The organism is Qipengyuania pacifica (assembly GCF_019711555.1).
Taxonomy (GTDB): Bacteria; Pseudomonadota; Alphaproteobacteria; order Sphingomonadales; family Sphingomonadaceae; genus Qipengyuania; species Qipengyuania pacifica.
Window position 1 is genome coordinate 281,458 of the sequence record NZ_JAIGNQ010000004.1, and the last position, 57,671, is coordinate 339,128.

The following is a 57,671-nucleotide window of genomic DNA, read 5'->3' on the forward strand; positions in this document are numbered from 1 at the left end:
CATTCGCACGCCGATGAACGGCCTGCTTGGCTTCACCGAGCTGCTGAAAAAGACCGATCTGAGCGACCGGCAGACGGATTACGTGCGCCTGATCGACGAATCCGGACGCGGCATGATGCAGTTGCTCAACGACATCCTCGACATATCGAAGATCGAGGCGGGGCTGATGCGCGTGGCGCAGGAACCGGTGGACGTGCGCCACAAGCTGACCGGCGTGGTGCGGCTGATGGAAGCCGTAGCCAGGGAAAAGCAGGTCGCTCTGGAACTGGATATTGCCGACGACTTTCCGAAATGGGTGGTCGGCGACCGCCTTCGCTTGCGGCAGATCGCACTCAATCTGGTGGGCAATGCGATAAAGTTCACAGCGCACGGTACGGTCAGCGTACGCGTCGCGCCCAGTGCGTGCGGTACCAGGTTCGAGCTGTCGGTCGCGGACACCGGCATCGGCATCGCGCCCGATCATCTGGAAACCATCTTCCATCAGTTCACGCAGGCCGATGGATCGACCGCCCGCAAATATGGCGGTTCCGGCCTTGGCCTGTCCATCACCAGCCAGCTTGCCGAACTGCTGGGCGGCGAGGTGACGGTGGAAAGCGAAGTGGGCAAAGGCTCCACCTTCCGCGTGACAATGCCGCTGGTTCCCTGTGACGCGCCGCGACACGAAGAGGATGTGGCGGGAGAATGCGAAGACCGTACAGATGCGGCGCATTCCCCCATTCGCCTGCTGATCGCCGAAGACAATTCGATCAATCAGGAGCTGATCGCGGCCATGGTGCGACAGGCCGGATACGATGCCACCATTGTCGAGGATGGCAGTATTGCGATCGAACGCGTGATCGCCGCGGCGCAGGACGAGAAGCCGTTCGATCTGGTTCTGATGGACGTGCAGATGCCGGGAACGGACGGGCTAACTGCAACCCGCGAGTTGCGTAATCGAGGGTTTGGCCCGCAAGACCTGCCGATCATCGCGCTGACTGCCAATGCCTATCCCGACGATATCGCCCGGTGCCGGGCAGCCGGAATGCAGGCGCATATCGCAAAGCCGTTTTCGTATCGCGACCTCACCAGCAATGTGGAACGGTTTGCAGACAAGGCGGGGCGGATGGCGGCCGAAGCCGGCGTTTCGATCGATCCCGGTGTCTCGAACACGGCGCGGCTTCGCAATCGCTATATCAAGCGCAAGAACGACCTGCGTGAACTGATCAGCGCCATCGACGACAGCAATGTCGAAGAGCGCTGGCCCGAACTGGCGAGTGCCCTGCACCAGATTGCCGGCGTGGCCGCCTATTTCGGTGATGCGCATTTCGGCTCACTGGCGTCGCAAATCGAGCATGAGCTGGGCGAGGCGAGCGAAGCGGAAAGCCGCCTGGTGCTCGTCTCGCGCAGCCTGTCGGTTCTGGACGAAGCGGCCTGAAGGTGTGGGGGCAGGCCCGCCCTGCCCCGGAATATCCTGGAATGGGATCAGATGGCGCGGGCGCCGGCCGGCCTTTTTTCGAGTGCCTTGCGATCATGTGCTTCGGTCAACAGCACGTCGACCGTTGCGAGGAGTTTCTTAGGATCGAAGGGCTTGCGCATATATTCGTCGGCCCCGGCATACATGGCGAGGTCTTCATCGGATGCGCTGACACGGGCGGTGAGCATCAGGGCCGGGATTTCCCAGAGATCATAGTCGATGCGCATCTGGCGAACGATCTGGACCCCGGTCATGCTGGGCAGGCTGCAATCGAGGATGACCATGTCCGGGCGCTTGGCCCGGATGACGTCGAGCGCAGCCGCCCCATCCTGAACCACACCCACGGCGTGTCCAGCCTGAATGAGAGTGTCCCGCACGATCTCGGCGACGATCTCGTCATCTTCAGCGACGATTATCCTGGGCATGCAGCATCTCCTTACTTGCGTAAGCGCTAGCAACAATATGGTATAGCAGATGCTTAGGCGCCCTACGGGAATACACGTGCAAGTGCGGTAAAGCCGCGCTCAGCGGACCGGGGCCGGGCGCGAAACGCCTTGAAAACCGGCGCGCATTTTCTATACTCTACGGTATGGAAAAAGTCGCAAGCCGAGGACGTCCCAGAGAATTCGATACCGAGCTGGCCCTTGGCGCGGCGCTGCGCGTGTTCTGGGCCAAGGGGTACGAGGGCGCTTCGCTTTCCGATCTCACCGACGAAATGGGCATAACGCGGCCCAGCCTCTATGCCGCATTTGGCAACAAGGAAGCGCTGTTCCGGCAGGCGCTCGACCTCTACGAACGCGACAAGCTGACCTATATCGGCGATGCGATCGAGGCGCCCACGGCGCGCGGCGTTGCCGAGCGCCTGTTGATGGGCTCGGTGGATGCCGCAACCACGGGCGACTGCAAGGGCTGCATGGGCGTGATCGCCTCGGTGGCCTGCCAGAGCGTGGAGCCTTCGATCAGGGACGATGTGAACGCACGGGCGGAATCCTCCCGGCGGGCGATCATCGCGCGCATGCAGCAGGCGATCGACGCCGGCGAATTCGGCGTGGCGACCGAGGCGGAGGCGATCACGCGCTATCTGCTGGCAATCATGCAAGGCATCTCGGTCCAGGCCCAATCGGGTGCGAGCCGCGAAGAGCTTTTGCAAGTTGCTGATTCTGCATTACTTTCTTGGCCGTCTGCCTGACGGACATCCAGATCTGCGAAAATAATATCGGTCGGTACAGAAAAATACCTTGACCTGAACGCAGCATTACATACTTATCGGTACAGATTGTTGGTCGGGCCGACTCCCGTCGGTCACGCGTGATGATATGTGCACGCCCGATCCCGGAATAATTGCGAGTTCAATTTCGAAAGCCGCGCTTTCGAAAGCGATGTCGTGCGGCATAACAAGATCAGGGAACAGCGTATGTTCGATACCCCCTTCGACAGGTACCATGACGAAGCAGCGGCAGAGCGCCGCGAGCAGGAGCAGTTCGACGAGCGCGAACAGGACGGCGGCTACGATCCGGCAGAGGTGACGGCACGCCAGCCGAATTCGCGGTTGATGCGGGTGTGGATCGGCGTGCTGATCGTCCTTGCCGCGATCACCGCGTGGTGGGTCCTTGGCGGCGGCGCACCTGCGCCCGCAGCAGCCCCCCTGCCCGTGGTCACCGTGGCCACACCGCTGCAGAAGGAAATCACCGAATGGGACGAATTCGTCGGCCGCTTCGAAGCGAGCCGCCGTGTCGAAGTCCGCCCGCAGGTGTCGGGGCAGATAACCGCCATCCACTTTACCGACGGCCAGTTCGTCCGGCAGGGTGCGCCGCTGTTCACGATCGATGCGCGAACCTATCGCGCCTCGCTGGCGCAGGCACAGGCACAGGTCGCTCAAGCCACCACGGCGCTTGCCCTCTCGCGCGACAATCTGGCCCGTGCGCAGCGGCTGGTCGAGGACGACGCGGTTGCCGCCAACGAAATCGACCGGCTGAAAGCGGAGGTGCGCAATAACGAGGCCGGCCTCGCCGCGGCACGGGCGCTGGTATCGGCCCGCGCACTGGACGTGGGGTTCACCACGGTCCGCGCGCCGATCTCCGGGCGGATTTCCGATCGCCGGGTCGATGCAGGCAATCTGGTGTCGGGCAGCGGCGGTTCGCAGGCCACCCTGCTGACGACCATCAACGCCGTCGATCCGGTCTATTTCGAATTCACCGGATCGGAAGCCTTGTTCCTGAAAGCCCAGCGCGAAGGGCTGGACAAGGGTACGCCCGTGGAAATCCGCCTGCAGGACGAGACCGAATATACCTGGTACGGCAAGCTCGATTTCACCGACAACGGGCTCGACGATGAATCGGGTACGATCCGCGCGCGCGCACTGGTCGACAATCCCGACGGGTTCCTGACGCCCGGCCTGTTCGGCCAGATGCGGCTGGCCACTGGCGGCACGCACAAGGCGATGCTGGTTCCAGATACCGCCATCACGACCGACCAGACACGCAAGCTGGTTCTGGTGGTGCAAAAGGATGGAAAGGTCGCCGCACGTTCAGTCGAGTTGGGGCCCCAGATCGGCAATCTGCGGGTGATCGAGAGCGGCCTGAAGCCGACCGAGAAGGTGGTGATCAAGGGCGTCCAGATGGCCATGCCCGGTCAGCAGGTTTCCGCGCAGCAGGGGACCATTGCCCCCGCCCATGCCGAGACACGCATGGCCAAATCGCCACCGGCAAAATTCCGCGCTGGGGCTGCGACCTTCGCCGAATAACCGGCCCGGTTCCCGCCTGACCAATCCGCAATTCACACCCGAGGTGCGTCCATGCGACTGTCACGTTTCTTCATCGATCGACCGATCTTCGCCAGTGTACTGGCCGTCCTGATCACGCTGGTCGGAGCCATTTCATATTTCTTCCTGCCGATCAGCCAATATCCGGACATCGTCCCGCCGACGGTGACGGTCACAGCCGTCTATCCCGGCGCATCGGCGGAAACGGTTGCCGATACGGTCGCCAATCCGATCGAGCAGGAAATCAACGGCGTCGATGGGATGCTGTACCAGTCCAGCGAATCCACGGGCGATGGACGCATGACGATTACCGTCACCTTCGCGCCCGGAACCGATCTGGATGATGCGCAGGTGCTGGTTCAGAACCGCGTCGCCATTGCCGAGGCCCGGCTACCCGAAGAAGTCCAGCGGCTCGGCATCGTGACCCGCAAGACGACGCCCGACTTCCTCATGGTTGTCAATCTGGTGTCGCCGGACGGGTCGCTCGATCGCGAATATATCTCGAACTACGCCCAGACGCGGATCAAGGATCAGCTCGCCCGGCTCGAAGGGGTCGGCGATGTGCAATTGTTCGGCCAACGCGAACTGGCGATGCGCGTCTGGATTGACCCGGGCCGCGCCGCCGCCCGCGGACTGACCGGCAGCGACATCGTGCGCGCACTGCGGGCGCAGAACGTGCAGGTCGCAGCCGGCACGCTGGGGCAGCAGCCAAGCCCTGAAAGCGCCTTTCAGCTCAACGTTGAAACGCAAGGCCGCTTCACCGATCCATCGCAGTTCGGTCAGGTCGTCATCCGCACGGATGCGCAAGGACGGCAGATCCGCGTCAGCGATGTCGCCCGCGTCGAAATCGGCGCGACCGACTATGCCACGTCGGCCTATCTGAACGACATGGATTCGGTCATCTTGCCCGTATTCCAGAAGCCGGGTTCCAACGCTTTGGAGGCGGCCGAGGGGGTCAAGGAAACGATGACCCGCCTTTCGGAATCCTTCCCGCAGGGGATGGAATACCGCATTGTCTACAATCCCACCGAGTTCATATCGCAGAGCATCGACGCCGTCCTGCACACATTGCTGGAAGCGATCGTGCTGGTAGTCCTGGTGATTGTGGTGTTCCTGCAGAAGGCCCGCGCATCGATCATTCCGGTGCTGGCGGTACCGATATCGCTGGTGGGGACTTTCGCCGTGCTCGCCATGCTGGGCTATTCGCTCAACAATCTGTCGCTTTTCGGACTGGTGCTCGCGATCGGAATTGTCGTCGACGATGCCATCGTCGTGGTCGAGAATGTCGAGCGCAATCTGGAACAGGGGTATTCCCCTCTCGAAGCGGCCCGCCGATCCATGGACGAGGTCGGGACCGCCCTGATCGCCATCGTCCTGGTGCTGTGCGCCGTGTTCGTCCCCACACTGTTCATGGGCGGATTGTCGGGCGAATTCTACAAGCAGTTCGCGGTTACGATTTCGGCTGCGACAGCCATTTCCCTGTTCGTGTCGCTGACGCTCTCGCCGGCCCTTTCGGCCCTGCTGTTGCGTCCACATGAAGATCTGCCCGCCGATGCGCCGCGCTGGCGGCAGGGGCTGGACCGTGCCGGGCAGCGGTTCAACAATGCATTCGAACGGTTCAGCGACTGGTACGCCCGCCTGACGGCGCGGCTGGTCGCCATGCCGCGCAGGATGATGGCGGCCTATGCGCTGCTGATCGGCCTTACCGCCCTAACGCTCAGCGCGACGCCAACCGGCTTCATTCCGCAGCAGGATCAGGGCTATTTCGTGTCCGTCATCCAGCTCCCGCCCGGGTCGTCGACCACGCGAACAGATGCCGTGATGAAGCAGGTGGCCGAGCGCGTCCTGCCGATCGAAGGCATCAAGGGCACCGTCATACTGTCGGGCTTCGACGGCACGACGCAAACGCAGTCCGCAAGTTCGGCGGCCGCCTATTGGGTGCTCGACGAATTCGAGAACCGCAAGGGTAGCGGCAAATCGATCGACGAACTTATCGCTGCCGCGCAAGCCGCCACTGCGGACATCAACGAAGCACGCCTGATGATCGTTAAACCGCCCGTGATCCAGGGGATCGGTTCGGCGGGGGGCTTTCGCATGATGCTGAAAGCGGATTCCGGCCAGGACTATCGCGACATGCAGCAGGTCGCCAATGAGGTCATTGCCAAGGCGAATGGTCAGGAAGGTCTGGCCGGTGTCTATACCTTCTTCGACACGGGCACGCCCCGCGTGAAGACCGATATCGACCGCGACAAGGCCCAGATGCTGGGCGTGGCCCCGGCAGACATTTTCGATACGCTTTCGGTCTATCTCGGCAGCGCCTTCGTCAACGATTTCAACCTGCTGGGCCGCACGTACCGAGTGACCGCACAGGCGGAGGCGGACTATCGCGACGATGTGAGCGACATTGCCGGGCTCCATGCCCGCTCGGCCAATGGATCGATGGTTCCGCTCGGCTCGCTTGCGACGTTTACGGACACCACCGGGCCGTACCGCGTATCGCGCTACAACCTCGCCCCTGCCGTGGCCATCGATGGCGATACGGCGCCGGGCGGATCGACCGGTCATTCGCTGATGACCATGGAAAAGGTCGCGTCGACGACGGTTCCGCAAGGCTATTCGACCGAATGGACGGGCATTGCATATCAGCAGGCCACCACCGGCAATACGGCGGCCTATGTCTTCGGACTGGCGGTCCTGCTCGTCTTCCTGGTGCTGGCCGCACAATACGAGAGCCTGATCATGCCGCTGTCGATCATCCTGATCGTGCCGATGTGTCTGCTGGCGGCAATGGCCGGGGTGAACCTGATGGGCATGGACAACAATGTGCTTACACAGATCGGCCTTGTCGTCCTGATCGCCCTGTCCGCGAAGAACGCCATCCTGATCGTTGAATTCGCCCGCCAGGGTGAGAAGCTGCACGGCCTTTCGCCCGCGGCTGCCGCAGTGGAAGCGGCACGCACCCGCCTGCGGCCGATCCTGATGACCAGCTTCGCGTTCATCCTGGGCTCCGTCCCGCTGGTAATTGCCACCGGCGCCGGGGCGGAACTGCGCCAGGCGCTGGGTACGGCGGTATGTTTCGGCATGCTCGGCGTCACCGGGTTCGGACTGGTTTTCACTCCCACTTTCTATGTGGTCTGCCGCGTACTGGGCGACCGCGTGGCCGAGCTGCGCAGCCGCTGGAGCCGAAAGGCACCCGGCCTTACCGCGCAGCCAGCCGAATAGGACATTTCATCATGGCATATCGCACCTTCATCCTCTCCGCCGTTTCCGCGCTTGCCCTGTCAGGCTGCGCGGTGGGGCCGGATCGCGTCTCTCCCTCCCCCCCGTCCCCGAGCGCGACTTCCGGCCCCTTCCTTTCCGCCCAAAACGATATCGTGACCGCCAATCCGCTGCCGCAGGACTGGTGGCGGCTTTACGAAGACCCCGTGCTGGACGGACTGGTTGCAGATGCGCTGGGCGCGAATACCGACATCCGGCAGGCGGTAGCGCGGATGGACCGCGCCCGTGCTGCCCTGCGCGGTGCGCGATCGGACCGACTGCCGACCGTCGGCCTGACCGCGTCAGCCGCCTATTCCAGAACACCGGAATTCGAGACGCCCCCCGGAGCCGATCGGACGGGTACCGGCATTTCGCTAGGTGCTGATGTGTCTTATGAAGTCGATCTGTTCGGGCGGGTCAGCGGACAGATAAGCGCGTCTCGTAACGATCTGGCTGCGGCGCAAGCGGACGCCGATGCGGTGCGGGTCATGGTCGTAGCGGATACTACGCTGGCCTATGCCAATGCTGCCAGCGCTGCCGCGCGGATCGACGTGGCGCGATCGATCGTCGCCCTGCTCGACGACAGCCTTCGCCTGACGCGGCGACGCCACGAGGTGGGCATGGCAGACGGGCTGGCAGTCGCCCGTATCCAGAGCCTTCGCGACCAGCGGGCCGCCACCATCCCGGAAATCGAGGCGCAGCGCAGCGCCGCCCTGTTCGCGCTGGCGACGCTTACCGGACGCACGCCTGCGGAATTGCCCACCATTTCGGGCGAGCGCTCGATTCCGCTCGAGATAGCTGCCCCCTTGCCCGTTGGCGACGGCACACAATTGCTGGCACGCAGGCCGGATGTCCGTGCGGCAGAGCAGCGGTTGCTTGCCGATACCGACAGGATCGGGGTTGCCCGCGCCGATCTCTATCCGCGCATAACGCTGGGCGGTTCCGTCGGATCTTCAGCATCCAGCGTGAGCAATTTGTTTTCCGGCGGTCCGCTCGGCTTCATCCTGGGACCCTTGATCGATTGGGTCTTCCCGAATCGCGAACCGGTATTCGCGCGCATCGATGCCGCCAAAGCGGACGCGCGCGCATCGCTCGCCGCATTTGACGGGGCGATCCTCAATGCCTTGCAGGAAACCGAAACCGCCCTGTCCCGATATGCCGGGGCAATCGAACGGCGGCGGTCTCTGGAACAGGCGATGCGGGCAGCGAACAAGGCGGCACGCATCACCCGCGCCCAGAACCGCGAAGGCGTTATCGATTCGCTGGATTTGCTCGATGCGGAGCGCACGCTTGCCGAAACGCGGGCCGAACTGGCCGATCAGGACGCGCTCGTCTCGAGCCGCCAGATCGATCTGTTCCGCGCTCTGGGCGGTTCATGGTCGGCTGAGCGGGAGACGGCATCGTGAACCTGAAGGCATTGCTGCGCCTGCATGCGGACGCTTTTCAGGCAGGCGCCGTGGGTTTCGGGGCGACCACCATCATCCTGCTGGTGACGTTGCTGTAGGGTTGGCGAGCGCCGGGCAAAGGTAATCACTGCTGCCCGGCGATCATTGCCTTGCCCCGATCTGAAAACTAGGTATGCTTGCAGGCGAACGCGCAAAAGTGCGTCGGTTGGGAGTATGTTTGCATGGCCTGGGATTTCGAGACCGATCCTGAATTCCAAGAAAAGCTCGACTGGATGGACGGATTCGTCCGCGAGAAGGTCGAACCGCTGGGCCTGCTGGGCATCCATCCCTATGACGTGAAGAACCCGCGCCGCAACAAGCTGGTCCGCCCTCTTCAGGAAGAGGTGAAGGCCAGGGGACTGTGGGCGTGTCACCTCGGCCCGGAGCTTGGCGGTCAGGGTTATGGTCAGGTCAAGCTGGGCCTGATGAACGAGATCCTCGGCGGTGCGAGTTTCGCCCCGATCGTGTTCGGCTGCCAGGCGCCCGATACCGGCAATGCAGAGATCATCGCCCATTACGGAACGCCCGAACAGAAAACACGGTATCTGCAGCCGCTGCTCGAAAACGAAATCGTTTCGGCATTCTCCATGACCGAACCGCAGGGCGGATCCGATCCGACCAATTTCATCACCAAGGCCGAACTCGACGGCAACCACTGGAAGATCAACGGCGAGAAATGGTTTTCGACCAACGGTCGCTGGGCGGAATTCCTCATCGTCATGGCGGTGACCGATCCCGACGCTCCGCGTCATGAGCGGATGAGCATGTTCATCGTGCCGGTCGACACGCCGGGGGTCGAAATCGTCCGCAACGTCGGCGTCTATGGCCAGGAAGACGGTTCGGAAAGCTATGTGCGCCACACCGACGTGCGTGTGCCGGCGGATCATCTCCTGGGCGAACAGGGCGGTGCTTTCGCCATTTCGCAGACACGCTTGGGCGGTGGGCGCGTGCACCACGCCATGCGCACCGTCGGCAATTGCCGCCGTCTGCTCGATGCGATGAGCCGGCGTGCTGTCAGTCGCAAGACGCGGACCGGCACGATCGCCGATTACCAGGCGGTCCAGATGCAGATTGCCGACAGCTATATCGAGCTGGAACAGTTCAAGCTGTTCGTCCTGAAAACCGCATGGATGATCGACAAATATCAGGATTACCGCAAGGTCCGCAAAGACATAGCCGCGATCAAGGCGCTGATGCCCAAGGTCTATCACGACATCGCGCACCGCTGCATCCACATCCACGGATCGCTGGGCGTTTCGAATGAAATGCCGTTCGTCGGCAGCCTCATCGGTTCGATGGTCATGGGCATCGCCGATGGGCCGACGGAAGTGCACAAGGTCACCGTCGCCAAGCAACATTTGCGCAAATATCGCGACGTCGCCGATCCGATGTTCCCCGATTATTCGCTGATAGAGCGCCGGGCCAGGGCGCGGGACATGTACGACCCGCTCGAAGAACTGGTGGAGGCGGCGGAGTAAGCCGGTGCCGACGCCAGCGATGACGCGCGGACAGCGCCTGAGCTATGGTTTCGGGGCAGTGGCGAACGGCGTCAAGAACGCCGCCTTTTCCACCTATCTGCTGCTGTTCTACAATCAGGTGCTGGGGGTCCCGGCATCCATCGTTTCGACCGCTATCGCGCTGACGTTGCTGGTCGATGCAGTGGCCGATCCCTTCATCGGCCGGTGGTCGGACATGACACGATCGCGGATCGGGCGCCGGCATCCGTTCATTCTCGGATCCGCGCTTCCGACGGCAGTATTTTTCATCCTGGCATGGTTCCCGCCCGCCGGGCTGACCGACATCCAGATGGGCGTGTGGGTATTCGCCATCGCGGCCCTGACGCGCACCTCGATCAGCGCGTTCGAAATCCCCTCCAGCGCCATGAATCCCGAACTGACCGACGATTATGCCGAGCGCACGAAGCTGTTCGGCCTTCGCTACTGGTTCGGATATGTCGGGACCTTCGGCTTCACCGCCTTTTCCCTTGCCGTGTTCTTCGTGGCTACACCCGAATTCGCCCGCGGCCAGCTCAATCCCGAAGGCTATGTGAAGTTCGCATGGCTCGGCGGCGCGCTCATTTTCGCGGCCATTCTGGTGTGCGGCTTTGGAACGCTCAGCCGAGTGCCGCATCTGCGCCAGCGCGACGAACCCGGCGAAGGCGCCACGCCCACGTCCCATTTCAAGGAGATGTTCAGCGCGTTCAGCAATCGCGGCTTCCTCGCGATCTTCGCATTCGGCGTATGCAAATACACTGCGATCGGGCTCTACGCCGCAACGACGCTGTATTTCGGCACCTATGTCTTTAAACTCGGTGCAGGACAGCTGGCCCTGCTGACGTTCGACAGTCTGGTCGCTGCAACGATCGCTGCGCCGTTCGCCCCGAAATTCTCGCGCTGGCTGGGCAAGCGCAACACATCGATGTTCATGGCGATAGGCGGCATTCTGCTCGGCCTTTCGCCGCTACTGCTGACTTACCTCGACCTGTTCTTCCAGCCGGGCGATCCGATGCTGCTGCCCACGCTCTTCATCATCGGCGCAGTCTACGGTGCCATGATCGCGACCTCGCTAATCAACACCTCTTCCATGCTGGCGGATGTGGTGGAAGATCACGCCGTGCGGACCGGCCAGCATACCGCCGGCGTGTTCTTCGCCGCGTCCAGTTTCATGCAGCAATGCTCGACCGGCCTCGGCATCATGATGGCAGGCATCGTGCTCGAACTGTCCGATTTCCCGACCGGGGTGGACGTCGACCAGGTGACGGTGGCGATGCAGAAGAGCCTGCTGATCCACTACATACCGGCCTCCGGCGGTTTGTGGATCATCGGCGCGCTGTTTCTGCTGCTCTATCCCATCACCGAGGCCAGCCATCGTGAGAACGTCGATCGCCTGAAGTCGCGCGAGGCGCAGGCCCGAGAGCAAGCCATCCGCGATGGCGCATTTGGCTCCCCCGCCAGGTAAGGATAATAATGATCGCAGATCGCTCAGCCCCCAAACTCGGGCTATCGACCAAACTGTTCTACGGCTTCGGTTCGGTTGGCTACGGCGTCAAGGACGTCGCCTTCCGCTCGTTTCTTCTTCTGTACTACAATCAGGTCATCGGCATCCGCGCCGATCTGGTGTCCTTCGCAATCCTCGTCGCATTGTGCGTCGATGCGATTTCCGATCCGATCGTGGGGCAGTGGTCGGACACGGTCCGGACCAAATGGGGCCGACGCCACCCCTTCATGTTCCTGAGCGCGATCCCGGCCGCGGGCAGCCTGCTATTCCTGTTCTTCCCGCCCGAAGGGATGAGCGAGATGCAGACCTTCTGGTACATTCTCGTGGTCGGCTGCTGCGTCAGGACCTTCATAACCTTCTTCGAAATTCCGAGCAGCGCTCTCGCCCCCGAACTGACCAGCGATTACGACCAGCGCACTTCAATCGCCAGTTTCCGCTATTTCTTCGCCTATCTCGGCGGCGTCGGCATGGCGTTCCTGACCTTGCTGGTCTTCCTCGCGCCAACGGCGGAATATCCGGTCGGCCAGCTCAATCCCGAAGGCTATCGCCTTTTCGCGATTGTCGGTGCGGCCATCATGTTTGCCGCAATCCTCATCTCCAGCCTGGGAACGCTGCACCGGGTCAAATACTTCCGCATGCCGCCTGCGCGTGAGAAGATCGGCCCTATCCGCACTTTGGTGCAGATGAAGAGCACCTTCGCGCACAAGGGGTTTCTGGCGATCGTCGCCTTCGGGGTGCTCAAATACACCTCCGTCGGCATGACCTCTGCGCTGAATATCTATTTCGGGACCTACCTGTGGGGGCTCAATTCGGCCCAATTGGCCGTGCTCACGATAGATTCGCTCACCGGGGCATTCCTTGCCCTGTTCATCGCGCCATGGGCTTCGCGTAAAATCGGCAAGCGGAACGCGGCGTTCGGCCTTGCCATCATTGCCGTGATATTCGGCAGCGCGCCTTACGTCCTGCGTCTTACCGGCAATTTCTTCGACAATGGCGATCCTCTGCTGGTGCCCGCCCTCTTTGCATTTTCGACCGTGTTTCAGATGTGCGGCGTTTCGTCGGCAGTCCTGACCCACGCAATGGTCGGCGATGTTGTCGAAGAAAGCCAACTGGCGACCGGGCGCCGCAGCGAAGGGCTGTTCTACGCGGCAAACACGCTCATGCAGAAAAGCACGTCCGGGATCGGCGTGTTCGCTGCGGGCATGCTGGTTGCGTTCGTGGGCATCGTACCGGGTATGGAACCGGCCACCATCGATCCTGCCATTCCGCGACTTCTGGCCACCGTCTACGTGCCCACATTGATCGTGCTTTATATCGGCGGGGCCGGATTCCTGTTTGCCTACCGCATCGACAGAACCACGCATGAAGCCAGTCTGGCCGAACTCGAGAAGCGCGACCGCGCCGCTGCGAGCAATGCCGACGACATTCCGGATCCATCGTGAGGGTCGGGCAGATGGCTGGCACAGGCATTTCGCACGAAGGTGAGTACTGACACTGGACCCGCTGGAAAATCCCGAAGGGCTGGAAGATCTGCGCACCGTGCAGCAGCGCGCGATGGCGGATCACGCGCGGTTCGTAGACGAAAACCTCAAGCGTAATTACCGCGCCAACTTCATTCATGGCGTTCTGGGGATGACCGGCTTTCGCCTGATCTATGCGCCCACCATCATTCCCGCCTATCTGTTGCTGCTCACGGGCAGCACGGCCGCAGTCGGCCTTGGCTCGGCGCTGCTGCAACTGGGCGCCACCATCAGCCCGATCGCCAGCGGCGCCCGGATAGAGCATCGCAGCCACATCCTGCCCTACGCCATCCGCGTCGGTTCCATGATGCGGCTGATGATCTTGGGGCTTGCACTCACGGGATATTTCCTGACCGGCAATGTCCTACTCTTCGCGACCTTTGCGTGTTTCCTCATGCTGGGCTTTTTCACCGGTGCACAGCGGGTCGCTTTCCAGATGCTTATGAGCAAGCTCATCCCGATACGGCAACGCGGGCGATTGCAGGGATACCGCAATTTTGCAGGCGGCCTGATCGCCGCCGTTCTCGCCTGGGCGGCAGGCAATTATCTGATCGCCGACGAATGGCTGGGTAATGGTTACGCCACGACCTTCCTGTTTGCCTTCCTGCTGACCAGTGCAGGGCTCATCGTGCTCAAGACCATGATCCGCGAACCTGCCGCACCGGCATCGCGCCCTCAGATGCCGATGAGAGAACGGATCCGGCAGTTCCCGGAACTATTGCACGACCGCGATTTCGCGTGGTTTCTCGTCGTCCAGTGCTTTGCCACCATGGCCCGTGTCGGCGCGCCTTTCTGGACGATCTACGCCGGGACCCAGCTCGGCCTCGATGGGGCGCTGATCGGAGGGCTCAGCTTTGTATTCCTCGGCTCGGATACGGTATCCAACATCTTCTGGGGGCCGCTGGGCGATCGCTGGGGCTTCAAGATCATCTACGTTTTTGCTCTGGCAAGCTCGATCCTCGGGGTCACCACCCTCATTATCGGCAATTCCGCCGTTCCTATCTATGCGGCCTTCGTCCTCCTCGGCGTTGGCGGGTCGGGCTGGATGCTCGCGTCCACGACCATGGTTCTGGAATTCGGCAATGTCGAAGATATCCCGATGCGGCTCGCATTCGTGACGACCCTGGAAGGCGTGATCGCAGCGACCGGCCCCGTCCTTGCCGGAGTGCTCGTAGCAACCAGCGGCTTCAAGCCCCTGTTCGCCATTGTCCTAGCCGCGGTGGTAGCGGCCCTGATATTTCTGATCTGGAAAGTACGGGAGCCCCGCCACCGGGAGCCCGCGATCTAGGCCGCGTCAAAAATGGCGAGGAGCAGACTTTCCATCGCTCTGCGCCGCCCCAACCTCTCCCGACTTACTCGGACTGCTCGCCTGAATTGGTCATTTTCTCGACGATGGACCGTCTTTGTATCGGACCCGTTGCATCCGTCCGGCTTGTGTAAAGACCGGCAAGATAGGCCCGATCATTATCTGTGAGCAGGAAAGGCTGATCTTCGCGCTTTCGACTGAACATCGAGAGTATCGATGTGTTCGGCCACGCCTCGCCAAGCACCGGATTGCCCAGGACGACCATGGAAAGGTAGTCGGAAATTTCGTAGAGTCCGAATGCACCAATTTCCTGCCCGTCGACCAGAACCAGCATCATGTTGATTGCCGGTCGTTCCGATTTGCTTAGACGCGAGCCTGTTAGAGTGCAGCCCCCGAACCCACACGGGTCACTCAGGCTTATCCAGCGTACGGGATTTTTTGTCTCGGCGAAATCGATCAGGCGATCCCTGCCTTGCTGACCTAAAAAGACTGTCTGGTTCTTGGCAAGAGCCGCTCCAATAGCCTGCGCTTCGTTATCGAATACGATCAGCATGGTTGTAGGGCAACCTTGGGGGTAAGCCTGTAATCCGAGTGATTCTGCCACTCGCGCTATATTCTGTTCGATCAGTGCGGCCTGGCCTTCGTCAACACCTACGATGCTGGGACAGATGGCCCTGTTCCATCGTGCAAGCTGTCTGGTCCGGTCCGCGTCGGTAAGGGCTTGCACAAATTCCTGAAGGGCTTCCCGTTTGCGGCCCTCGACCACGAGGTCCCCATCTGAAGGTGCCGCCGTGATAGATGAGGGAGCACCGAGAAGAGCGAGTGTGATTGCAAGGCTTTTGAGCATTCCATTAGCATCGCAATTTTTGTGGCAAAAACAATACCCTGGATTCCGAACCCCGTTCAGAAGGCGAAGCGTGCCATGCCAACCCGATTAAGAACTTCCTACCAGCATCCCTTCGCTGAGCACGGACAGGTAGGTTTTTATCGCCTCCGCTCGATCCTCGAAACGCGATGCCCAGCGGCGCGCCTCATAGGCCCCGTTGAGTGTCGACATGATGATCTGGCTGGCCACCAACGGATCGATAGCCCTGACGGAGCCGTCTTCGAAGCCATCGATAAGGAAGCCCGCGAAGCGCCGGGCCAGACGGTTCGAGCGCATCACCACGTCCGTCTTGTGATCGCTATCCAGCGCCTGAAGAGCGGTCGTTCGCAGCAGCGGCATGGGATCGAAGAATTGAAGGTCCATCAATTCGTTGAGGACACTGCACAGCTTCGTCCAATATGATCCAGGCACGTCGTGACCGGCCATCTGAACCTTCGACAGGCGGTCATAGCTGCGCTGGAAGCAATCCATCACCAGATCGTCCTTCGCATCGTGATGATGGTAAAAACTGCCCTTTGTCACGTTCAGCGCTTCGGCAATCCTGTTGACCGATGCCCCGCGATACCCGCGCTCGTTGATCATCAGCGTTGCAACGCGGAGAAATTCATCGTTTTGCGATGGCGTGACATCGCCATCGCTGCGCCAGCCGCCATCGGGCAGCGAAGACGGTGCCCATTCGCCCTTGCTAGCCGGAATGCCGTTGCAGAGGATTTCGACAATCTTCCGTTCGACGCGCGGGAAGTCGAGCACGGAATATCGCCGCGACCAGACGGGCCACCACAGCATCGCCTCGATCAGGATGTGCGAACGCGCGGAATAGAGTGCCCGTTCGGCTTCCGTAGCCGGGTCACCAAAGAACATCCTGACATCCTGCACGACATCGCGATATTTCTGGAGGAGTTCGTCCTGCTGTTCCTGATCGAGCGAGCGGATTTCCGACAAGGCCGCGATGAGACCGTGTTCCCCGCGGCGGATGCGGTCCCGAAGCTGCACGTGAAGCTTCACGAACTTGGCGATCCGCTCTCGCGGCGTCGCCTCCGCCAGTGCCTCTTCTGCCGTCGCCTTCATCAAGGCGATGGTTTCGGCATAAACCGCAACGATCAGCTGGTCCTTGCGCGGAAAATAATAGGTAACGCTGGTCGCGTTGAGCCCGATTGCGCGCGCAACCTTGGTCAGGGTGGTCGCCTGGACGCCGGTTTCGTTGATGAGCACAGATGCCGCGTGAACGATCGCGCTGCGTTTTTCGCCAAACTTCTTCGTCACATCGGGCTTCTTTGCCATCCAATTCCCCACCCCAACCGCTTACAGCAGGTACCGCTGCCCGTCCAATGGGGCAGGCGCGGCAATCCTCAGCGAATGTTACCTATGTCTCGAAGAAGCTTGAGAGTTCCTTTTTGAGTATCTTTCCGTTCGCGTTGCGAGGCAGCGTGTCAGGCGTGAACGCGATCCTGACCGGGACTTTGAACTTGGCGAGGCGTTCTGCCACCCACTCCTGCAATTCGGCCTCGCTCGCCTGCAATCCCGGCGCTAGGTGGACGACGGCCGCCGGCTCTTCGCCGAGTTGCTGATGCGGCAAGCCGATCAGGGCCGCGTCGGTCACGGCCGGGTGGTCGTAGAGCACATTCTCCACTTCGGATGAGTAGATGTTCTCGCCTCCGCGGATGATCATGTCCTTCGCGCGGTCTGCGATATAGCACCAGCCTTCTTCGTCGAGGCGGGCAAGGTCGCCGGTCTTCACCCAACCGTCGACGAAGGTTTCGGCGGTGGCTTCGGGATTGTTCCAATAGCCTTTGACTACCATCGGACCCCGGGCCCACAATTCGCCGATTTCGCCTGTCGGCAGTTCGCGGGAGCCGTCTTCGCTCATGATCTTCAGATCGGCCACTGCTACCGGCGGGCCGCAGCTGTCCGGGCGGTTGAGATAGTCTTCCGACGAATGGCCGGTCACCGTGGCCATCGTCTCGGTCATGCCCCAGCCATTGCCGGGCAAGGCTCCGAATACTTCCCGGATCTTGCGAACCAGTTCAGGCGCGGCGGGCGCCCCGCCATAGGCGATCGCCTCGATACTGGAGAGGTCGTAATTCTTGCGTTCGGGATGTTCCAGCAATTGCCATGCGATTGTCGGCACACCGCCAGTCGAACTGACTTTCTCGCGTTCGATTATCTTGAACGCTTCGACCGGATCCCACTTGTACATGTAGACCATCGTATTGCCCGCAGCGATATTGCCCATCAGCCCGGCAGAACATGCGGTGACGTGGAACAGCGGAATGACGGTCAGACCGGTCTTTGGCTGCGGTTCGGGCAATGGCTCGCCGCGCCTCAGAACCGCGCAACCGGCATTGTAACCGCTCGACAGGATATTGGTGCAAAGGTTGCGATGCGTACCCAGTGCTCCCTTGGGCCGCCCCGTCGTGCCGCTGGTGTAAAAGATGGTCGCATCGTCTTCGGGCAGGATTTCGACGTCCGGGAGGGTCGCCTGTGGCAGGGAAGCGTATTGCTTGGGTGTCCCGATCACGGATTCCAGCGTGTCGGCCCCGTTCAGTGGGTGTTCGGCACGCGTAACAAACGTATGATTGACACAGGAAAAGTCGTTCCGCCGGTCCTTCAGGCGGTCCCAGCGCTCTTCATCGCACACGAGCAGCTTGGTACCGGAGTTGGAAAGGCCGAAAGCCAGTTCATCACCGGTCCACCAGGCATTCAGTGGCACGCAGATCGCGCCGATCGTTACGGCGGCAAAGAAAACCACCGGCCATTCCGGCAGGTTGCGCATCGCCAGCGCAACCCGATCGCCCTTCTTCACGCCCCTCGCCTGGAATTCGTGCGCCAATCTTGCGACAGCACGAAACCAGGCATCGTATGTCATGCGCTCGTCTTCATAGATGACGAATTCGCGCGCACCATGCGACTGTCCAAGCAGAGCGATCGCGCGCAGATTGGGCGGCGCGTTCTTCCATGTCCGAAGCCGTACGCCGCGGATGTCGACCTCCTCCATCTCGAAGCGCATGCCCGGTGCGGTAAGGATCGCCTTGCATTCCGCCCTGCTGCGCGCTGGCCAGTTCGCCGGTGGAACCCAGCCGATCGCCGACGCGAGGTCCTGTTTTGCTTCCGTCGCCATCACATCACCTCGAACAGGCCGGCTGCGCCCATGCCGCCGCCGACGCACATCGTCACGACGACATATTTGACGCCCCGCCGTTTGCCTTCGATCAGCGCATGGCCGACACAGCGTGCGCCGGTCATGCCGAACGGATGGCCGATCGAGATCGACCCGCCATTCACATTGAGCCGATCGTCCGGAATGCCGAGCTTGTCGCGGCAGTAGAGCACCTGCACCGCGAAGGCCTCGTTAAGCTCCCACAGGCCGATATCCTCGATCGACAGATCGAAACGTTTCAGCAGCTTGGGGATCGCGAATACCGGCCCGATGCCCATCTCATCGGGCTTCGTACCCGCCACCGCCATACCGACATACCGGCCGAGAGGTGCGAGCCCCCTCCCCTTGGCGACTTCCGCTTCCATCAGCACACTCGCAGCGGAACCGTCCGCAAGTTGGCTCGCATTGCCAGCCGTGATCGAATAGCCCTCGCCCATGACGGGGTCGAGCCTTGCCAACCCTTCGATGGTGGTGTTGGGGCGGTTGCAATCGTCCATCGCAATGGTGACGTCCTGCTGCGACACCTCACCCGTTTCTCGGTCCTTCACGTCCATCGTAGTCGACACTTCGATGATCTCGTCGCTAAACTTGCCCGAAGTCTGCGCCGCCGCCGTCCGTTGTTGGGATTGCAGAGAATAGGCATCCTGATCCTCGCGCGAGATGCCATACCTTTTGGCGACCACTTCGGCAGTGCCGATCATCGGCATGAAAATATCCGGATGCATGCGCAGCAGCTCTTCATCACGCGCTGGCTTGGCGGTGTTGTTCCGTATGGCGGTAATCGATTCAATGCCGCCGGCAACGCAGACATCCATCCGATCCACGATGATCTGCTTTGCTGCAGTAGCAATTGCCATCAAGCCGCTGGAGCATTGGCGATCGATCGTCATACCCGCGACATCGACCGGAAGGCCCGCGCGAAGGGCAATCTGGCGTCCGATATTGAACCCCTGCGCCCCACCCTGGCTGGCTGCTCCCATGACTACGTCTTCGATCTCGTCGCCATTGATCCCCGCGCGCGCGACCGCGGCCTCCACGCTCCAGGCACCGAGCTGGACCGGATGGGTTGCGTTGAAGGCACCGCGGATGGATTTTGCAAGAGGAGTACGTGCGGTAGACACAATGACAGCATCGCGCATTTTTCAGATTCCTTTCCCGTTATAGCCATGAGGCAATTTTCAAACGGGATAGCCGCATTTACCCGCCGGACGCAAGCGCACACCGCCAATGTCTAAAATATTGGTATGGGCTCTTTTGAACCAAGTGCCTGAGGAGCGATCTTAACGGTAGAATATGTGGTACGCATTGAAGTTTGAGCATTTGCTTAGGCACGATGGCCAACAGCCTGCCTTCCGGCTCCACCAAATAAAAAGGGGCGGACAACCTCAAGGCCACCCACCCCTTTCCGAATTTTCGCTTCTGGGAGAGAAGGATCAGAAGCGAACTTTTGTCCCAAGCCTGAATGTGCGTCCGATCGCAGATCCGATGAATGGATCGTATCCGTATTCCAAACGCGCGCCTGCGGGATCACGATCGAAGACGTTCTCGATGCCCCCGTTGAGCGTGACGTCGAGGCCGCCAAGGTCGAGTTCAACCGATGCGAGCAAATCGTGCTGCATGAAGCTGCCGATGCGACGGCCGAAGTTGGTGCCCCCGAACTCTGTGACAGCACAGGGATCGATCAGCTCACCCGTATCCCGGTTATAGCAGCGGTTATCGTCGACACCGCTGATATAATTCACATTGTATGTCAGGGTGACCGGTTCGAAACCGAGCGAGGCAAAAGCGTTGCCGCGCCATTTCGAGACCGTCCCGGGGTCGCGGCCGTAATTGGCCCAGCCGGATGCCTCGTAACCGTTATCGAACTGCAATCCGTTGAACTCGAATGCGTCGAACTTGTATTCGAGCACATAAGTCGCGTTCGCGCCGAAATTGAATACAACGTCACCGAAATACCGCTGATAGTTCAGCGTGAAATCCAGACCGCGGGTCGTCACGTCGGGCCCATTGACCGTTTGCGTGCGAATTCGGGCGATATCCCGAGCAATGGTCACGCCCTGGGTGCACTGACCGCCCTGGAACGTGATATATTGAGTGAACGGGCTTGAGCAATCGACCAGCTGAGTGCCCGACGTACCGGGCGCGACCGCATTGGCAATCTGCTGGAACGGCAGATCGGCGAACTGGCCCTCGAACTCGTAAGTCCAGAAGTCGACGCTGAAAGTCAGGTCTCCGGCCGACAACACGGCTCCGATGTTATATGTGAGCGCTGTTTCCGGGTCGAGGTCCGGATTGCCGCCGGAATCGGTTGCGCGATATTCGTTATTGATCGCGTTGATACCGGTAACAAAGCTTGCTCCCGATGGGCTCAGATCTCCAGGCAACGGCCCACGGAAGGTCGTTCCGATAGAACCGCGGAATGCGAGAAAATCGGTTGCCTGAACCCTTGCGGAGAATTTTGGATTGATGGTCGATCCAACCGGATTGCCGTAATCTTCAAACCGCACCGCACCGACAAGTTCGATGTCGGGCGTGGGATTGACCTTCACTTCCGCAAATAGCGCGTTGATCGATTGCGTCAGATTGGCGGACGGATAATTGCCCAGAAACGAGAATGCACCAACGGGCACCAGATTGTCCGTCGGATCATCGAGGCAGCTGCGATCTCCGTCGACAGCGCAGGGATAGGCATCCGGGTCGCTGAAACGATTGATCGGCTGCGAAACGAAGGTGCTCTGCCTGTGCTGGCCGCCGAATGCGTAACCGACATCCATACCGCCAATCTGGGTCTCACCGCTTACGACGAGGTCAGCAGTCCAGAGTTCCTCGAACCCGTTGGTTCCGTTTTTCTGACGCACCCAATTGATCAGTTCTTCGCTGTTTTCCGATCCGGGAACATAGGCTGGGTTATTCAAGCCAAGTGCAGCGTTGCCTGGCGACTGGCTGATAAAGGGGTTCCAATATTGGCAGCCGTTCGTACCCGGTGTGAGGGTGTTGCAGTTGGGCCCGCCGAGACCGTTGAGGGCCCGCTGCAGACGGTCGCTGACAAAATCCATGGAATAGGCGGTTCGGTTGCTACGCAGGAACAACCCGTTGAGGTTGACCCGCATATTGTCGGACAGTTCCTTTTCGAAACCGCCCGAAATGCGCCAAGCATCGTTGAACGCGCCGCCTTCTCCGGCACCGCGTGGATCCAGCGGGTTGCCGCCCGATCCGAACGGGCGCCACAGCACGATTACCGAATAAGCGGATGCGAGATCCGGCAGCGAACCGGGGCCAAATGTCGTATCGATGAAATTCTGATAATTCGGATTGCTGCGCGGTACGATGAAACGTGAACTCGTGCCCGGCCCACGTGGACTCTGCGTTACCGGATAGCTTGGCGAATAACCGAGTTCAGGTAATTCGGTATGCGAATACAGAGCGTCTGCGCGGAAGCTCAGCGTGTCCGAAAGATCGACAGTAAGCTGTCCGAAGACCTGATACCGGTCTTCCTTCTCGATCAGGTTCACGAATGGGATGTAGGAATACCGGCAGGTCTGGAAGGACGAAATCGGCACTTCGATCCCGCCAAGACTGTTGCAGGCATCCAGCAAATTACCGTCGATCCCCGGCTGTGCCAGCGAAATTCCCGTTGCCGTCTGCGGCAGATACACGCCCGGATTGTTCAGCGGTGACCAGCCCGAGGGGTTCACTTCGTAGGGACGCTGCGTGAAATCGCGTTCGGTCGCTGGAAGTTCGGATCGGTGCTGATATCCGGCACCGACCATGATGTTGGCCGATCCGAAATTCTTTCCGACCAGAATGCTGGCCTGGTAATTATCGTCCGACCCGTCGACGAACTGCCAGTTTCCGGCAACTTCGACCCCTTCGAAATTGGTGCGGGTGATGAAATTGGCCACGCCCGCAATGGCGTCCGATCCATAGGTGGATGCGGCGCCATCCTTCAGCACTTCCACGCGCTGGAGGGCGAACATCGGGATGAGATTGGTATCCGCAGCACCATCGCCTGGTTCGGGGAAGAAGCGCTGCCCGTTCATCAGGACGAGTGTACGTTCACGGCCGAGGCTGCGCAGGTTGATCGAGCCGACGCCCTGGCTGCCGCCGGCGGCATACTGGTTCGAATCGCCGAGCACCGGACCGACCGAAGGCAGGGTCTTGATGAATTCGAGCGGACTGTCGATGCCCCGCTGGCTGAGTTCATCGACGCCGAAGACGTCGACCGGGAGAACACCTTCTTCGGACGTACCGCGGATGAAGGACCCGGTCACCACAATCGTGCTGGCGTCCTGCGTCGCGGCGGGCTGATCCGCCTCAGCCGGAGCCGCGGCATCCTGCGCGCTGACCACATTTGCTGCAAGCAAGGCCGGGACGGCCAGCGTCGTTCCCAAGAGGTATCGTGTCTTCCGATTCATCGTTCTCTCCCAATCGCTTTTTTGTTTGATCTTATTCTGTTTTTCCCGGTCCATCCGGCAATGCGTCGGCCGGAGCCATGCGGAGCCCGTCCGTTTCGATGAGGGCTGCCTGTTCACCCTTCTCGTATGGTTCCCAGACGAAACCGTCGGCACATTCGAAGCTTTGCGCGCCGGGGGGCATCTTGATGAAGGCCACCCAGCAACCGTTGACCTTCTTCGCCAGTTCGCGGTCGGCGGCGTCGGCCCGCTCCCCGCCCCAGCTCGACTGATCGATGGAATCGAATGCGAACATGAGCTCCGCCGAATGCACCGGGCCGTTGGTCCATTCCTGTGCGCGGAAGGCGGGCGTATGGTCGAAGCGGTACAAGAAGGACGGCGCACCCTCATCGCCTGCCAGTGTCGCAAAGCTGCGCGCTGCGCCAAAGCCGCCCTCGCCCCTGTTCGTCCCCACCAGCAGGGGCACATCGGTTTCTTCTCCCGCGCGCAATGCATCGATCGCCGCTTTCGGCTTGAATTTCGCGTCGGGCGTGAAGAAGAAGCCGGCCCGCAGATCGTTGGACGCGGCAAAGGTCTGAGCAGAGACACTGCGCAGCTCGTCAGCGGTAGCATCCGCCCCGATGCCGATGCCAGCCAGGGCATCCACGGCCATTTCCTCCGCCTTTTCGCGCGGACGGTCGGGAAGCAGCAGGCTGCCCGATTCCACGATGGCCTTGTCGAACAGACCCTTGGCGGATGGCAGGGCGAGCAGATTGGTGACGATACCGCCACCTGCCGACTGCCCGGCAATCGTCACGCGGGAAGCATCGCCGCCGAACGCAGCGATGTTGTTCTTCACCCATTCGAGCGCCGCGACGCTGTCCTGAAGGGCATAATTACCCTGAGGCTCATCCGAATGCTGGGCCGCAAGCGCCGGGTGAACGAAATTCGCCAGCGCGCCCAACCGGTAATTTACGCTCACGGTGATCACACCCTGCCGCGCATTCGCCGTCCCGTCATACGATCCAAGGCTGCCCGCACCCAGGAAGAAGGCCCCGCCGTGAAACCAGACCAGCACCGGCGCTCCGCTGGCATTCTCCGGCGCAGTGATCGTCAGATACAGGCAGTCCTCCGACTGCGCGCCATTGACCCCGCCGAAATTGGCGACGGTCGTGTCGAGATCGACAGGCTGCGTGCAGGCCGGTTCGTGCGCAGTGGCCGAACGTACGCCCGACCATGGCTTGACCGGCTGCGGCGGACGCCAGCGATATTCCCCGGTTGGCGGGCTGGCATAAGGCACGCCTCGAAAAACCAGTACGCCATTTTCGCGTGACCCCTGCAGGGCTCCGGCGGTCACATCGACAGTAACCGCATCGATCGGTTCGGGCATTTGCGCGTGAATTGCAGGTGCCTGGAATGCCGTTATCAGCATTACACCCGCGAGCGCAGCCGGAGTCCCCCGCATGTCTCTCTCCCATTTCCTCACCATCTGCTTAGCGCGATATTTACGATCTAACAACAAAGATTTTAGAAGATCGGGTACGAAATGAAAACTGGCTGCTGAAACCACGGTCCCGGCGGTAGACAGACCGACCCGATCGGGCGTATCTTTCCCTCATGGAAGTCACTCGCGCAGAGCTGTTCAACTCGGTCTGGTCGGAACCGTTGGGGAATGTGGCATCGCGTTACGGCCTGACCGGGAATGGGCTTGCGAAGATTTGCGATCGGCTGGCCATTCCGCGTCCGCCCAGATCACACTGGACCAGGAGCGTCGAAGCACGCGACGCCCAGCCCCCTTTGCCCCCGGCACCGCTTGGCCTGAGCGAGACATTCGCTTTGGGGAGCCGCCAGCCTCGCCAGTCGCCCGGCACCCGCACGCGAATGTCTGCGGAAGCCCGGCGGCAGCAATTGCTCGATGCCGCCGGGAAGATCGCCGTTCGCAACGGAATATCGGCGGTCACCATGCGCTCGGTCGCCAGCAGCGTCGGGATCAGCGAAACCCAGGTTCACAACTGCTTTGGCGGACGGACGGATCTTCTGGCAGCCCTTGCACGCCGGGAAATCGATGCGCAGGAAAGCCATCGACGCAGGAATATCTCGCGCGGATCGTCGCATCACACCCGGGTGATGCTGTCGACGATCGGCTATCTCCACGAAGCCCATCGCCGCGGGCCGCTGATGCAGATGCTTCTGCATCTGCCGGAGGTGCGCGAAGCATTGAAGCACGAACGCGCCTCCAAGGGCGAAGCGGCACGTGAGCCCATCCTGAAGCAACTCGTCGCGAGTGGCAGCATGGATCTTGCCAGCGCGAAGGCGTCAACGGCCGCCCTGACCGCGGTCTCGTTGAAGGCGGGTGGTATCGTCGCCAGTCGCCGGGCGCCTTTTGCGACGGTGGAAGCGATTTGCCTTCATATCGTCATGGCGGGTACCGAGAGCGACGAACGGATAGCGTCCGGCAAAGCCGGTTAGTGCGTCGGCCTTAGGGCAAAAGATTGCAGCGATGCCGCTATCAGCCGCTCGCAGGTCTGTGCGGCAGTTTCTTGATCGATCTCTCCACTGCGCACGAGACGGGCCAGCGCTTCCGGGATGGCCCCATTCAGCTCTATGAGGACGAATGCTTCGCGCGGCTCCAGTGCGAGCGCATGGCAGGTTTGAGTGGCCAATGAACGCGCCAGGCGCATGAACCGTTTGCGGCTTTCCTGTCCCAGCGGGCTATCCTGATTGCGTTCCCTCAGGATCAGCTGGAGCACCGGCCCTGCTTCCACCAGATAGTGAAAATATGCCAGATTGGCGCCGATCGCCCTGCGCTCGAAGGCCTCGCCATCATCACCTTGCAGGGGCAGGTGTTCTTCCAGCCGGCCAAGATGAATCTGGAAGATCGCATCGAGTATGGCGGGAACCCCGTCGTAATAGACGTACAGAAGGCTGCGGCTCACTCCGATACGGTCGGCAATATCATTTAGCGTCAGGCTGACCGATCGCGTTTCGAGCATGATCGCCTCGGCCACCTCCAGCACCTGACCGGCCCGATCGCCCCCATCCTCGAATTCCGTCATGCGGAGGATGTGAAACCAGCGGCCATCGAAGGCAAGGACCTTTCTCCAATCGTGCCGGAAATCCTTATTGGTTTGACTGTCAGGCGACCCTGGGGCACCCTCGTTGCTGAACAAGATGGGAGAAAACCGTGGCGCTGGATTTCACGAGAAGAGGTTTGATGAAGACCGGGTATGTTGCAGCCACGGTATTGGCGACCAAAGCATCGATCGTCAGCGCACAGTCCGGCGAGGGCCAGAAAACGATGAAATCTCCCGGTGATAGTGGCTGGCAGGACATCACGCCGGACCTGACGGACTACATTTCAGGCGCGGCGACACACACCGTTCCTGCGGCCATTCGGGAGCGCGCAAGACTGCACATTCTCGATACGCTGGCCTCGATCATTGCCTGCAATTCTCTGGAAGCGGCAACGCTGGGCCGCGCTTATGCCGCTGCAATGTCTCCCGATGGACAGAGCCCCATCCTCGGCTCGCGTCAGGCGGCTTCGCCGGTCGATGCAGTCTTTGCGTCCGCCATGACTGCGCACGCAGCAGAAATAAACGACTTCATTCCGTCCGCCTATGTGCAGCCGGGCCCTGCGATCGTACCTGTTTCGATCGAAGCTGCACGCGCAAACGGCCGAACGGGTTCGGATCTGGTCGGCGCGGTGATTGCCGGATACGAGATCGCCGGTCGCCTGCCCAAGGCTATCGGGACCCGCAATCTCTACCTTGCCGGGCTCGCCAATCATGGCATCGCGCCAACCTTTGGCGCAGCATCTGCCGCGGCAAGCCTGATGGCCCTGTCACCGGAACAGGTCGATCACATGCTCGCCTACTGCTCGCAGCAGGCGTCGGGCTCCTGGCAATGGCTGCTCGATATTCGCCACATCGAAAAAGCCTTCGTTTTCGGCGGCATGGGAGCGCGTAACGGATTACAGGCCGCTTATATGGCGCAGCTAGGCTTTACCGGCGTGCCCGAAAGCTTCGACAATGAAAACGCATGGTTCCGCTGGCGCGCATTTCAGGGCGAAGGCAAGGACCATGCATCGCTGGTCGATGGTTTGCACGAGCGGTACGAACTCTCGCTCGCAGCGATGAAACGCTATCCGGTGGGCGGCCCGACGCAGCCCGCCGTGCGCGCGCTGCTCGATCTGCGCGAAACCATCGTTCCCGATCAGGTGGAAAAGATCGTGGTCGCCATGCCGGGTGAAGCGGCCACTTTCGAACGCGCGAACATGCCCGCGCTCAATATCCCCTATCTCGCTGCGATCATCATGCTCGATGGCCGGCTCGATTTCGTGGACGCGCAGTCCCTGAGCAGACAGGAAAAGGACGAGCAGGCCAGAGCTTTCGCCCGCAAGGTTACCGTGGTCCGCGATGAAGCGCAGGAAATGGGCGAAGGCGAGGACCGGACGGAAAGCGCGCGCGTAACCGTCACCCTCAAGGATGGCAGAACGGAAGAACGTTATGTCGCTTATGTACCCGGCTTCCCCACGCATCCCCTCGGCAAGGCGGAGGTAGAGGAAAAGGCCATCGAATTGATCGAGCCGGTGCTGGGCCGGTCGAAAGCAGATCGACTGGTCGCTCTGTGCGACGGTCTCGACGATGCGCAGAGCATCGAACCAATCATCGATCTTATGCGCTTCGACGGAGATGCCGCCCGCAGTTGAGGCGGATTAAAAAAGGGGGCATCTTCCGATGCCCCCTGAATTCACATTCCACTGAGTTCTTGGTTACTCGGCTGCTTCGGCGAGCGGCTGGCTCTCACGAAACATCATGTGATCGTAATTCGTCCGGTAGAACATGTCCTTCACGTCCTCGTCGAACCCTTCGAGGGACGTCTCGAACTTCCCGTAGGGATCGCGCGTTCCTTCGGGGTGCGGATAGTCGCTGGAGAACATGTAAAGCTCCGGCGAACTGTCGCGTATCATACGTCCGACATCTTCGTTCGGGAACGGCGTGAACCGGACGGCGCGCTTGAGATATTCCGACGGCATCAGATCCATATCCTTCAGGTACTGATCAGTCTTGCTGAAGGAATGCCATCCGTGGTCGAGCATGCGGAGAAACTCCGGAACCCAGCCGGCCCCGCTTTCGATAACGCCGCCGCGCAGTTCCGGGAAGCGCATGAATACGCCGTCATAGACCATGGCCGTAAGGAATTCCTGCGGTGCGAACCACAGGCACAGGAAATCCGGGAAGCGGAGGTTCTCGCCGCCGCCGTGGAGATCTGCCGCCCGGTCACGTCCATTGTTCTTGAACTTGGGCGGCTGGGTTTTCGTGCCGGGCCCGATATGCAGCATGAACGGGATACGGCTATCCTGCAGGAACTGCCAGAACGGGTCCAGATCTGGATGGCCCGGGCTCTTGTCGCCCGCCGGACCCGCACTGAACATTACGGCCTTAGCGCCAGCGCCGACCGCCCGCTTTGCTTCCGCCAGGGCCCGATCGGGATCGTCAAGCGGCGCGAAGGCGACACAGTCCATCCTGGCATCGGCATCGCAGAAATCCTGCTGCGCCTTGTTGAGGGCGGTTGCCGCGGCATATCGCTGATCGTCATCCGTGGCCTTGGTGATAGCTCCCAGGCCGAATGTCGGAAATACGAGCTGGCTGTTGAACCCGAGCCAGTCGAGCGCCTCGACACGCTCATCCTTGTCGAAACCGCCGTAGCCCAGCCAGCCCTTGGCTCCTTCGATGGGATTTTCCAGCGCCTTTGCCCGCGCTTCGGGATCGTTCTTACGGGCCTTGGCCGCGTCGATCATCTTGACGATGCGGTCGCCGCCTTCCCGCTTGGAATATACCTGCGAATACAACTCCTTGTACTCACCTTCCAGATAGGGGGCCAGCCAGTCCTGGGTTTCCATTGTGTGGGCGTCGGCGTCGTTGACGACTCGTCCGGCGGTGTACGTCATGCTTGTCTCCTGAACATCTGGCACGCTTATCTCACACTATTTGTTAGTTCGTCAAACGCATTGTGGAAATTGATGTCACGGAGGAGTCCGAAGATGCCCGGCGAATTCCGAGCTTGAAGGTCGGACATTGTTCGAATATCGGGTATGCAAAGGACGGGAGAGGTCTAATTATTCACCTACCGACGATACTTGGCGTCGAGCAGATCGCTGCCGACACCTATGAAGGCGGGGTCGGGCCCGCCATCGGGCCGCGCCTTTTCGGCGGACAGGCTATCGCCCAAGGCCTGCTCGCGGCGTGCGAAGCGGAAAGCGAAGGGCGTCTTCCCCACTCGCTTCACGCCTATTTTCTGAAAGCCGGGTCCAGCGCGCATCCCGTTCGTTATCGCGTCACCACGCTATCGGAAGGCCGCAGCTTCGCAACGCGCCGCGTGGAAGGATCGCAGGGCGACACGTTGATATTCTCGATGATCGCGTCCTTCCATGTGACCGAGCAGGGGTTCACCCATTCCGCCTCTGCCCCCGCCGACATGGATGTATCCGCGGCGCTCGACGCGCTGGAAAGCTGGCGCCGGCATAATAGCGAAGCCAGCAGTTCGCCGATCATCGACCGTTTGCAGAACCGACCGATCGAAATCGTCCCGCTCGATCCGGGCTCGCTCTTCGGCGCGCGTTCGCGAGAACCCAAAACGGGCGTGTGGATGCGCCTGCGCGATGCGGCGGACACCGATCCGCTGCTGCAACGCGCCCTGCTCGCCTACGCCTCCGACATGATGTTCCTGCGCAATGCCATGCTGCCCCATGCCGTGCGTCCGGGAAGCCCCTCGGTTCAGGCGGCCTCTCTCGACCACGCGATCTGGTTCCACGAAACGCCGGACTTCAATCAGTGGCATCTCTTCGCGACCGACAGCCCCTGGGCGGGCCACGCACGCGGCTTGAACCACGGTCATTTCTTCGATGAAACCGGGCGCATGGTGGCAACGGTCAGCCAGGAAAGCCTGATGCGCCCCAAGGGGGACGTGCTCGACAGACTGCGCGAAGGCGAAACCCCATGAGTAATGACGACACCGCCCCCGATTTCGACATCGCCGCGCTGGAGCGATGGATGGCGCAGAACGTCCCCGCTCCTTCCCCGGTCGAGCGGATCGAGAAATTCCCCGGCGGGCAATCCAATCCCACCTATCGCGTGCGCACGCGCGAAGGCCAGATGGTCCTGCGCCGCAAACCCTTCGGCAAACTGCTTCCTTCCGCCCATGCGGTGGACCGGGAATATCGCCTCATCGAGGCCCTGCACCCGACCCCGGTGCCCGTCGCGCGCCCGATCGCGCTGTGCGAGGATCCCGCCATCATCGGCGCCCCCTTCTACCTGATGGAAATGGTCGAGGGCCGCACCTTCTGGAAAGGCGAGCTTCCCGACTGCAATCCGCAGGAACGGCGCGCCATCTACAATGCCATGATCGATGCCCTCGCCGCGCTGCATGCGGTCGACCACGAGGCCGTGGGCCTCGGGGATTACGGCGCGCCGGGCAATTACTTCGCCCGCCAGGTCGGCCGCTGGACGAAACAGTACCGCGCCGCGCAGACCGACGACATCCCCGAGGTCGAACGGCTGATCGAATGGCTGCCCCGCACCCTGCCGCAGCAGGATCGCACCTCGATCATCCACGGCGATTACCGCATCGACAACATGATCTACGCGCCCGACCGGCCCGCCATCCTGGCGATCATCGACTGGGAACTGTCCACCCTCGGCGACCCCCTGGCCGATTTCGCCTATCTGGCGATGAACTGGGCGATGCCGCATGGCGGGCGCGGCGCGCAGCTCGGCGGGCTCGACCTGCCCGCGCTCGGCATTCCCACGCTGGAGGAGATGACCCAGCGCTATTGCGCCGCCACCGGTCGCGACAGCGTTCCCGATCTCAACTGGTTCTTCGCCTACAATCTGTTCCGCCTCGTCGGCATCATCCAGGGCATCAAGAAACGCACGCTCGACGGCAATGCGTCCAGCGCCAATGCCGAGGCGGCAACCGCCCGCATCGTTCCGCTGGCGCAGCAGGCCTGGGCATTCGCGCAGCAGGCACAACACTGACATGCAAGGGAGAGCATCATGTCGCTATTCGATCTGACCGGTAAGGTCGCCATCATCACCGGCTCCAGCCGCGGTATCGGCAAGGCTATCGCCCAGCAGCTTGCCGCGCACGGCGCAAAGGTCGTCATTTCCAGCCGCAAGCAGGAAGCCTGCGACGACGTGGCTGCCGCCATCAATGCCGAACACGGCGAAGGCAGCGCCATCGCCATCGCGGCGAGCATTTCGGAAAAGGCACAGCTGCAGGACCTTTTCGCGCGCACGAAGGAACAGCTCGGCGCCGTCGACATCCTCGTCTGCAACGCCGCGTCCAACCCCTATTACGGGTCGATGGACGGGATCGAGGACGAACAGTTCCGCAAGGTTCTCGATAACAACATCCTCTCCAATCACTGGCTCATCCAGCTGGCCCTTCCCGACATGCGCGAAAAGCAGGACGGGGCGATCATCGTGATCAGTTCGATCGGCGGCCTGCGCGGGTCGACCACCATCGGCGCCTACAATGTGTCCAAGGCGGCGGATTTCCAGCTCGTGCGCAATTACGCCGTCGAAAACGGCCAGCACGGCGTACGCATCAATGCGATCGCGCCGGGTCTGGTGAAGACCGATTTCGCCAAAGCGCTATGGGAAAATCCCAAGGCGCGCGAACGGGTGGAAGGCCAGCTTCCCATGCGCCGTATCGGCGAACCGGAAGATATCGCCGGGGGCGCGGTCTATCTCGCCTCTCCCGCCGCCAGATGGACCACCGGCCAGATGGTCGTGATCGACGGCGGCGCCACGATATGAGCGGCCGTCTCGAAGGCAGGGTCGCTGCCATCACCGGCGCGGGTTCGGGCATCGGCCGGGCCAGCGCACGGCTCTTCGCTGCCGAAGGTGCCCGCCTCCTGCTGTTCGACAAGACCGACGCGGTGGAAGAAACCGCAGCCATGGTCGAATCCGCAGGCGGACATGCGCTGGCGATGGTCGGCGATGCCGGCGAGGAAAGCGATGTCGCAGCGCTCGTCGCCAGGGCAACCGACAGCTTCGGCGCCCTGCACGTCATGTTCGCCAATGCCGGTATCACCGGCGGCGTGCGCGGCGGCTTTTTCGATGCCACGCCGGAAGTCTGGGCGGAAGTGCTCCGCGTCAATCTCATCGGCCCCTTCCTCGCGGTGAAACACGCCGCGCCCGTCATTCGCGATTGCGGCGGCGGATCGATCGTGTGCACCGCTTCGGTCGCCGGCCTGCGCAGCGGTGCCGGCCCGGCGCAGTATTCCGCCAGCAAGGCGGGCGTCGTGAACATGGTCCAGACCGCAGCGCAGCAGCTTGCGGGCACCAATGTCCGCATCAACGCGGTGCTGCCCGGCCTTACCGAAACCGGGATGACCCAGCCGATGTTCGACGGCGCGCGCGCTGCGGGCAAGGAACACAAGATCGGCCAGCTCAACCCGCTGCTGCGCGGCGGTCGCCCGGAAGAGATCGCGCATGCCGCGCTGTTCCTCGCCAGCGACGAGGCAAGCTATGTCAACGGTCAGGCGCTGGCCGTGGATGGCGGCCTGTCCAGCTCGCACCCGACCTCGCGCCCGCCGGGCGATCCCGCCCGCCCCACTTCGTGAAGGACAAATCCTTGGACGATACCGATCCCGCCCTCTTCTCTTTCGTCAAGCTGACCGTATCCGATATCGATGCGGCGAGCCGCTTCTTCGTCGATGCATTCGGCATGACCCATGCCGATACGGTCGATACCCCAGCGTTCCGCGAACACATGATGACGGGCCGGAAAGGTTCGGCAACCATCGTGCTGTTCCACTGGAAGGATGGGCGCGCCATCGAAACCGGCAATGGCTATGGCCCTGTCGGCATGCTGACCCGCAACCTCGATGCCGATCTGGCGCGCGCGTTGAAGGCAGGGGCAAAACAGAAGGGCGAAACCGTCAGCTTCGGGCCCGCCCGGATCGCTTTCGTCCTCACGCCCGACGGGCATGAAATCGAAATGATGCAGATGGCGGCAAAAGCCGCCGCCTGATCGCTCGGTAAGTCGCCGTCCCGGATTATTGCCGGGACGGCGTCGATCCAAGGGACCTAAAGCGAACGTCCTTCAGGCAGCAGGCGCTGAAGCAGTTCGCGCTCTGCACTGTCCGGGTCATTCACCACTTCGGGGTCGACATCGAAGATCATCGTCGCGCGTTGCTGGACATTGTAGGCCGGCCATTGCGGCAATGCGGCCGTGTTCGGATTGCCCGTACGCGCAAAGGCGATCCAGGCATCCGCCATCAGATCCGCCATGCGCTTCGTTTGCGCGGTTTCCGGCCCGGTATAGCTCAGCGAACGCGCCACATTGTCGAACACGAACGCGATATCCAGTGCGTGGGGCGTTTCCAGCCGGCCGCCTTCCACCGGCGTCTTCCAGTCCAGCCGGTACATGTAGACCGGCGCCGCCTGCGCGCTCTTGCGCTCCGCCTGGCGCAGCGCCGTGTTCCGGTAATTGCGGAACGTGGCCACCTGGAAGAACACGTCGCTCGCATCGTAATCGGGGTGGGCCTTGCGCATCCCGGCGATGATCTCTTCGACATCGGCATCGTCCACGAATGGGGTCAGTTTCGCGGGCAACTGCTCCCATGTCAGGGCGAAGTTTTCCGGACTGCCCAGCCCGCCCTGCAACCGCATCTCGTTATTGTTCGTCCCCACCAGCAGCGGAATGTCCCCGGAAACCGGGTTGGCGTCGGGCGCATAGGGCTGCCGGGTCAACGACCGTCCATCGACCACCGGGCGATAGAAGGCCGCCTTGCTGCGCGATTTCATCATCGCTTCCACGAAATCATCGATCGGCATGGCCGCAAGTTCTTCCACGCTCGATACGCCGGCCGTGGCCATCAGATCCTTTGCCAGCGGCGTGGCCAGACGCGGCGTGAAGCCGGCCAGCGACATCGATCCCGATTGGGCGATGGCGCGCTGGAACAGCCCCTTGGCCTGCTCCATGCCCATCAGCGTCGATACCTTGGCTGCCCCGCCGCTCTCGCCGAAAATGGTCACGTTCCCGGCATCGCCGCCGATCTCGTCCGCATGGTCGCGCACCCATTCCAGCGCCTTCACGATGTCCAGGCTGCCAAGGTTGCCGCTATCGGCATATTTTGGATCGTCCGACAGGCCGGCCAGATAGCTGTACCCCAGCCCGTTCAGCCGGTGGTTCAGCGTGACGACCACCACATCTCCGCGCTCGGCAAGGCGCGATCCGTCATAACCATTGCTGGATCCCGATCCCGTGACGTAACCGCCGCCGTGCAGCCAGACCATGATCGGGCGTTTCTTCCCGTCTCTCAGGCCGCGCGTCCACACGTTCAGGAACAGGCAGTCTTCGCTGGTCCCGACCGAATTTTCCCATGATTTGAACACGGGCACATCGCCCGATGGACGCTGCGGGCATTCGCTGCCGAATTCCGTCGCGGGGCGCGCAGTCGTCCACGGTTCCGGATCGGCGGCCAGCTGGAAGCGCCGCCCTTCGGTCGTGGCGGCATAACGGATACCGCGAAATACGTTCACGTCGTTCGCTGCGCCTTCGCGCGTTCCCGTCACCGCTCCGTATGCGGTTTGCAGTTGCGGCACATTGCCGACCGATGCCGTTGCCCCTGCCCCGTCCATGGTGGTGCAGGCGGAAAGGCTCAGTGCAGCGGCAGCCACGCCGATCATTGCAGCACGTAATCTCATGTTTCTCCCCTTCGATTTATTGTTCGGAATAATATGGCAGATCGCTCAGATCGCTGGCCCGCACACCGCGTGCCCAGGCGGCCCTGCCGACCACGAATTGTTCTTCCGGCGCTTCGGTGGGCTCCAGTCCGGATGCGACGAAGGCCGCGCGCATGCCTTCGCGTGCCCTGGCGTCCAGCACCGGGATCGCACCTTCGGGTGCGTGGCTGTCCCGCGGCAGCAGGCCGCCGTTTCCGCCTGCCAGCCATTGATAATAGCGATTGTGTTGCCAGGGATGTGCGCCCTTCCGGATCACCGGGGCCTGCACGGCGAAGAAATGCGACAGCGCTGGCTCTATCTGCTGTGCCAGCGCATCGATCTGCGCTGCCTCGCCTGCGGCACAGGCGGCCAGCAGCCGATTGCCAAGCTGCTGCTGTGGGGTCTGCACCGCCTCCGCGTTCCACTGACCGCTCCAGCCGATCCGGAAATGGCGGGCCAGCAGCGGCAGGAAATCGAGATTGACGGGCCCCATCGACAGCCGATCGCCCAATCGCTCGCACAGCTGCATGGTCGATGTCAGCGATACCGGCTGCGAAATTTTCACCGCCACGACATTCTCGAGATCGGCGATGCGGTCGTAAACGTCCAGCGGCTGGCCAGCCGGGCCGAGATGGGGAAACGCACGCCTGCCCGTTGCCGCATACAGCATGACGGGCAGCGCAGTTGCCGAAATGCGCTGTGCCATCAGATCGTACAACTGATCCGCGCTGCTATCCGCGGGATAGGTCGATGCCAGCAGCACAAGGCTGGTCCCGATCTCTTCCAGCTTCTCCAGCAGCGCCTTGTCGTTTTCCACCTCCCGGCTGGCGATAATGCCATGGACAGGAAGATCGGTGCCCGCCTCGTCGATGACGATGCGATAGAATTCGCGCCAGTTGGGATCGCCGGGAAGCGTCCAGTTGATCATCGGCATGGTGCCGGAAAACCCCTGCGCGATCGCATGGCGGACATCGTGACGGATCGCTTCTTCGTCCAGCGTCCGTCCGTCTTCGCGAAATGTCGGCAGGAACAGGTTCATCAGTCCACGAAGATGGCTCTGCCCCCAGACCCGCTGGCTGGAATTGGCAGCGGGCGCGATCCGGTCGGCAACCGGGATACGGGCCGCAAGTCCAGGCGCCGCCATCAGCGCGGCACCCCCGCAAAGCGCCGCTCGGCGCGAAAAGCCCAAACCCTGCAAATTTCCGCTCTCCCGCTTTGTCCGGCACGCTCGACGACCGAACCTGCCTTTCAGAGATATAGCTTCATATCCTTGGCTTTGGATATTTCACCCATACTCGAAATACGAAAAAGGCTTAACACGCACCCACAATTGGTTCTAGTGTCAATCGGCAGGACAAGGGAGAATTTGACATGATGACTCGGCGGCAGACTTTGGGATCGGCTTTGGCTCTTGGCGCAGCGGTTATGGCCAAACCCGCTCTGGGGGCCACGATGTTCCCGGTAGTCGAAACGGCCCGCGGCAAGCTTCGCGGTCTGGAATCGGGTGGCGTCTCGATCTTCCGCGGGGTCAGCTATGCGGCCGATACGTCGGGCGAGAACCGCTTCATGCCGCCGCAACCGGTCGAACCGTGGTCGGGTGTTCGCGATGCGCTCCACTGGACCGATGTCGCCCCGCAGATTCCGGGCGACCGGCGCCATGTCTATGCCGATCTCATTATGGTCGATCGCAATCCGTCGGGAATGGGGGAAGACAATCTCTCGCTCAATCTGTGGACACCCACGATCGATCCGAATGCGAAAAAGCCGGTCATCGTGGTCCTCCACGGCGGCGGCTTCTATTCGGGGTCGGGCAACTCGGTCGGCATGGACGGCGAACAGATGGCGCGCTTCTCCGACAGCGTGGTCATCGCCATCAACCATCGCCTCGGCGCTTTCGGCTTCCTCCATCTGGCCGAATTCGGCGGGGATGACTTTGCCACCTCTGGCACGGTGGGCATGCAGGATATCGTCACCGCGCTCGGCTGGGTGCGGGAAAATGTCGCGGCCTTCGGCGGCGATCCGGATCGCGTCCTCGTCTACGGCCAGTCGGGCGGCGGCGCCAAGACCAGCGTGCTGATGGCGATGCCGGGCGGCAAGGGGCTGTTCCAGCGCGCCGGCGTCATGAGCGGGTCTGCGCTCAGGATGATGCCTCCCGAAATGGCATCTGCCACGGCAAAGCGGCTGCTCGACGCGCTGGAAATTGCGCCCGGCGATGTGCGCAAGTTGCAACAGGTGCCCTGGACCACCCTGCTCGAAACGCAGGCCGGGCTCGAAGCGGCCGACCGTGCGCGCGGGGAAGCACCTCGCAGCTTCGCCCCCGTCGTGGACGGCATTACCCTGCCGCGCCACCCGTGGGACCCGGACGCGCCCTCCATCTCGGCCGACGTGCCGATGATCGTCTCCTCCGTTCTGGACGAACGCTCCTATCGGATGGGGGATTTCGCGATGGACGAAGCGGGCCTCCTCGCCTTCGCGAAGGAACGCCTTGGCGAACGGGCTGCCGATGCGGTCGCCGCCTACCGGGCGGAAGATCCCGACGCCAAGCCCTTCCTCCTCGCCGCGCGCATGGATTCCGATCTCACCTTCCGCAAGGGCGCTTTCGCGCAGGCTGAACTCAAGGCCCGGCAGGGCGGTGCCCCGGTCTGGACCTATCTGTGGACCGAGCCCAGCCCCGCGGTCGATGGCCGGTTCGGCGCGGTGCACGGCATCGATGTCGCGCCCAGCCTCTACAACACGCGCGGCGCTCTCAACGGGTCCAGCCCGTCCGCCAACGAACTGGCCGCCGCCATCGCCGGAAGCTGGGCTGCCTTTGCCGCCAATGGCGATCCCAACAACGAACGCGTGCCGGAATGGAAACCCTATTCCGCGCCCCGGCGCACGACCATGATCTTCGATCAGGACCTGCGGGTCGAAGATGATCCGCGCGCCGAATTCCGTAAATACTGGCGCTGAACGCACGATCCCGAAATCTGCCGGACACTGCCGTTTCAGCGGTGTTCGGCAGCCTGATCATACGTATGATTGACATGCTTTCGGGGTGTTTCTTGCTCGCTCCCGGACCCTTCGCGCGCGACCGCAGTTAGGTCAGCAAGGAGGCCCTTTGTGAGCAAAACCATCACCGTCAACGGAACCGAGCGTCCGATCCCCAGCGACCCTCGCGTGTCCCTTCTCGATTTTCTCCGCGAAAATGAAGGGCTTACCGGCACCAAGAAAGGCTGCGACCATGGCCAGTGCGGGGCCTGCACCGTCATCGTCAACGGCATGCGGATCAACAGCTGCCTGACCCTCGCCGCCATGCACGATGGCGACAGCGTCACCACCATCGAAGGCCTCGGCACCCCCACCTCCCCCTCCCCCCTGCAGGTCGCATTCGTCGAACATGATGGATTTCAATGCGGCTATTGCACACCGGGCCAGATCTGTTCCGCCACCGCGATGCTCGATGAAATCGCCGCCGGCTTCGCCAGCGATGCGAGCGAGGACCTGCTCGGCGAAATGCAGGCGAGCCCCGAAGAAATCCGCGAACGCATGAGCGGCAACCTCTGCCGCTGCGGCGCCTACGCTAATATCGTCACCGCCATCCGCGAAGTCGCGCAGGGAGACGCCTGATGAGACCATTCGACTTCCAGCGTCCCGATAGTCTCGCCCACGCGCATGAACTCACCGCGGCCGAAGAAGCCACCGCCGTAGCCGGAGGGACGAACCTTCTCGACCTGATGAAGCTCCAGGTCGAAACGCCCGAAAGACTGGTCGACATCAATCGCCTCGGCATGACCGAGATACAGGAAACCGCTGATGGCGGCCTGCGCATCGGCGCGCTGGCGACCAATACCGCGACCGCCAATGACGACCGGGTCCGCGCGGACTATGCGGTTCTTTCCCGCGCTATTCTGGCTGGTGCAACCCAGCAGTTGCGCAACCGCGCCACGACCGGCGGTAATTTGTGTCAGCGCACGCGCTGTTATTATTTCACCAATATCGATCAGCCCTGCAACAAGCGCGAGCCGGGATCGGGTTGCGGCGCCATCGACGGTATCGCCCATCTGCATGCCGTTCTGGGCACGAGCCCAAGCTGCATCGCGACCTATCCGGGCGACATGGCTGTGGCCCTGAGCGCGCTCGATGCGACAGTGGAGATCGCAAGCCCAGATAGCGATGAGCGCTCCGTTCCCGTCCGCGACTTCCACCTGCTGCCTGGTGACACCCCATGGCGGGAAAACGTACTCGAACGCGGCGAGATCATCACGGCGGTTACCCTTCCTCGTCCAGTCAAGGCCAAACACCTCTACCGCAAGGTACGTGAGAGATCGTCCTACGCCTTCGCCTTGGTGTCGGTCGCCGCCATCGTGGCTGTCGAGGACGGCGTCATCGCCCGAGCCGATCTTGCCTTTGGCGGTCTGGCGCACAAACCTTGGTACGACCCTCGTCTGTCCGAACTTCTGGTCGGCGAGGCGCCATCTGCTGCGCTGTTCGACAAGGCGGCCGACCTGCTGCTCGAAGGCGCGCGCGGGTACGGCGAGAATGACTTCAAGATACCGCTTGCCCGCCGCACCCTTGCCGCGGTGATGGCAGAAGCGACGGAGATCGAAATATGAGCGCGCATCTGAAGCAGGATGAACCTGTCACGTCGAACCGGCTGGATGGGATGAAGCAGGGTATCGTCGGCCAACCCCTTTCCCGTGTCGACGGTCTGGCCAAGGTTACCGGCACCGCCCCGTATGCGGCAGAATACAAGATCGATAATGTGGCCGAAGGTGTTCTGGTCACTGCGCCGATAACCCGCGGTGAAGTCACATCCATCGACAAGGACAGCGTCCTTTCGATGCCCGGCGTCCTGGCGGTCCTAGACGATGAGCGCCTTACAACTCGCGCAGCGCAAGGCACGGCTAACGAGGCGCCGAAACAAGACCCGGCAACGGTTTGCTATTGGGGTCAGCCGATCGCGGTAGTGGTTGCAGAAACGTTCGAACAGGCGCGCGATGCGGCGAAGCATCTCAAGGTGGAATACCGCGTCCACGAAGGAGCGCCGCTCGATCCCCATCAGGTTACGCCAGAAGAGCAGGATGACGAGACCGTCAATCAGGGCGATCTAGATGCCGCCATGGCTCGGGCCGCGCATACGGTCGATGTGGAAATTGCGACCGAGGGGCATGCGTCCGCAGCCATGGAACCACATGCAGCCATCGCCGAATGGAGAGACGATAAGCTCACTGTCCATGCATCTCTCCAAATGCCAAATTACAATATCGCCGAACTGGCCGACAGTCTGGGGATGGAAGAAAACGATATCCGCCTCGTATCCCGGTATGTCGGTGGTGGCTTCGGATCGAAACTCGGCATCAGCGAAGAGACCGTTGCCGCAGCGATCGCTGCACGCGAACTCGGCCGCCCGGTGCGCGTGGTAATGAGCCGCCAGCAGGTATTTCAATGCATCATGCGCCGCTCCGAAACGACGCAGCAGCTACGATTGGCAAGTGACGAGGAAGGGAAACTCGACGGCTTTGCGCATCGTGCGCTGGTGTCCAATCTCCCGGGCGAGGAATTTGCCGAACCCGTGCTGCAATCATCGCACTTTCTGTACGGCGGCGAGAACCGGCAACTGAAGCTCGAAGTTGCCCGCATTCATCGAATGACTGCTGGCTCGGTCCGTGCACCGGGCGAAGCCGTTGGCATGCCCGCTCTCGAAGTGGCGATGGACATGCTCGCCGAAAAGTCGGGTGTGGACCCTGTCGAACTGCGGCTGCGCAATATTCCGGATCGCAACCCGGAAGAAGATCTGCCCTTTTCATCGCATAAGCTGGCCGATTGTTTGCGGCAGGGAGCAGAAAAATTCGGCTGGGACAGCGGTCCCAGAAAACCGCGTCAGCAGCGCGAGGGCGAATGGTGGATCGGCACCGGCATGGCGAGTGCGGCGCGCGTCCATAATGTCGGCGAAGCAAAGGCACGTGTGACCCTCAAGAGCGATGGGACGGCCGTGATCCAGAGCGATATGACCGATATCGGTACGGGTACCTATACGATCGTGGCGCAGATTGCTGGCGAGATGCTCGGCATCCCGATCGAAAAAGTGTTGGTAGAACTCGGCGATACAAATCATCCCCGAGGCCCGGGTTCCGGCGGTAGCTGGGGCGCGGCGTCGATCGGATCGGCCGTGTACGTCGCCTGCGAAGCGCTGCGCGAAAAGCTCGCCCATCGAGCGGGAACAAGCGAAACCGAACTGGACCTGCGTGACGGCTCTGTCGTCGGAGGCAAATCGCTTGTCGAACTGCTGGACGGCGAAGACATCTGCGAAATCGGTCATTACGAACCCGGCGACATCGCGGACAGCCACACCGCATCCGGCTTCGGCGCATTTTTCGCTAAGGTTCGAGTGAACCGCTTTACCGGAGAAACACGCGTCGATCATATGCTCGGCGCCTTTGGTTTCGGCCGCGTACTCAACGAAAAAACGGCGAGGTCCCAGTGCCTGGGCGGCATCACCTGGAGCATCGGAGTCGCATTGACGGAAGCCCTGCTGTTCGATCCTGTCGACGGACATCTCGTCAACTGCGATCTGGCCGAATACCACGTACCCGTAAATCGAGATGTACCGGATGTAGATGTCCTGATGCTGGAAGAACGCGATCCCGTTGCCAGCCCCATTCAAGCCAAAGGCATCGGCGAACTTGGAATGTGCGGGGGCGCGGCGGCGATCGCCAATGCAATATATAATGCATGTGGCGCGCGGCTCTTCCAATATCCGATGACACCGGATCGCGTATTGGCTGCCTTGCCGGATTGAATTGCTGACGATTGGGGTGGCCAGATTCGGCGACCGGCACTCCCGCTGCCAACCGTGCTTACTCCCAGCAATCCCAGAGCCTGACTGCACTGCGCAGGAGAAAATCTATGCGATTGATCAACGGTTACGGCGCCAGTGCCAGGGATCGCCTTCTACCGGCGCCAGAAAACGTCCGTCACTTCGCACCCTGATTGCAGCCTTTGCCAGCAAAGTGTCGAGATCGATCGGTTCGAACGCATGGATTGCAAAGCGGCGATGCGCCGTACGCACCACCTCACCGCGAATGGAAAGACTGCGATGCCGGATCTCAACGCAATCGCCCAAGGCCGGCGTGATCTCGGCCTTCAGCAACAATCCGCTTTCGGACACGTTCACAATCAGGATATCCTGCCATCCATCACCGGATCGCATTTTGACTGGCATGGACACCATCTTGCGCTGGGACCTCTCGGTCTCTTTCGGAGTGCGATCCCAAAGCCAAGCCATGATTGCCCTATACTCTCGGCTGGTTAGGCGCGGCCTAGCGGCAGCCTAAGCAATTATGCCTACCCTCTGGCATTGGATGCTCCCAGTTCCGGGTGCCAACTCCGCCGCGGACTGTTTGATTGGAACTTAACCAACTTCCCAATCGCTCTTCAGCTAGAGAGCAATCGGAGAAAGGAAAGATCATGGGCGAGTATGAACCCAACGATTCCCGCAATGTGACACAGACGAAATCGAATGTGCCGGGCGAGCCCGAACGAACGGGGCCGCACGAAGGCGAGACGCGGGATCCACGCAAGGACGCGGACGAGGGTCAGATCCAACGAAGCGGACACACACCGGGCGGCAAGGACCTGTCACGAGGGTCGGAGCCGGCGACCGGCGCTGCCAGCAGACACCGCCGTTGACGAGCGACATTGAGCGGGCGCCCTGATTGGCGCCCGCTTTAGCGTTGAGGGCAGATAGACAAGGTGGAGAGCGAGGCATGGGCCAGGATAATCGCAAGCATCCCGATGAGGGTGGCGCAAAAGAACGACATCCCAAACGTGAAAAGAGTGACAAGAACCCGGCACTGAAAGAGGAAGACCGGCAAGCTCTAAAGAACCAGAGCAAGGCTGATCCGGAAGATTACCCGGACAGAGGCGTCAAACCAGCCTGACCCGATTTCGGCCTGCACCGGCCGAAGACCTTCGGGTGCCACACCAGAGTGGCAGAAATCGACAAGGGTGCCTTTTCAAATGGCGCGCCCGGCAGGACTCGAACCTGCAACTCCAAGCTTAGAAGGCTCGTGCTCTATCCAGTTGAACTACGGGCGCGCTCGCGGTTCCCCATAACGCTACTTTCGCGCCGGGCCAATCGGCACTAATCGTCTTTCATGGAAAAAACGCGATCGGCCTCGTCCCAGACGCAGTTCCGCTATTACGACCTCGTGATGGCGGCATTCGTTACGATCCTGCTGCTGTCGAACCTCATCGGCGCCTCGAAGCCGAGTTATGTAACGCTTCCCTTCATTGGCGAATGGTCGTTCGGCGCCGGCGTACTGTTCTTTCCGGTCAGCTATATCATCGGCGACGTGCTCACCGAGGTATACGGATATGCCCGCGCTCGCAGGGTCATCTGGACAGGTTTTGCAGCGCTATTGTTCATGGCCTTCATGGCCTGGGTCGTGGTGCAATTGCCACCCGCTGCTGGCTGGCCGGGGCAAGCGGCATATGAATTCGTGTTCGGTAACAGTTGGCGGATCGTTCTCGCATCCATGATCGCTTTCTGGGCTGGCGAGTTCGCAAACAGCTATGTGCTCGCGAAAATGAAGATCTGGACGCGCGGTCGCCACCTGTGGATGCGCACGATCGGCTCGACCGTAGTCGGCCAGGGGCTCGACAGTCTGATCTTCTATCCCCTGGCTTTCTGGGGTCTGGCGGGCTGGCCCGTTGAACTGCTGTGGCAGGTTGTCCTGTCCCAATGGGCCATCAAGACAGCATGGGAAGCCCTGCTTACTCCCGTGACCTATGCAGTTGTCGGTTCTCTCAAAAAAGCAGAGGGCGTGGAAGTCTTCGATACCGACACCGATTTTTCTCCTTTCTCTGCTTCAAGGAACTCATAACGACGAAAAAGGGGCGACCCGCAGGCCGCCCCTCCCCTCTCCCCCAATTTATGGGTGGTTTTAGAACTTCGCGCCGACCGCGATGCCGTAGCGCCGCGGATCAAGCGTAAAGATGTTGGTGAAATTACCCGATGAAGCATCCGTCACATACAGCCCGGTGACGGAATTGCTGTTGAAGATGTTCTGGACGAAGCCGCGAACGAACCAGCCATTATCGCTTCCATTCAACTGGATCGATGCATTCGACTGGACGAATGGTTTGATGCGGTTGACCCGACCGTTGAACACATTGCCAAACTGCTCGCCGGTAAGCGCGAGGTCGAACCGCGGCACGAGCGACATGCCGTCCCCGAACTCAGCAGTATATTGAACCCCGACCGACGCCTTGTATTCGGGCGCCTGCGGCAATCTGTTTCCACGCAGATTAACCTCTACGCCCGGGCTTAATACATTGATGGGTCCGAGCGCCGCGAAGGCTGGATTGGCAGCCTGAGCGCTCAGCACACTACAGATGCTGAACGCGCCGTTGGACGCGATGCCCCCATCTGCCGGAAATGGTTCAGGCCCCTGAAGGCCGAGCCCGCCATTGACCAGGCCAACGAACGTATTGGCGCCCGCCCCCGTCACAGCACACAGCGAACCGTTTGAAATGTCCTTGATGATGACGGCCAGCGGATCGCCGCCCCCTGGATCGCGGGGATTGCTGAAGAACTGGTCACCGGCCACCTTCGCGTTGAGGTAGCTGAGGTTCATGTTGATCACCCAATTGTAACTTGGGCGCAAAATGCTTTCGAGTTCGAGCCCCCAGATGTTGGCATCGATCGTATCGTTGACGGACGTCCGAGCGACGATACGGCTGAGCTGCAGGTCCTTGTACTTATAATAGAAGCCCGTGAGATTGATCTGCGCCGCCCCATCGAGGAAGGTGTTCTTCGAGCCAATTTCGAAAGCGTCGATCTTTTCCGAGCCGAAACTTTCTGACACAGCAAAGACCGGCGAGAGCGGCGGATTGATACCACCCGATTTATACCCCCGCGAATAAGAGAAATAGAGGCTGTTGTCGGGCGAGATCGCATAATCGAGCACCGCGCGTCCGGTAATCGCATCGAAACTGACGTCGCGCTGTTGTAGTAGCTGGTTACCGTCCATCCCGGCATCGGCATCGAAGCTTCCGACGAAGGGCGATGTAAACGGATCACCATTCCCGAACGGATTCAGGAAGTTTGCAAGAGTTGTGCGTGCCGATACCGACTTCGTATCGTCATTATAACGAATACCTCCGGTAAGGGTCAGGCTGTCGGTTATATCGAAATAGACTTCACCAAAGATCCCGAAGCTCTTCAGTTTGAAGTCGGTCGTATTGTTGCGATACATCGACGTGGCGAGGTAGGACGGCGGGGCACCTGCCGCGAAGGCGGAAAACGTCCCGAGTATCCCGGTCGCATAATCGAGACCAAAGGAGTTTACGTAATAACTGTTCTCGCTAACATCGGTCTGCGCATAAATCCCGCCAACAAGAAAGTTGAACGGCCCGTCGAAATCGCTCGACAGGATCGCTTCGCCAGACCACGCCGTCTGGTACTGGACTGACCGGTCGAATGCCAATGGCGCATCAGAGCAAATCGAATTGCCTTCGTAAGCTCCCAGATTACCATCGTCATTGTCCGACGTGCACAGCTGACCATTGGGACCATTTGGAATGAGGGCTGCGGCGATTGGCGCAAAATAAGCGCTCGAGCCGGGGATGAAAGCAGGCGCCGGCGCCGGCAGGCCAGTCGGCAGACCATTGGCAGCGAAGAACGCCAGCGTATTTAGCCCGGTAGCATAACCCGACCGGTCGAGAACGCCGAGGTTGTAATCCTGGCGCGAGTCGACCGTCGTTTCCTGATAGATGCCGGTCAGCGACAGGTTCATCGAGCCGAAGCCTTGGCTAAGATGGCCCTGCAACTGCAGTTCATCGGCAAAGTATTCAGGATCGAAGGATGTGTTCACGGTACGAACGTCATTCGGTTCGTCGAAGTTCGCATAACCATCGGTGCCGTATACGCTGCCAAGGGCAAGCGCTTCGGGAATGCCCTGAATGCGGAAGAGTTCGACCGACGACAGTACGGTCGCGAGTGTAGAGTTCGCGTTAGTCTTGTCGAAATCAAGGCGATTGTTGAGGCAGCCCAGCACGCCTGTCGGATCGCGTTGGCAGGCCTGCTTCTGGATCCGCAGACGGTCGTCCTTTTCACGGAAATAGAACGCCATCAGATCGAGAGTGGTCGACGCGGTCGGCTCGAAGCGCAATGAACCGCGAACCGCGTACATGTCGCGCCCATCGATATCGCTGTTATCGTAAAGGTTGGTCGTATAACCGTCCCGGTTCAGATAGAACCCGGCAGCTCGCAGTGCGAGCGTGTCGCCGATCGGCACATTGATCATGCCGCGGGTTTTAATGCTGTTGTAATTTCCGTATTCGAAGTCGCCCGCCGCGGCGAACGTGCCGAGTTCCGGCTTGGCGGTGACTACGTTTACGACGCCCGAGGTAGCATTGCGGCCGAATAGTGTACCCTGCGGTCCGCGAAGCACCTCAACCCGCTCAAGATCGAAATATTCGGTTTCGAAGAGTCGGGTACCGAAGAGCGGCGAGCCATTGGTGTGGATGGCTGTCGCGCTGTCACAGGTAACGCCAACGCAAAGGTCGCCGATACCGCGAATGGTAAAACTCGAACTGGTAAAGTTCGATTTCGTGAAAGAGACGTTGGGCAGCGTAAGCTGCAAGTCGCTCGCGTTCTCGATCTGCTGGGCTTCCAGAGCTTCGGCATCGAAGGCGCTGACGGCGATGGGGACTTCTTGTAGCGACTGATTTTGGCGCTGGGCGGTTACGATAATGACATTCGGACCGATACGGCGGCTATCAAGATCGTCATCTGGTGTTTCCTGTGCGAAAGCCGGAAACGAAATCGCGCTCGCGCAAATTCCCACGAGCAGGGAAGCCCTTACCCTCATAAACCCTCTCCTCTCCACATGGCCGTCTATTGCGGCCTATGGTCCCATAGTTATCACACATTCGTATGCACGCAAGCGATTGCGCACGATTATTGCGTAAATGCCCACATATTTTTGTCGAGTGTTGTTTTAGAGATTAGGAGTGGCGATGCGCTTACGTTACGGAATACTTGATTCCGCACGATGCCAGCGGCCGATTTTTCAGACCAGCGTCGCGCTTTCGGCTATCTGGGTGATACCGCGCCTGCCGGCTTCGTCGCGACCGAGCTGTACGAACACGTCGATCACACTTGCCGAATAGGCGATCGTATCGCTTCGAGTGAGGCCGATTCCCGTCTGCATGACCATCAGCGACAATTGCTCCAGCGCGCCGCGCAGACTGTTCGCGTGAATGGTCGAAAAGCTTCCCGGGTGCCCGGTGTTGATCGCGCGCAGGAAGCTGACGCTCTCGGCACCGCGAAGTTCGCCAAGAACGATGCGGTCGGGACGAAGGCGCAGCGCAGCCTGAAGGAGTTCGTTGGCAGTCACCTTCGCTTCGCCCAGTTCACCCTTTACGGCCACCAGACCGATACCGTTCTTGCCCGGCAATTTGAGTTCCGGGGTATCCTCCACGAGTACCACGCGCTCGTGTTTCGGGATTTCGCCCAGCATAGCGTTGAGGAATGTGGTCTTGCCGGTACTCGTGCCACCCGAAACCAGAATGGTACGGCGCTGCCGGATCGCTTCGCGCAGAAAGGCGATCGGTTCGGCCTGCGCGTCGGGCATGGGCCCCCGCTGCGACGGTGCAAGCGGCCCCGTGTCGTAGGCATCGAGAGGCAGGTCGAGGCGGCGGTGGCGGCGGATCGCCATGGCCCAGTGCTTGCGCGCCGCGGGCGGACCGCAGAACTGTACGCGCGCGCCGCCGGGCAGAGTCGCGCCGAGCAGGGGGTGTTCGCGGTTGATTCCCTGGTGACTGACGCGGGCGACCTGTTCGGCAAGGCGCTGGATCAGCCGGTCGTCGATTTCGGGGCGAACGATGCGCTGCATGCCCCCGACACTGGCATCTTCCACCCAAACCTCGCCCGGGCCGTTCACCAGGATTTCGGTTACCGTATCCCGTTCGAGCCATTCCCGGAACGGCGCAAGGTAAGCGTCGAGATAGACGCTCCGTTCCCCGTGCAGATCGACGGGCGGCGCGTCGTCTTCCGGGTTGTCGTCCGGATGGAAGGGATGGATATCGGCGCTCACGATCGTGTCCGGCTCAGCTTACCGCTGAGAAGTCCAGATCGCGCGCTGTGAAGATCCGAATGGGTTCGCCCTGCCGGACGCGTACGGTCGGCCCACGCTGTCCGTCCTGCTGTGCCGCCGTCGCCGCTGCGGAGGAACTTGCGCCGCCGATCAGGACGCCTGCAGCACCGCCGGTGGCCAGCGATCCCACGCCCCCCACGACGGACAGCAACATTGCCGAACCGAAGCGTTTGAAAAAACTGGCGCCCGAAACCTTGCCGGCGAGGCCGGTGGTTCCGTCAAAGCCTACAGCCGGCGAGGCGAGATTGACCGATGCCCCGTCAGGACGGATCAATCGTGTCCAGATGACATAGGCGCGCCTCTGGCCGTTCTGCAGTCCCGATTGATACTGGCCGATCAGTCGGCTGGATCGCGGTACGAGTACTTTGGTGCCATCGAAGCTGCGCACATCCTGGCTGACAACCGCCCGGACATATCCCGGCACATTCGTGTCGATCGCGGTTTCGAGGATAGCGGGGATCAGCGTACCCTGCGTGACGGTTGTCGTTGGATTAACCATGGCCCTGGCCTGGGCCGGTGCCCCGCCAACGCCGCCGATCCGGCTGGCGAAATCGTTTGCCGTACCGCCTGAGGTCCCCGCAGCCGCCGTTTCGCCAGCGACAGCCGGCTCCGCGGCCGCCAGAGTAGCGGGGGAATTGCCCGCGTCGTAGACAACCGTCGGATTGGAATAGGGATTGCTGGCCAGACCGGGTTCGGGCTGCGCTGCCAGCACAGGTTGAGGTGCCGGGTCGGGCCGCGGTGTGGCAGCAAGCTGCTCGTTCGGCTGATTTGTCGCTGCGGCAGGGGCTGCTGCGGGCAGAGGCGGCGCTTGCACGGCCGCTGCCTGACCGCCTATCCCTTCCGGTGGGGCAACACGGGCGGAATTCATACTCCACAGCGTGACAAGGCCAAGGCCCGCTACCACTGCAATACCTGCAACGAGACCGAGCGCATCGGATTTGCCCGCTGGCCGGGCGACTGCAGGAAACGAATTGCGCTGCGCAAGATCGATGATCTCTGCATCGGTGTCGTCCCGCGGATCGACATCGTTGGCAATATTTTCGTTGCCCGGCTTCTTTTCGGGCAATCGCATTGCAAGGCGCATCGGTTACTTCCCTTTCGAAGCGAGGGCTGGGCTGACGCTCGCTGTGGCTGCAGGCCGTTCGGGCCCGGTATTCGTGAGCTGGGCACTATCTTCGCCCGCTCGCAGAACGAGCGTGCGCGGAACACCGTCGACAACGATGGTATCGCCGCGAACGGTAAAGTTGACGGGGCCTTCGACACCTTTGCTGTTGACGACCAGAATTGCCGGCACGTCTTTCCCAACCGGCCAGGTCAGGAATGTCGCGGTGCCGTCGTCATAGGTGTTCTCTGGCAGCAGCTCCGGATCGCCCGAAGCACGCCAGGCGAAATTGAGATCTGCCGGATCAACCACAGCATAAGGGTCATTCGCCGCCTGCTGCTCCACGGCATTTGGAGCTGCGGCCAGCTGCACTTGCTCTTCCTCGGGCTCGTCCGGGTAAGCGAAGCGCATGAGGTAGAGCGGCTTTGCGTTAGGGGTGGCAACAAGATCGAAAAGATAGGTTCGTTTGCTCGTCACGACCGTGAGATTGGTCGAGGCACGCGGTTCGAGCGGCTTCACAAACAGGATGTTGGCCCGCTTGTTCGGGGTTACCTGCCATGTCGCACTGTCGCCGATGGCAACATTCTCGATGACCTCGTCATCGTTGAACATGATGCTCGCCTGCACCGATACGCGGCCATCGATCCGAACCACTTTTGCTTCGTCATACATCACTTCGACGAGGCGGGAATCCTGCGCCGCAACGGGCGCGGCGATCAGAGCGAGAGCGAGCGCGGGAATGATCGCGCGGGTCATGCGTGTTTCTCCATCGAACGGTCGAGGGCTTTTGGTGTGGCGGATTTGAACCTGCTGCCGATGCCGGAACCGCGCGCGCGGGCCTTGCTGGCGATCGCTTGCTGACCGGATCCTGAAGACGTCGCGTAAACTTTGGTAACGCGAGAACCTCCGCTGCCACCGGACGCCCCGCTATCGTTCGCCGCATAGGCAGTGGGGACGGCGGACACGTCTATCCTGCGGGCCTGCGAACTGGCCTGATTGGCAGCCTGTGCCTGGGCAAGTGCGGCAGCGCTCGGTGCGGCTGCTTGTGAATGCTGGGCGACCGAAGGTTTATCGTCCTTTTCGGATACCAGCCCGAAAACGGTCCAGCCGGACACCATCGCCCCCGCGACCTTCAGCACCAGTATCATCAACGCTACGTGGACAGCGCCGATCATGAAGAAGCCCATGGCTGCTTGTGGATCGACTTGCCCGGGTGTGGCCGTCAACGCACCGAGGATGGGAACAGCCAGTTCGAGCATGACGCTCCCGCCCAGCACCGCAAAAAGCGGGGCCAGCGCGCACATCGTGAGCCCTTTTATCCAGCCCGTGAAGAGACCGCGGGTGCCATTGAACAGCGCCATCACGACGAAAAGCGGACCCAAGGCGACGAGGACACCGAGTGCAATCTTGGTTGTTACCAGCAGACCGACCGTACCCAGCATGAACAGCATCGCACCGAGCCACATCATCCCTTCGGGCGAAAATGCGGAGAAGTCCTCGTTACCCCCGCTTGCTTCCTGAATGGCGATGAACACCACATCGATCTTCTGGGCGAACACATCGGTGGCAGAGCCACTGGTTCCGGTAAGAAGGCCTGCGAGATAGTCCGGCGTCAACACCGCAAGGTTCCAGACCACGCTCTGGTACGCAATCCAGCTGGTTGCGAAGGTCAGCACAAGGCCGAGCGTCATCATGCGGGGGACGAGCGAGCGCACGCCGATATTGGCGCGCCCGGTGAGCAGGGCGAATGCGAAGAGCGCAATGAAGAGGGTAAGGACGAGCGTCAGCACCATGCTCAGCTGTCCACCCGAAGCGAACAATCGGTTGAACGCAGCGGCACTTGCCTCGCCCGCCACGCAATCCACACCGCGCAGCGCGGCGGCTACGCCATTGCCGACCTGTTCGGCAGCCTGCTGGCAATTGGCGCTCATTCCGCGGCCAGACCGAGGGCTTCGATCCCGGCATCTCCATGATCATTCGCCCCGCCCGGCCATTTCGTGCCGGTCAGTGCAGGGAACCATTCGCGCGGCGCATCGCCCAGCGCTTCGCGCAGCAGATCGAGCCGGCGGACGGAACTCTCGCGGCCTGAAAGCAGTGTCAGCACTTCGGGCGCGCCCGACAGGTCGAGCCGGACCACCACACTCGCATCGGGCTGGCGAACGAGGAAGCAGCGGCTGTGTGCCGGCAACGTACGGATCAGAGCAAGCTCGTGTTCGGTCAGGCCGAAGCCATCGCAATAATCCTCTGGCCGCGCGCGGCTGTTGGGCATGAACACCATGGTCGCGGTCTGCTCGACCAATGCGGTTGAAATGCGGCTTTCCAGCGCGTCCCGGGCCGATTGGGTGGCGAAACCGACCAGCGCGTTGCGTTTGCGCAACGTCTTGAGCCAGTCTCGGATGCGTGCCGCAAAGACTTCGTCATCGAGCGCTTTCCAGCCTTCGTCTATGAGGATCATGGTCGGCTTGCCGTCCAACCGCTCCTCGATCCGGTGGAACAGGTACATCATGGTGGGCGTGCGCAGGCGCGGATTTTCGAGCAGCGCCGTCATGTCGAAACCAAGAACGCGGGCGGTCAAATCCAGCCGGTCTTCGGGATTGTCGAACATCCAGGCATGCTCGCCTTCGCCGATCCAGGCTCCCAGCCGATCCGCCAGATCGCCCGGTTGCGGGCGACGACTGCCGGAAAGCAGTTCCTTGAAGTGACGCAAGCGGCGCAGCGACGCATCGTTGGCATAGGTGGCATCCACCGCTGCGGCGATGGTCTGTTCCTCTTCGGGACCTTCGGCCTTCAGCAGCACGCCAAGCCAATCGCGCAGGAAAGCCTTGTTGCCTGCCGTGTCCGGCAGAGCGAGAGGATTGAAGCCGGTCGGTTCTCCGGCACGAATGCTGTCGTACCGGCCCCCAATACCGCGCACGAACAGTTCGGCGCCGCGATCCTTGTCGAACAGGATCGTGCGCGGGCTGAACTTCTGCGCCTGCGCAGCGAGGAAATTCATGACCACCGTCTTGCCCGACCCCGAAGGACCGATGACCGAAAAATTCCCCAGATCGCCGTGGTGGAAGTTGAAGAAGAACGGCGTCGCGCTGGTCGTTTCCAGCAGCGTTACGGCTTCGCCCCAATGGTTGCCCTGCGCCTGACCGAGAGCAAAGCCATGCATGCTGCCAAAGCTCGCCATATTGGCGCTGGATATAAGCGCGCGGCGGACGAGATAGCTCTCGTTGCCCGGGAACTGCCCCCAGAAGGCGGGTTCGAGATTGGTGTCCTCGCGTACGGCGATCGCGCCGGTATCGGCAAGAGCCGCGGCGCAGGCTGCCATGGCATCGTCCAGTCGACCGAGATCGCGTTCCTTGACCATGACGGTGAGGTGATGGTCGCCAAACCCGACCGCGCCATTGCCAAGCGCATCGCGCGCAGCCAGCATATCGGCTCGTTCCGCAGCCGCTTCTTCATCCGCACTCTTCAATCGGCGAATGGCCAGATCCATGCGTTCGCGGGCAGTCTGCCGTTCGGTCGGGGCATAGCTTTCACTCACCACCATTTCGAACGGCAAGCGCAACAGGCTGTCGAGCAGACCCGGGCTCGTCGCTTCGGGATAATCCTTGAGCCCCAGCACTGCAGCGAAGTCGGGCGAACCGGATCCGCGCATCTCGATCGCATCAAGACCGAAGCTGACGCGGCGGTATGGCAGCATGTACCCGACATCGACATCATCCGCCGGTTTGCGCACCGGGCGCATCTCGCCATTATACAGCGCGCTCAGCAGCTCGAGCATTTCCGAATTGATATTGCCCTGCGGCCCGACGTAATCGGCCAGCGGTGTTGCGCCATACGCCTGCAATGCGGCGACCAGACCTTGCGACGCAGCGCGCAGGCTTCGCAGATCCTTGGGATCGGCCTCCAGCCTATCGCCATCCTTGCGGCGAAATTTCTTGCCGACCCGTTCCACAAGCCCCGCCTTGCCGCGGGCAGGACGACGGATGAGCGTAATGAACTGATCGTTCACGAACAGCTGTCCCGAACCGAGCCGCTCGCTCCAGCGTTCATCGATATGACGACTGATCGGATCGGGAAATTCAGCTTCAAGTTCAACGGACACGCGGCGACGGATGACGTGGTGGTACAATACGAACCGCGCATCGAGGGTCGAACGCAATACGACCTCGCGTGTGGCGGCATGCGCGTTCAGCGCTTCACTGTCCTCTGTCTCGAACAGTAGGCCCGGAACCTGGATCGCGGTCATGACCGATCCGTCGCGCAACAGCAGCGTGTTTTCGTCGATCAGGCGAACATAGGGCAGACGGTCGCCGGCTCGCGCTTCCTTTGCGCTCCAGGCAGCGGCGCCCTTCCATTTGTCGTTACGCGGCATAGGAATTGCACCCCCAGCGCTTGTAATTCTTCACCCGCGGGCATTTGCTGACCTTTGTGATCCAGAGGTCGAAAATACGCGGTTCGCGCAGGCAGGCGAAATAGCCGATGCCATGCATCACAGCGAAGACCAGCAGCGCAAGCCAGCTGCCGGTGATCAGAAAAGCTTCGGTCGTCACCATCCCGTTGATGATGAAATAGTTGTACGTCACGCCCGCAAACATCTGCGGGCGCGTCAACGCGCGGTGAACGGGATGGCGGACGAGCGCGGTCATCCTAGCTGGCCGCGCCCTGAATACCGGCGACAATCGACGCTGCACCGAACAGGATGAAGACGCCGATGATGACGGTGGCGCCGAAACGCCAATTGAGGCGGCCGGTCAGCATCATGAAGCCGACGGCAGCAACAGCCATGACTGCCACGGCCGTAGCGACATTGCCGAGCAAAGTGCCCTGCAACCAGCCGAGTGCTGCCACGATCGGGCCCGATCCGGCCGGATCGGCAGCCTGTGCAAACGCTGCACTCGGCGTCAACAGAGCGGCAAGAGCTGCCGGAACGATAAACTTGCGACTCAAGTAACTACTCCCGTGAGTGGTCAGAAAGACGGCCCATGATGGCCGCCACATAATGCTGGGTTTCGCGAATGCGCGGAATGCCGTTGGCGCGGATAACGCGTCCGGGTCCGGCATTATAGGCCGCCAGTGCCTTTTCCAGATCGCCGTCGAACCGGTCTAGTTGTTCGCGCAGGTAACGCGCCCCACCTTCGAGATTGGCGAACGGATCGTTCGGGTCGACGCCCAGGTCGCGTGCAGTGCCCGGCATCAATTGCGCAAGCCCGCGCGCGCCGACAGGCGACACCGCATTCGCACGCCAGCGGCTTTCCTGCCAGACGAGAGCTTCTATCAGTGTCGGGCTGAGATCGAAGCGCGCTGCAAGTTCGGCGACCTTGGCCTGATAACCTTGGGGAACAAGGCGCGCATGCTCGCCGGGATCGGCCACCGCAATATCGGGAACGAAAAGATCGGCCGGGACTTCTGAAATGGGATCCGCAGAGATGAGTTCGATTGGCGCAGCAGGAAGCGCGGTGCTTCCGCCGGTTACCCAGCGCGCTCCGTCCGCGTTAATCTCCATGACATCCGCCTTCACCGGGAAAGCGATCAGCGCCGCGCAGGACAAACCTGTCACCAGCGCCAAGCGTGCTAGAATCATTGCACCCTCCGTCCGGCCCCCATGCGCATACTACATGACAGGCGAGTGACACAAAACTGAATATCCGGGATTGTGTCGACGGGACGAAAGAATAAAGGCCCGTGCTCCCCGGAGCCCGGGCCTAAACAGCTTTTCGGCTTCTGTAAAAGTTAGCGTAACGACAGGGCGTAATAACGGGCGAACTCGCCTTTATCGAGCATGGCCAGCGCCTTGCGCGCGAGATGGCGCGAATCGACCCAGGCACCGCCAGCGGTCTGCAGTTCGACACTGTCGCGGGCCATGGCGGCGGTTTTAAACTCTGCCCGCGCGGCGTCGTATTCCCCTGTCCGCGCAAGCGCGATGCCATGATTAATCAACCGGGCCGGATCGTTTTCTGCCAGCTCATCGCAGTTCTCGATAGCTTTGCGGGCAGCGGCATTCTCGTTCGAAACCAGCTCTTCATACCCGACATCGTAATCGGCCTGCGGGCCTGCGACGGCTTCGACAGGGCCCTGCGCTAAAAGGGCCAGCGCAATGCTCGTGATAATTGCCATGACAGCTCTCCCTACTCTCTTTGCCAGAGCAGGAATGCCTCACCGCATGGACAATCGCAACAAAACTGTAACATTGTCATATTTCTGCAATCATCGCGGCAACCGCGGGATTTTCACAGCGCGCTCCGATGCTTCGCATTATCTGTTGAAACTGCAACATAACGGTCATCTACCGACACAAACTGTCACACAGCGTCCGTAGCGGACGAGTCGCGATCAAGAGTTCGCAACTCGATTCTTCCGGTTTTTGAGGGGACCGCTACCCGTGACAAATCTTCACCGTTCGCTCGTACTCGGCTGCTCGGCTCTGGCTCTGGCCAGCTGCGGCGCCGACGAAATCGTCTCGCCCGGCACTGGCGGTGACATCATCATCAACCCACCTGCCACGCCTGCGCCCACCCCGGCACCGACGCCGGCCCCGACCTCGGGCACGGTAACCGCTGCTGCAGGTTGCCCCACCATTTCGGACCCTGTCGGCCTCACCGATAGTGGCACGATTTCTGGTCCGACTGGCGAATATCGTGTGTGTACTCTGCCCGCCGTTTTTGCCGCATCTTCGACGTTGCCGTACATCGAAGGTCTGCTTTATCGTATAAACGGTCGCGTTGATGTCGGTACCGACGGTGGCCCGGTGGCTACCGGTGCGGATACTGAAGTCGAGTTGACCATCGAGCCGGGCGCCATTCTATTCTCGTCCTCTGCTGGCTGGCTCAACGTCAATCGCGGAAACACCATCCAGGCGAATGGTACTGCCGAGCGGCCCATCATCTTCACCAGCCGCGACAACGTACAGGGTTTGAACGCGGCCAATGCTTCCGGTCAGTGGGGCGGCGTCGTTCTTTCTGGTCGCGCACCGGTGACCGATTGTATCGCTCCAGGCGCCACTCCCGGGACCACAGCCTGCGAACGCCAGGTCGAAGGTGCGGCACAACCCGCTTTATTCGGCGGTGCAACTACCAATGACAGTTCGGGAAGCCTGACCTTTGTCCAAATCCGTTATTCCGGCTTCGTTTTGTCCGGCGATAATGAATTGCAGTCGCTTACGACCGGCGGCGTCGGCTCCGGAACCACGCTCAATAACATCATGAGCTACAACAGCTCGGACGACGGTGTCGAATTCTTCGGCGGCGTTATGAATGTTTCGAACCTGATCGTCGTCGGCGCGGAAGACGACAGCCTCGACACCGACACCGGCGTGAAGGCCAATATGCAGAACGTGATCGCCATCCAGCGCCCTGGATTCGGTGACACGATCATCGAAGCGGACTCCTCCAATGGCCTCGAAGAAGACACACCGCGTCAGAATGTGAAGATCTCGAACGCGACCTTCATTGCCAACAGCGGTGTTGGCGATCAGGCCATTCGCATTCGCGGCTTTGCCGATTATACCATCGTCAACTCGGTTCTCATCGATCAGTCGGGCAACACGCCGTGCCTGCGGGTCGACAACCCCGAAACGCTCAACCGCGCTGCCAATGCTGGCATCGACGAAGCCGGCCCGGTCGTCTTCAATTCGTTCGTCCTCGACTGCGCAACGGATTTCCGCTCCGGATCTGGCGGTGTCACCGCAGCAGACGTTCAGACCCGCTTCAATGCCGGTTCGAACAACAATGCGGGCTTCACCAACACGCTGTCGATGACCTTCATCAACGGCGCGAACGAAAACGGTGTTGCGGTATTCGATCCGACTTCGCTTGGTTCCTTCTTCACGCTTCCGACCAATATCGGCGCCGTTTATCCCGGTAACGACACCTGGTTCCAGGGGTGGACCTGCAACTCGGCAACGGTGACCTTCGACACCGCGGTGTCCGATTGCACCAGCCTGCCGATCTACTGATCTGAACACATGGCGGCCGGGCAAACGCATTTGAGCGTCCCCGGCCGCCTACGCTTTTCAAGTGGGGCGATCGCTTCGCCCACTCCAGTTTCAAAGGCCTGAATATGAGGGGGTCTCGAACCATGTCGACCGGCAAGCAGCTTACTGCGCTGCTCCTGTTCACCACCGCGCTCACCCTGCCCGCAGCGGCATTCGCTCAGGATGCGGGTGTCGGCACCGGTGCCGAAGGCGTACCCGCAGATGAAGATGCCGCTACCGATGCCCTTCAGGCACAGCAAGCCCAGGGCATCGACAACACGCCGCAGGAAGAAGAGTTCGAAGAACCCGATATTTCGGTGCCCGGCGGTTCTATCGTTGTTACCGGTCGCCGCAGGCAGGACGTCACCCGCGCGTCCTCGCAGGTCGTGTCCGTGCTCGACAGTGCCAGCATCGCCCGCTCCGGCGAAGGCGACATTGCGGGCGCCCTTACCCGCGTGACAGGTCTTTCCACCGTGGGGAACGGTCTCGTCTTCGTTCGCGGCCTTGGCGATCGTTATTCGCTCGCCCTGCTCAATGGTCTTCCCCTGCCCT

Annotated in this window: 47 protein-coding genes and 1 tRNA gene (2 of these 48 only partly in view); 25 read left to right on the forward strand and 23 right to left on the reverse strand. The window is 61.3% G+C overall.

Annotated features, from left to right (window positions below):
- A protein-coding gene (locus K3177_RS14040; RefSeq protein ID WP_221598737.1) for a PAS domain S-box protein crosses the window boundary here: on the forward strand, positions 1-1,414 show its final stretch. It extends 2,483 nt beyond the left edge of the window; the window shows 1,414 of its 3,897 coding nt (coding positions 2,484-3,897); the start codon falls outside the window, past its left edge; it ends in the stop codon at positions 1,412-1,414.
- A gap of 47 nt (positions 1,415-1,461) precedes the next feature.
- On the opposite strand, the gene K3177_RS14045 is transcribed toward K3177_RS14040, so the two are convergent.
- Positions 1,462-1,878, reverse strand: a complete 417-nt coding sequence (locus K3177_RS14045) for a response regulator transcription factor (RefSeq protein ID WP_103024199.1) — start codon at positions 1,876-1,878, stop codon at positions 1,462-1,464.
- Positions 1,879-2,042: 164 nt separating this feature from the next.
- Here K3177_RS14045 and K3177_RS14050 point away from each other — a divergent pair, with 164 nt between their 5' ends.
- The 8 genes from K3177_RS14050 (at position 2,043) to K3177_RS14085 (ending at position 14,722) form a co-directional block, all read left to right on the forward strand.
- Positions 2,043-2,642: a TetR/AcrR family transcriptional regulator gene (locus K3177_RS14050; RefSeq protein ID WP_221598738.1), complete on the forward strand. Its 600-nt coding sequence runs from the start codon at positions 2,043-2,045 to the stop codon at positions 2,640-2,642.
- Between the two features lie 225 nt (positions 2,643-2,867).
- Positions 2,868-4,196, forward strand: coding sequence for an efflux RND transporter periplasmic adaptor subunit (locus K3177_RS14055; protein WP_247714504.1), 1,329 nt, complete (start codon positions 2,868-2,870; stop codon positions 4,194-4,196).
- Positions 4,197-4,247: 51 nt separating this feature from the next.
- The gene (locus K3177_RS14060) at positions 4,248-7,436 is read left to right on the forward strand and encodes an efflux RND transporter permease subunit (protein WP_221598739.1); all 3,189 of its coding nucleotides are present in this window, start codon (positions 4,248-4,250) and stop codon (positions 7,434-7,436) included.
- Between the two features lie 11 nt (positions 7,437-7,447).
- Positions 7,448-8,878, forward strand: a complete 1,431-nt coding sequence (locus K3177_RS14065) for an efflux transporter outer membrane subunit (protein ID WP_221598740.1) — start codon at positions 7,448-7,450, stop codon at positions 8,876-8,878.
- Between the two features lie 221 nt (positions 8,879-9,099).
- Positions 9,100-10,395: an acyl-CoA dehydrogenase family protein gene (locus K3177_RS14070; RefSeq protein ID WP_221598741.1), complete on the forward strand. Its 1,296-nt coding sequence runs from the start codon at positions 9,100-9,102 to the stop codon at positions 10,393-10,395.
- A gap of 4 nt (positions 10,396-10,399) precedes the next feature.
- Positions 10,400-11,875 carry an MFS transporter gene (locus K3177_RS14075; RefSeq protein ID WP_234003200.1) on the forward strand — a complete coding sequence of 492 codons (1,476 nt, stop codon included), beginning with the start codon at positions 10,400-10,402 and terminating at the stop codon, positions 11,873-11,875.
- Between the two features lie 8 nt (positions 11,876-11,883).
- Complete coding sequence (locus tag K3177_RS14080) at positions 11,884-13,356, forward strand: MFS transporter (RefSeq protein WP_103024193.1); 1,473 nt, start codon at positions 11,884-11,886, stop codon at positions 13,354-13,356.
- 97 nt (positions 13,357-13,453) lie between these two features.
- On the forward strand, positions 13,454-14,722 hold the full coding sequence (locus tag K3177_RS14085) for an MFS transporter (RefSeq protein WP_345725412.1): 1,269 nt from the start codon (positions 13,454-13,456) through the stop codon (positions 14,720-14,722).
- A 64-nt stretch (positions 14,723-14,786) separates the two neighbouring features.
- Here K3177_RS14085 and K3177_RS14090 read toward each other — a convergent pair whose 3' ends face one another.
- From K3177_RS14090 to K3177_RS14115, 6 genes are all read right to left on the reverse strand, one after another.
- Positions 14,787-15,587 carry a hypothetical protein gene (locus K3177_RS14090; RefSeq protein ID WP_221598742.1) on the reverse strand — a complete coding sequence of 267 codons (801 nt, stop codon included), beginning with the start codon at positions 15,585-15,587 and terminating at the stop codon, positions 14,787-14,789.
- Positions 15,588-15,674: 87 nt separating this feature from the next.
- Positions 15,675-16,907 carry a TetR/AcrR family transcriptional regulator gene (locus K3177_RS14095; protein WP_221598743.1) on the reverse strand — a complete coding sequence of 411 codons (1,233 nt, stop codon included), beginning with the start codon at positions 16,905-16,907 and terminating at the stop codon, positions 15,675-15,677.
- A gap of 82 nt (positions 16,908-16,989) precedes the next feature.
- Positions 16,990-18,744: a class I adenylate-forming enzyme family protein gene (locus tag K3177_RS14100; RefSeq protein ID WP_221598744.1), complete on the reverse strand. Its 1,755-nt coding sequence runs from the start codon at positions 18,742-18,744 to the stop codon at positions 16,990-16,992.
- The gene (locus tag K3177_RS14105) at positions 18,744-19,922 is read right to left on the reverse strand and encodes an acetyl-CoA C-acyltransferase (RefSeq protein ID WP_221598745.1); all 1,179 of its coding nucleotides are present in this window, start codon (positions 19,920-19,922) and stop codon (positions 18,744-18,746) included. The genes K3177_RS14100 and K3177_RS14105 overlap by 1 nt, the downstream gene beginning before the upstream one ends.
- Before the next feature lie 294 nt (positions 19,923-20,216).
- Positions 20,217-23,198 (reverse strand): TonB-dependent receptor domain-containing protein, encoded by a 2,982-nt coding sequence (locus K3177_RS14110; RefSeq protein ID WP_221598746.1) that lies wholly within the window; start codon positions 23,196-23,198, stop codon positions 20,217-20,219.
- Positions 23,199-23,229: 31 nt separating this feature from the next.
- The gene (locus tag K3177_RS14115) at positions 23,230-24,639 is read right to left on the reverse strand and encodes a carboxylesterase/lipase family protein (RefSeq protein ID WP_247714505.1); all 1,410 of its coding nucleotides are present in this window, start codon (positions 24,637-24,639) and stop codon (positions 23,230-23,232) included.
- Positions 24,640-24,791: 152 nt separating this feature from the next.
- Here K3177_RS14115 and K3177_RS14120 point away from each other — a divergent pair, with 152 nt between their 5' ends.
- Complete coding sequence (locus K3177_RS14120) at positions 24,792-25,643, forward strand: TetR/AcrR family transcriptional regulator (protein ID WP_221598747.1); 852 nt, start codon at positions 24,792-24,794, stop codon at positions 25,641-25,643.
- On the opposite strand, the gene K3177_RS14125 is transcribed toward K3177_RS14120, so the two are convergent.
- A complete protein-coding gene (locus tag K3177_RS14125) occupies positions 25,640-26,230 on the reverse strand; it encodes a TetR/AcrR family transcriptional regulator (protein WP_196847856.1) in 591 nt (196 codons plus the stop codon). The two genes, K3177_RS14120 and K3177_RS14125, sit on opposite strands and share 4 nt — an antisense overlap.
- 158 nt (positions 26,231-26,388) lie before the next feature.
- On the opposite strand from K3177_RS14125, the gene K3177_RS14130 reads away from it, so the two are divergent.
- Positions 26,389-27,882 carry an MmgE/PrpD family protein gene (locus K3177_RS14130; RefSeq protein WP_221598748.1) on the forward strand — a complete coding sequence of 498 codons (1,494 nt, stop codon included), beginning with the start codon at positions 26,389-26,391 and terminating at the stop codon, positions 27,880-27,882.
- A 63-nt stretch (positions 27,883-27,945) separates the two neighbouring features.
- Here K3177_RS14130 and K3177_RS14135 read toward each other — a convergent pair whose 3' ends face one another.
- Entirely contained in the window at positions 27,946-29,124 is a 1,179-nt protein-coding gene (locus K3177_RS14135; protein ID WP_221598749.1) for an amidohydrolase family protein, read from the reverse strand.
- A 113-nt stretch (positions 29,125-29,237) separates the two neighbouring features.
- On the opposite strand from K3177_RS14135, the gene K3177_RS14140 reads away from it, so the two are divergent.
- The 5 genes from K3177_RS14140 to K3177_RS14160 are packed head-to-tail and all read left to right on the forward strand — an operon-like array spanning position 29,238 to position 33,212.
- Complete coding sequence (locus K3177_RS14140; protein WP_247714506.1) at positions 29,238-30,176, forward strand: acyl-CoA thioesterase; 939 nt, start codon at positions 29,238-29,240, stop codon at positions 30,174-30,176.
- Complete coding sequence (locus tag K3177_RS14145; RefSeq protein WP_221598750.1) at positions 30,173-31,210, forward strand: phosphotransferase family protein; 1,038 nt, start codon at positions 30,173-30,175, stop codon at positions 31,208-31,210. Before K3177_RS14140 ends, K3177_RS14145 begins: the two co-directional genes overlap by 4 nt.
- A gap of 18 nt (positions 31,211-31,228) precedes the next feature.
- Positions 31,229-31,993, forward strand: coding sequence for an SDR family NAD(P)-dependent oxidoreductase (locus tag K3177_RS14150; RefSeq protein WP_221598751.1), 765 nt, complete (start codon positions 31,229-31,231; stop codon positions 31,991-31,993).
- On the forward strand, positions 31,990-32,802 hold the full coding sequence (locus K3177_RS14155) for an SDR family NAD(P)-dependent oxidoreductase (protein WP_221598752.1): 813 nt from the start codon (positions 31,990-31,992) through the stop codon (positions 32,800-32,802). The genes K3177_RS14150 and K3177_RS14155 overlap by 4 nt, the downstream gene beginning before the upstream one ends.
- On the forward strand, positions 32,799-33,212 hold the full coding sequence (locus K3177_RS14160) for a VOC family protein (RefSeq protein WP_345725413.1): 414 nt from the start codon (positions 32,799-32,801) through the stop codon (positions 33,210-33,212). Before K3177_RS14155 ends, K3177_RS14160 begins: the two co-directional genes overlap by 4 nt.
- Before the next feature lie 56 nt (positions 33,213-33,268).
- On the opposite strand, the gene K3177_RS14165 is transcribed toward K3177_RS14160, so the two are convergent.
- Both K3177_RS14165 and K3177_RS14170 read right to left on the reverse strand, forming a co-directional pair.
- Positions 33,269-34,891, reverse strand: coding sequence for a carboxylesterase/lipase family protein (locus K3177_RS14165; RefSeq protein ID WP_221598753.1), 1,623 nt, complete (start codon positions 34,889-34,891; stop codon positions 33,269-33,271).
- A gap of 16 nt (positions 34,892-34,907) precedes the next feature.
- The gene (locus K3177_RS14170) at positions 34,908-36,053 is read right to left on the reverse strand and encodes a dihydrodipicolinate synthase family protein (protein WP_247714507.1); all 1,146 of its coding nucleotides are present in this window, start codon (positions 36,051-36,053) and stop codon (positions 34,908-34,910) included.
- Positions 36,054-36,280: 227 nt separating this feature from the next.
- Here K3177_RS14170 and K3177_RS14175 point away from each other — a divergent pair, with 227 nt between their 5' ends.
- The 4 genes from K3177_RS14175 to K3177_RS14190 all read left to right on the forward strand — a co-directional run bounded on the left by K3177_RS14175 (position 36,281) and on the right by K3177_RS14190 (position 41,690).
- Positions 36,281-37,861 (forward strand): carboxylesterase/lipase family protein, encoded by a 1,581-nt coding sequence (locus K3177_RS14175; protein ID WP_221598755.1) that lies wholly within the window; start codon positions 36,281-36,283, stop codon positions 37,859-37,861.
- A 150-nt stretch (positions 37,862-38,011) separates the two neighbouring features.
- Entirely contained in the window at positions 38,012-38,518 is a 507-nt protein-coding gene (locus K3177_RS14180; RefSeq protein ID WP_196847847.1) for a 2Fe-2S iron-sulfur cluster-binding protein, read from the forward strand.
- Positions 38,518-39,504, forward strand: coding sequence for an FAD binding domain-containing protein (locus K3177_RS14185; protein ID WP_221598756.1), 987 nt, complete (start codon positions 38,518-38,520; stop codon positions 39,502-39,504). Before K3177_RS14180 ends, K3177_RS14185 begins: the two co-directional genes overlap by 1 nt.
- Positions 39,501-41,690 (forward strand): xanthine dehydrogenase family protein molybdopterin-binding subunit, encoded by a 2,190-nt coding sequence (locus tag K3177_RS14190; RefSeq protein ID WP_221598757.1) that lies wholly within the window; start codon positions 39,501-39,503, stop codon positions 41,688-41,690. Before K3177_RS14185 ends, K3177_RS14190 begins: the two co-directional genes overlap by 4 nt.
- Before the next feature lie 117 nt (positions 41,691-41,807).
- On the opposite strand, the gene K3177_RS14195 is transcribed toward K3177_RS14190, so the two are convergent.
- A complete protein-coding gene (locus K3177_RS14195; RefSeq protein WP_103024173.1) occupies positions 41,808-42,176 on the reverse strand; it encodes a PilZ domain-containing protein in 369 nt (122 codons plus the stop codon).
- A 182-nt stretch (positions 42,177-42,358) separates the two neighbouring features.
- On the opposite strand from K3177_RS14195, the gene K3177_RS14200 reads away from it, so the two are divergent.
- Both K3177_RS14200 and K3177_RS14205 read left to right on the forward strand, forming a co-directional pair.
- On the forward strand, positions 42,359-42,580 hold the full coding sequence (locus K3177_RS14200; protein WP_221598758.1) for a hypothetical protein: 222 nt from the start codon (positions 42,359-42,361) through the stop codon (positions 42,578-42,580).
- A 77-nt stretch (positions 42,581-42,657) separates the two neighbouring features.
- Positions 42,658-42,831 (forward strand): hypothetical protein, encoded by a 174-nt coding sequence (locus tag K3177_RS14205; protein ID WP_221598759.1) that lies wholly within the window; start codon positions 42,658-42,660, stop codon positions 42,829-42,831.
- A gap of 80 nt (positions 42,832-42,911) precedes the next feature.
- Here K3177_RS14205 and K3177_RS14210 read toward each other — a convergent pair.
- Positions 42,912-42,988 (reverse strand) — tRNA-Arg (locus K3177_RS14210).
- 59 nt (positions 42,989-43,047) lie between these two features.
- Between K3177_RS14210 and K3177_RS14215 the strand changes: the two genes are divergently transcribed.
- A complete protein-coding gene (locus tag K3177_RS14215; protein ID WP_221598760.1) occupies positions 43,048-43,776 on the forward strand; it encodes a queuosine precursor transporter in 729 nt (242 codons plus the stop codon).
- Positions 43,777-43,836: 60 nt separating this feature from the next.
- On the opposite strand, the gene K3177_RS14220 is transcribed toward K3177_RS14215, so the two are convergent.
- The 10 genes from K3177_RS14220 to K3177_RS14265 form a co-directional block, all read right to left on the reverse strand.
- The gene (locus K3177_RS14220; RefSeq protein WP_221598761.1) at positions 43,837-46,767 is read right to left on the reverse strand and encodes a TonB-dependent receptor; all 2,931 of its coding nucleotides are present in this window, start codon (positions 46,765-46,767) and stop codon (positions 43,837-43,839) included.
- Between the two features lie 201 nt (positions 46,768-46,968).
- Entirely contained in the window at positions 46,969-47,994 is a 1,026-nt protein-coding gene (virB11, locus tag K3177_RS14225; protein WP_221598762.1) for a P-type DNA transfer ATPase VirB11, read from the reverse strand.
- A gap of 13 nt (positions 47,995-48,007) precedes the next feature.
- The gene (locus tag K3177_RS14230; RefSeq protein WP_247714509.1) at positions 48,008-49,138 is read right to left on the reverse strand and encodes a TrbI/VirB10 family protein; all 1,131 of its coding nucleotides are present in this window, start codon (positions 49,136-49,138) and stop codon (positions 48,008-48,010) included.
- Positions 49,139-49,141: 3 nt separating this feature from the next.
- A complete protein-coding gene (locus K3177_RS14235; RefSeq protein ID WP_221598763.1) occupies positions 49,142-49,912 on the reverse strand; it encodes a TrbG/VirB9 family P-type conjugative transfer protein in 771 nt (256 codons plus the stop codon).
- On the reverse strand, positions 49,909-51,087 hold the full coding sequence (locus tag K3177_RS14240) for a TrbL/VirB6 family protein (protein WP_221598764.1): 1,179 nt from the start codon (positions 51,085-51,087) through the stop codon (positions 49,909-49,911). Before K3177_RS14240 ends, K3177_RS14235 begins: the two co-directional genes overlap by 4 nt.
- Positions 51,084-53,522, reverse strand: a complete 2,439-nt coding sequence (locus K3177_RS14245) for a VirB4 family type IV secretion/conjugal transfer ATPase (protein WP_221598765.1) — start codon at positions 53,520-53,522, stop codon at positions 51,084-51,086. Before K3177_RS14245 ends, K3177_RS14240 begins: the two co-directional genes overlap by 4 nt.
- Positions 53,512-53,796, reverse strand: coding sequence for a VirB3 family type IV secretion system protein (locus K3177_RS14250; protein WP_103024165.1), 285 nt, complete (start codon positions 53,794-53,796; stop codon positions 53,512-53,514). Before K3177_RS14250 ends, K3177_RS14245 begins: the two co-directional genes overlap by 11 nt.
- Position 53,797: 1 nt before the next feature.
- Positions 53,798-54,097 carry a TrbC/VirB2 family protein gene (locus tag K3177_RS14255; RefSeq protein WP_196847837.1) on the reverse strand — a complete coding sequence of 100 codons (300 nt, stop codon included), beginning with the start codon at positions 54,095-54,097 and terminating at the stop codon, positions 53,798-53,800.
- Between the two features lie 4 nt (positions 54,098-54,101).
- A complete protein-coding gene (locus K3177_RS14260; protein ID WP_234036528.1) occupies positions 54,102-54,731 on the reverse strand; it encodes a lytic transglycosylase domain-containing protein in 630 nt (209 codons plus the stop codon).
- A 149-nt stretch (positions 54,732-54,880) separates the two neighbouring features.
- Positions 54,881-55,264, reverse strand: a complete 384-nt coding sequence (locus K3177_RS14265) for a hypothetical protein (RefSeq protein WP_221598766.1) — start codon at positions 55,262-55,264, stop codon at positions 54,881-54,883.
- Between the two features lie 265 nt (positions 55,265-55,529).
- Between K3177_RS14265 and K3177_RS14270 the strand changes: the two genes are divergently transcribed.
- Both K3177_RS14270 and K3177_RS14275 read left to right on the forward strand, forming a co-directional pair.
- The gene (locus tag K3177_RS14270) at positions 55,530-57,101 is read left to right on the forward strand and encodes a hypothetical protein (protein ID WP_221598767.1); all 1,572 of its coding nucleotides are present in this window, start codon (positions 55,530-55,532) and stop codon (positions 57,099-57,101) included.
- 122 nt (positions 57,102-57,223) lie between these two features.
- Positions 57,224-57,671 carry the 5' portion of a TonB-dependent receptor domain-containing protein gene (locus tag K3177_RS14275; RefSeq protein WP_221598768.1) on the forward strand. It continues 2,306 nt past the right edge of the window, so 448 of the gene's 2,754 nt are visible here — the first part of the coding sequence; it begins with the start codon at positions 57,224-57,226; its stop codon lies off the right edge, out of view.

Excerpts from the sequence above, each read along its gene's own strand:
- K3177_RS14045 (WP_103024199.1), bottom strand. The coding sequence starts at position 1,878 with ATGCCCAGGATAATCGTCGCTGAAGATGACGAGATCGTCGCCGAGATC.
- K3177_RS14050 (WP_221598738.1), top strand. The coding sequence starts at position 2,043 with ATGGAAAAAGTCGCAAGCCGAGGACGTCCCAGAGAATTCGATACCGAG.
- K3177_RS14055 (WP_247714504.1), top strand. The coding sequence starts at position 2,868 with ATGTTCGATACCCCCTTCGACAGGTACCATGACGAAGCAGCGGCAGAG.
- K3177_RS14060 (WP_221598739.1), top strand. The coding sequence starts at position 4,248 with ATGCGACTGTCACGTTTCTTCATCGATCGACCGATCTTCGCCAGTGTA.
- K3177_RS14065 (WP_221598740.1), top strand. The coding sequence starts at position 7,448 with ATGGCATATCGCACCTTCATCCTCTCCGCCGTTTCCGCGCTTGCCCTG.
- K3177_RS14070 (WP_221598741.1), top strand. The coding sequence starts at position 9,100 with ATGGCCTGGGATTTCGAGACCGATCCTGAATTCCAAGAAAAGCTCGAC.
- K3177_RS14080 (WP_103024193.1), top strand. The coding sequence starts at position 11,884 with ATGATCGCAGATCGCTCAGCCCCCAAACTCGGGCTATCGACCAAACTG.
- K3177_RS14090 (WP_221598742.1), bottom strand. The coding sequence starts at position 15,587 with ATGCTCAAAAGCCTTGCAATCACACTCGCTCTTCTCGGTGCTCCCTCA.
- K3177_RS14095 (WP_221598743.1), bottom strand. The coding sequence starts at position 16,907 with ATGGCAAAGAAGCCCGATGTGACGAAGAAGTTTGGCGAAAAACGCAGC.
- K3177_RS14100 (WP_221598744.1), bottom strand. The coding sequence starts at position 18,744 with ATGGCGACGGAAGCAAAACAGGACCTCGCGTCGGCGATCGGCTGGGTT.
- K3177_RS14105 (WP_221598745.1), bottom strand. The coding sequence starts at position 19,922 with ATGCGCGATGCTGTCATTGTGTCTACCGCACGTACTCCTCTTGCAAAA.
- K3177_RS14110 (WP_221598746.1), bottom strand. The coding sequence starts at position 23,198 with ATGAATCGGAAGACACGATACCTCTTGGGAACGACGCTGGCCGTCCCG.
- K3177_RS14115 (WP_247714505.1), bottom strand. The coding sequence starts at position 24,639 with ATGCGGGGGACTCCGGCTGCGCTCGCGGGTGTAATGCTGATAACGGCA.
- K3177_RS14120 (WP_221598747.1), top strand. The coding sequence starts at position 24,792 with ATGGAAGTCACTCGCGCAGAGCTGTTCAACTCGGTCTGGTCGGAACCG.
- K3177_RS14125 (WP_196847856.1), bottom strand. The coding sequence starts at position 26,230 with ATGACGGAATTCGAGGATGGGGGCGATCGGGCCGGTCAGGTGCTGGAG.
- K3177_RS14130 (WP_221598748.1), top strand. The coding sequence starts at position 26,389 with ATGAAGACCGGGTATGTTGCAGCCACGGTATTGGCGACCAAAGCATCG.
- K3177_RS14135 (WP_221598749.1), bottom strand. The coding sequence starts at position 29,124 with ATGACGTACACCGCCGGACGAGTCGTCAACGACGCCGACGCCCACACA.
- K3177_RS14145 (WP_221598750.1), top strand. The coding sequence starts at position 30,173 with ATGAGTAATGACGACACCGCCCCCGATTTCGACATCGCCGCGCTGGAG.
- K3177_RS14150 (WP_221598751.1), top strand. The coding sequence starts at position 31,229 with ATGTCGCTATTCGATCTGACCGGTAAGGTCGCCATCATCACCGGCTCC.
- K3177_RS14155 (WP_221598752.1), top strand. The coding sequence starts at position 31,990 with ATGAGCGGCCGTCTCGAAGGCAGGGTCGCTGCCATCACCGGCGCGGGT.
- K3177_RS14165 (WP_221598753.1), bottom strand. The coding sequence starts at position 34,891 with ATGAGATTACGTGCTGCAATGATCGGCGTGGCTGCCGCTGCACTGAGC.
- K3177_RS14170 (WP_247714507.1), bottom strand. The coding sequence starts at position 36,053 with ATGGCGGCGCCTGGACTTGCGGCCCGTATCCCGGTTGCCGACCGGATC.
- K3177_RS14175 (WP_221598755.1), top strand. The coding sequence starts at position 36,281 with ATGATGACTCGGCGGCAGACTTTGGGATCGGCTTTGGCTCTTGGCGCA.
- K3177_RS14185 (WP_221598756.1), top strand. The coding sequence starts at position 38,518 with ATGAGACCATTCGACTTCCAGCGTCCCGATAGTCTCGCCCACGCGCAT.
- K3177_RS14190 (WP_221598757.1), top strand. The coding sequence starts at position 39,501 with ATGAGCGCGCATCTGAAGCAGGATGAACCTGTCACGTCGAACCGGCTG.
- K3177_RS14195 (WP_103024173.1), bottom strand. The coding sequence starts at position 42,176 with ATGGCTTGGCTTTGGGATCGCACTCCGAAAGAGACCGAGAGGTCCCAG.
- K3177_RS14200 (WP_221598758.1), top strand. The coding sequence starts at position 42,359 with ATGGGCGAGTATGAACCCAACGATTCCCGCAATGTGACACAGACGAAA.
- K3177_RS14205 (WP_221598759.1), top strand. The coding sequence starts at position 42,658 with ATGGGCCAGGATAATCGCAAGCATCCCGATGAGGGTGGCGCAAAAGAA.
- K3177_RS14215 (WP_221598760.1), top strand. The coding sequence starts at position 43,048 with ATGGAAAAAACGCGATCGGCCTCGTCCCAGACGCAGTTCCGCTATTAC.
- K3177_RS14220 (WP_221598761.1), bottom strand. The coding sequence starts at position 46,767 with ATGAGGGTAAGGGCTTCCCTGCTCGTGGGAATTTGCGCGAGCGCGATT.
- K3177_RS14230 (WP_247714509.1), bottom strand. The coding sequence starts at position 49,138 with ATGCGCCTTGCAATGCGATTGCCCGAAAAGAAGCCGGGCAACGAAAAT.
- K3177_RS14235 (WP_221598763.1), bottom strand. The coding sequence starts at position 49,912 with ATGACCCGCGCGATCATTCCCGCGCTCGCTCTCGCTCTGATCGCCGCG.
- K3177_RS14240 (WP_221598764.1), bottom strand. The coding sequence starts at position 51,087 with ATGAGCGCCAATTGCCAGCAGGCTGCCGAACAGGTCGGCAATGGCGTA.
- K3177_RS14245 (WP_221598765.1), bottom strand. The coding sequence starts at position 53,522 with ATGCCGCGTAACGACAAATGGAAGGGCGCCGCTGCCTGGAGCGCAAAG.
- K3177_RS14250 (WP_103024165.1), bottom strand. The coding sequence starts at position 53,796 with ATGACCGCGCTCGTCCGCCATCCCGTTCACCGCGCGTTGACGCGCCCG.
- K3177_RS14260 (WP_234036528.1), bottom strand. The coding sequence starts at position 54,731 with ATGATTCTAGCACGCTTGGCGCTGGTGACAGGTTTGTCCTGCGCGGCG.
- K3177_RS14265 (WP_221598766.1), bottom strand. The coding sequence starts at position 55,264 with ATGGCAATTATCACGAGCATTGCGCTGGCCCTTTTAGCGCAGGGCCCT.